Here is a 57,671-nt window from a genome sequence, read left to right on the forward strand (position 1 = left end):
CTGGCCAAGCTCGGCGCGACGCTGGTGGCCGTGAACACCGGCTTCAAGGTCACCGAGACGGCCTACCTGCTCGAGCACTCGGAGGCGCGGATCGCGCTCGTCGACCCGCATCACGGCGACATGTTCGCCGGGCTGTGCGCCGCGGGCGGCCCGCTTGAGCGGGTGCTCGTGCTCGGCGACGACCCGCGCTTCACGTCGTACCAGAGCCTCGTCGACGCCGCGCTGCCCGAGGCGCCACCCGTGGATGTCGCCGCTAACGACGTCATCAGCTTCATCTACACGTCGGGCACCACGGGCAAGCCGAAGGCCGTCATGCAGACCCATCGCAGCTTCGTGATGACGGGCCAGGCCTACCCGCATTGGGTGAACATGGCCCGCGGCGATCGCATCTACGCATGCCTACCGCTGTTCCACATCAACTCGCAGGCCTACTCGACGATGGGCGCCATCGGAGCCCGCGGCGCGATCGTGCTCTCGCCGCGCTTCAGCGCGAGCCGCTTCTGGGACGACATCCGCCGCCACCGGGTGGCGGTGTTCAACTTCATCGGCGCGATGACGCTAATCCTGTCGAAGAAGGAGCCCGCGCCCGACGACCTGGATAACGACGTGAAGGTCGCGTACGGGGTGCCGGCCCTGCCTGGCGCCCTGCGCCGCCAGCTCGAGACCCGTTACGGCATGCGCGTCATCTCGGGCTTCGGGATGAGCGAGACGACGTTCGGGCTGGTCGAGCCGCTCGACGGCGAGTGCAAGGACGGGTCCATGGGGCTGCCGCGCAGCCATCCCGACCCCTCAGTCCCGCGCACCGAGGCGCGCGTGGTCGACGAGGAGGGTCGGGACCTGCCCGACGGCGTGATCGGCGAGCTCGTGCTGCGCGGCCCGGCGCTGATGGCGGGCTACTTCCACGACCCTGAGCGCACTGCCGAGTCGCTACGCGACGGCTGGCTGTTCACTGGCGACATGGCGTGGCGGGACAAGGACGGGTACTACTTCTTCGTCGACCGCAAGAAGGACATCATCCGCCGCCGAGGTGAGAACGTCTCGTCGCTCGAGGTCGAGGACGTGCTCAACGAGCACCCTGCGGTGCTCGAGTCTGCCGTCGTCGGGGTGCCCTCCGACCTCACCGACGAGGAACTCTTCGCCTTCATCGTGGCCCGGCCGGACACCGACCTCGACTACGAGGACCTCGCCGCGTGGGCGGCGGAGCGGCTGGCGGTCTTCAAGGTGCCACGCTACTACCAGCGCATTGACCGCCTTCCCAAGACGGACACCCAAAAGATCGAGAAGCACACGCTGCGCCGCATCGCGGAAGAGCCGGGCGAGCGGCTCGATCGTGATGAGGGACGCCGGCCGGCGGGCGGAGTGGGGGCGGCTCCCGTTGGCACGGCCCCCTCCCCGGAACATGACGACTGGCGCGACGCGGCGCCGAAGGCCCCGTAGATGGCCGGTGACTGGATAGGTGCTGTCGTTGATCTTCCAGTGTCGTCGGTGGTGTGGGGGTCGTTGACAGGTCGTGCCCGGTGAGTCGCCGCTGCCTGTGGGTGCCGAAAATTGGCGTCGCGCCCCTGACCGGCTGGTTGTGACCAGCCGTCGCAATCAGATCCTGGCAAGCGTCACACCCTAAACGGTACCGGGGTTCCACCTGCGCGCCCCGTTGGAACCTGACCTCTTCCGCGCTTCGGAAGATGCCAGTTCTACACAGGGGCCCGAGCCGTGAACGCTTCCGACTTTGGGAAGAGTTCATCACCGACATCGGCCCTGCCCAGGCCCATGATCAATGGTCAGTCGGAGCGCTCTTCCCGGAACGAGCACCGTCGCAGACCCTGCTCCCAAATCTGCTCCCAATGAAACCTCCCAGCAGGTCAGCCGCTCGTTACCGAGCACTCACCCGTACCCCACTCTGTCAGGCACGATAGACAGCGGTTGACGTCCGTTCAGCGCCGTTGCACTCTTCATGTCAACGAACGGTCCACAACGTGTACCGTGCCAAAACTCGTCGTGCGCGGTCGAGCTGCTCTTTCACGGCCCATCGGGCGGCGCGATGATATTGGTTGATGACGCCGCCGAGGACTCGTCGTCGCCGCACGGTTTGTCTATCGCGATCACCACGTCCGGTTCATGGTCGGGCGGATGTTGATCCAGACTCTGGTGTGGACGATGCCCGTTGAAGTGCCGGACGTAGTCGGCCAGCACGGTGCGGGCGTGAGACTCGTTGTAGATCAGGATGTGGTCGGTGCACTCCCGCCGGACGCTCCGGACAAACCGTTCGGCGTAGCAGTTCGCTCGCGGCGCCCGCGGCGGGATCTTGACCACCTCGACATTCTCGGCGGCGAAGTCCGCGTCGAACGAGCCGGTAAACTTGGCATCCCGATCGCGGACCAGGAACTTGAATCGGCCGGCCCGGTCGCCGAGGTCGACGATCAAGTTGCGGGCCTGCTGGGTGGTCCACTCCCCGGTCGGATTCGCGGTGACACCCAGAATGTGGACCCGCCGGGGTCACCACCTCCATCACCACCAGCACGTAAACACGCCGCAAGGCGACCGTGTCGAGGTGGAAGAAATCCGTGGCCAGCAGCCCCGCCGCCTGGACCCGAAGGAACGCTCACCACCTGGTGTCTGTGTCCCGCGGCGCCGGACCGAGACGGGCGTGGCCAAGGATCCGCCGGATCGTTCCCAAGCCGACCCCGTAGCCCAGGCCGACGAGGTCGCCCTGGATCCGTCGATGTCCCCAGCCCGGATTTTCCCTAGCCAGCCGGAGAATCAGCTCCCGGATCTCCTTGCTGACCCGCGGACGGCCGCATCGGTTCGGGAAGGTCCAATGATGGGCGACCAGACGACGATGCCAAGCCAAAATAGTGCCCGGTGTGACCAGCCGATGCTCGCGCACCCACCGCGGCACCAGCCGGGTCAGCGCCGCCAAGACCGCCCGGTCCGGCCACGACAAACGTGGGGCACTGACCTGACGCCGCAGCACCGTCACCTCATGCCGAAGCACCAACAGTTCCGCGGTCTTCGCCGCTCGTTGCGCGAGCCACGCCAGCCACCCGAACACCTGGATCATGGCCAGGTACAGCAACCTGAAACCCACACAAGGATCATGCCCGCAACAGTGGAAACGCAAGCTCAGACGCTGTGCGACGAGTTTTGGCACGGTACAGGCATCCTCCACGAGTACCGCGTGACCTGCACGGATGAGTTTTCGGCAGGCGCAGAGGTCTTCGTCGTCGCTCAGGCTGTCTCGGTCACCGCAGCGAGCCAGCGAAGACGTCGATGATCGGGCACCGTCGGTGCGGTACGGCAGCCCACGCTGGATCAGCGGCTGGCGACCCGCTTTGCGGTGCGCTCCAGGTGGTCCGCCATGATCTGGTGAGCCCGGGCGGCGTCCCGGTCTCGGATCGCGTCGACGAGCGCCCGGTGCTCGTCGACCCCCTGTTTGCCCTCGTGCTGGGCCTCCTGCAAGGACATCAGGATCGCCTCCCGGAACGACTGCAGGAGCATCGCGACCGCCGGGTTGTGCGCGGCGGTTGCCACACGCAGGTGGAAGCCGAACGACATGGCGACCGTGTAGGTCCCCTGCTCGCGCGCGGCTGCTGCCTCGTCGCACAGCGCCAGCAGATCGGCGATGTCCTCCTCGGTCGCCCGCTCGCAGACCAGCGGGACGACTCCGAGTTCGAATACCGCACGCGCCTCGGTGACCTCGGCCGCCGACAACCCTGACATGCTCAGCAGGTCGGTGATGCCCTCGCCGACCTGACCGGTGGTCGGGACCGTGACGAACGCGCCCCCGCGGGCGCCGACCCGGACCTCGATCAGTCCGTTCGCTTCGAGCATCCGCAGTGCCTCACGCAGCGACAGGCGGCTGACCCCCAGGCGCTCGCACAGTTCGCGTTCCGAGGGCAGCCGCGAGCCGATCGGGAGCTCACCGGTACGGATCAGAGCGCGGATCTGGTCGACGATCGACGTGGAGATCCGGTTGGAGATCACCGGCTGGAACAGTTGGGCGGAAGAGCCTGGCGCGTCAGGCGTGCGGGGCACGGCACCTCCTCGATCGACCGGCACGACTCAAGCTCAATGCCACGACTCAAGCTCAAATGGTATGACCTCAGAGCCGCAGCCGGCGCACCGCCAGCGCCGGTACGGTCATCAGCAGCCCGGCGGCGGTGAGCGCGACGGCGAGCGGCATCAGCGCCACCAGGCCGGCGACCCCGAACGGCGCGAAGAACAGCGCCGCCGCGCGGAACGTGCCCGCCGAGGCGATCGCCTCACCTCGCTCCTGCGGATGCACCGACTCAGTGGCGACGGCCGGACCGATGGTCTGCAGCACGCCCGCTCCCGCGCCGGAGATGGCTAGTGCGATGCCGGCCAGGACGGCTGTCCCGGCAACCGGCCCCACCAGCGCGGTGCCGATCCCGGCAGCGAGTATGCCGAGGACCAGTGACCAGCGCAATCCGGTGCCACGCACCCAGCCGGCCAGCGCACCGCCGGCGACCGAGGCGGCGTTCGCCACCGACACCAGGAAGCCGATGGTGGCCGACGACTGCCGGGCCTGGTCCAGGATCACGGGCACGTACGACCCGAGCAGTCCTCGCCAACCACCCGCGCTCGCCCCCGCCCAGGCGCCGGCGCCGACTCCGGGCCGCCGCCAGATCTGCCCCCGCTTCCGCCCGTCCGACGCGGGAGCGAAGGGCGGCAGGCGGACCAGGGCGCTCGCGGGTACGACAGTGCAGGCGGCCACCACGGCCCCTACCCCGAGCGCGAACTGCGGAGACCGGTGCGCGAGGACTCCCGCCAGCGTCGGACCGCCGATCAGGCCCACCCCGGAGGCGAGGTTGACCTTGGCGAGGGCGCCGACCGCCGACCGCGACACCCGGACCGCGTGCGTCTGCGTCCCGGTCCAGAAGAACGCCCGCGCGACACCCTGCAGCAGTTGGGACACGGCGAAGACCCACCAGACGCTCGAGAGCGCGATCGCGGCGGACGAGACCGCGAGCACGGCACCGGAAAGTATGACGAACACCTTGTCCGGCAGCCTGCGCATCAGCGCGCCCATATACAGGCGGGTCGACATCTGGGCGATGGCGGACACCGCCACGAACACGCCGACCTGCCCCACCCCGTAGCCCGCCCGTACCGCCAGCAGCGGCACCGCGACCCCGGCGATCGCGAGGGCCAGCGAGAACAGCGCGGCGCCAGCGGCGCTGGCGAGGGGACCGCTGGTGCGGGTGTGTACGACGTCGTCGTCGCTCGCCAACCGCTGCATCGCGTACTCCCGTCCGCGCCGTTGCCGGGGCGTCCCCAGTTCAGCTGATCCTGATCTTCGCCGCTTGACACCCTGACGAAACTGTTCCTAAGGTAAATGGTAAGACCATTACACGCAAGAGCGATCCTCGACCGGGATCACTGTCTCGAGGAGTTGAACCTGCCCATGCGGATCAACGCGGACATCGCCAAATGCCAGGGCTACGGCAACTGCGTCGCCCTCGACGGCGACCATTTCGATCTTGACGACGACGGGATGGTGGTCGTGCTGCAGGACACCGTCACCGCAGCCCAGGTGGACGCCACCACGGAGGCCGTACGCAGCTGCCCGGTCTCGGCGATCTGGCTGGTCAACGATGACGCCTGACCGGGTAGTCGTCGTCGGCGCCTCGATCGGCGGCGTACGTACGGCGCAGGCACTCCGGGCCGGGGGTTTCGGCGGCGACATCATGATCATCGGCGCCGAGTTGACGGAGCCGTACGACAAGCCGCCGCTGTCCAAGCAGGTGCTCGCCGGCGAGCAGAACGCGGACGACATCGCGCTGCTCGGCGCGGCCGGCTGGGCGGGTGAGCGGCTCGACGGCCGACTGGGCTCCCCTGCCGTCGACCTCGACACCGAAAGCAAAGAGGTGCTGCTCGCCGACGGCCAGCGCATCGGGTACGACGCCCTGGTCATCGCCACCGGTGTACGGGCCCGGACCCTGACCACCGAGGCCAACCAGCTCGTGCACACCGTACGGGAACTGCGGGACGCGACCGCGCTCCGGCAGCGCATGCTCGGGGGCGGCCCGGTCGTCGTGGTCGGCGGTGGCTTCATCGGTGCCGAGGTCGCCGCCAGCGCGGTGGCGCTCGGTGCCCAGGCCGCGATCGTCGAGTCACTCCCCACTCCGTTCACCCGGGTACTCGGCCCGGCCGTCGGCGCGCTGATGACCGAGTTGCACGAAAGCTTTGGCGTCTCCGTACTCGGTGGCGCGGCCGTGGCCAGAGTTGAGCAGCTCACCGACGGCACCGGCATCGTCCACCTGGCCGACGGTCGCCGCCTGGCGGCAGGCACCGTCGTGGTCGGCATCGGCTGCGTTCCGAACACCGAGTGGCTGCACTCCTCCGGACTGCCGCTCGACGACGGGGTGATCACCGACCAGCACTGCGCGGTGCCCGGTGCCGAGGACGTCTACGCGATCGGTGACGTCGCGCGCTGGTACGACGTACACGACGGGACGCACCGCCGGGTCGAGCACTGGACCAACGCCGTTGAGCAGGCGCACCTCGTCGCGCACAACATCCTGGCCCCGGGCGACCTCCGGCCACACACCAAGGCGCCGTACTTCTGGTCCGACCAGTACGGCATGAAGATCCAGATGGCCGGGCGGATCGAGGCCGACGACCGGGTCGACCTTCTGCGCTGCACCATCCCGGCCGGCGACCGGCACGTCGCGGTGTATTCGCGACACGGAAAGTTCAGCGCGGCCGTGACCTTCGGCTGGCCGAGGGCGATCGCCGCCTGCCGCCGGTCATGGGAGCGCGCGGCCACCGTGGACGAGGTCCACCAGCAGATCCAGGGACTGGCTACAAAAGTCACGGCGGTCGAGACGCGATGAAGAGCGCGCACACGACCGAGCGAACCATTCGAAGAAGGGTGCAGCAACGGTGAGCACGACGTCCCACAACCAGCCCGTCGCGGCTGAGACGGTCAACGTCCGCGATCTCGTGGACGTCCAGCGCGGCGAGATCAGCCGCGAGATCTTCATCAACGAGCAGATCCACCGGCAGGAACTGGAGAACCTGTTCCCCCGCGCCTGGCTCTTCGTCGGGCACGAGAGCCAGGTGCCGAACCCGGGTGACTTCTTCTCCTCCTGGATGGGCTCGGACCCGGTCCTGCTCACTCGGGACGACCAGGGTGAAATCCACGTGCTGCTGAACTCCTGCCGGCACCGCGGGATGCGGGTGTGCCGGTACGACGAGGGCAACACGATGAAGTTCACCTGCCCGTACCACGCCTGGTCCTACTCCATCGACGGTTCGCTGGTGGCGGTGCCCGGCGACCTGCACGGCGTACCCCACCTGAAGGCGGCCTACAGCGGACGTCTGGAGAAGGAGAAGTGGGGTCTGGTCCGCTGCCCGAAGGTGCGCAGCTACAAGGGCCTCGTCTTCGCCAACTGGGACGCGGAGGCACCGGAGTTCGACGACTACGTCGGCGACTTCCACTGGTGGCTGGACAACCTGGCAGACGCGTTCGACGGTACCGAGGGCGGCACCGAGGTCTTCCGCGGCGTGCACAAGTGGCGGATCAAGTCGAACTGGAAGTTCGTGTCGGAGAACTTCCTCGGCGACACCTACCACGGCGCGTCGACCCACGCCTCCGTCGAGGCCGTGGGTATCGGCCCGGGCGGCAAGGGCAAGCGCCGCCATGGCGAGCAGCAGAACCAGGGCGGCTTCTCCAAGGGGCGGATGAAGACGTCGTTCCGCCTCGGTCACGGTGCGTCGGACAACCTCGACTACGAGATTCCCTACCCGACGTTCGCCGAGGATGAGCTGACCGAGTACTTCCGACAGGCCTGGGATACCCGCAAGCAGAAGCTCGACCGGGAGGAACGACCGCTCGGCGGGCGCGGCCCGGCCACCCTCTTCCCGAACATGTCGTTCGCCGCCGGCTTCCCGCGGACCATCCTGGTAGCGCACCCGGTCAGCCCCACCGAAACCGAGGTCTGGCGCTGGTACCTGGTCGACAAGTCGGCGCCCGATTTTGTCCGCGCCTGGCTGCGCCGCTACTACATGCGGTACGCCGGCCCGGCCGGGATGACCGAGCAGGACGACATGGAGAACTGGGACTACGCCACCGAGTCCAGCCGTGGTGTGGTGGCCCGAAGGTTCCCGTACAACTACCAGCAGGGGCTCGGCGAAGAGCAGCCGAGCGAGCTCGACCGGGCGGTGCACTCGAACCACGCCATCGCCGGCGAGGTCAATGCGCGCGCCTTCTACCGTCGCTGGGCCGAAGTCGTCGACGGCCTTTCCTGGCCGGAGCTGAACAAGCTCGCCGAGATCGACGAACGGGCGTCCGGCCAGCGGGTCGGCGAGGCGGACGCGTAGCCACCCCGGCGGTTGGCACCCTTCCCGATATTGACAAGGAGAGTCATGGCAATCGACGAAAAGGCGGTCGAGCGACTGCTGCTCCAAGCGGAGATCGCGGATTTCCTGTACCGCGAGGCCGACCTGCTCGACCAGCGCCGCTACACCGAATGGCTCGATCTGCTCGCCGACGACTACGAGTACTCGGTGCCGCTGCGGATGAACGTCAAGTTCGACGAGACGGACGAGCGGGAGCAGACCCGGGCTGGCAGCGAGATCTGCTGGTTCGACGAGGGCAAGGACACGGTCAGCCTGCGGGTCGACCAGTTGATGACCGGCGTGCACTGGGCGGAGGAGCCCGTGTCCCGGGTCTCGCACCTGGTCACCAATGTGCGGGTGGAGTCGGTGCAGCCGCCCGAGGTCGAGGTCAGTTGCCGGTTCCTGGTATACCGCAATCGGGTGGCGGACGAGACCGACTTCCTCGTCGGCCGCCGGACCGACCGGTTGCGTCGGGTGGACGGCGGGTGGCAGGTATGCCGCCGGCAACTGCTCCTCGACCAGTCCGTCCTGCTCGCCAAGAACCTATCGATCTTCGTATAGCACCAGCGTCGTAACGGGGCCCTGCCATGACGATAAGGTTGTCCGATGCTTGACGAGCGCGCGGACAAACCGGCCAAGGCAGGGCCTTCGTACCCAATTTCGTCGGTGGACAACGCGCTGCGCCTGCTGCTGATGTTCCGCGACCAGAAGCGGCTTCGCCTGTCCGACGTCGCCACCGCGCTCAACGTGGCGCACTCCACCGCCCACCGGCTGCTGGCGATGCTGATCCATCACGACTTCGTCCGCCAGGAAGGCGACCTGCGCACCTACGTCACCGGCCCCGCCCTGCTCGACCTCGGCCTTTCCGCCGTACGCAACATGGACATCCGCACCTTCGCCCGACCAATCTTGGACGATCTGGCCGTCAAGATCGAAGAAACGGTGCACCTGGCCCAGCTCGAGGGCGGCAAGATCCGCTATCTCGCGGCCGCCGAGTGCAACCGCCCGCTACGGGTGGCCGATCGCACCGGTCAACTCATGCCCGCGCACCGCACCGCTACCGGCAAGGCGATGCTGGCCGATCTCACCCCGGCCCAGCTCGACGAGCTGTTCCCGGTCAGCGACGCGGCAACCGGGACCGGCGGATACAGCCGGGCGGAGCGCGAGGCTCTCGACGCGGAACTGGCGCAGGTACGCGAACTGGGCTACGCGACCAACTATCGCGAGACCGAGGACATCATCTCGATGGCTACCGTGGTCCGGGACAAGCGCGGGATCACCGTCGCCGCGCTCAACGCTTCGGCGCCGTCGAACCGGATGAGCAAGCGGCGTCAGCTGACGGTCATCCGTCAACTGCACGCCGCCGCCGCCCTGCTCGAGGACCTTCTCGGCAACGCGGCCGGCAGCTAGTATCCGGAGTTTCCGGCCTTCGTTGATCAACTGTGGCATTTTCCCAGCTCAGCAGGCGTTTGTGGGCAGCCTAGGGCGTGTCCTGTCGATCATGGAAGCCAGATGACCGCGGCGATCAGCACGAGGCTGGCCCGGTAGAGCGAGGCGCGTTTGGCGTATCGGGTTGCTAGGTCACGCCATTGCTTGAACCGGTTGAAGCAGCGCTCCACGACGTTGCGCTTCTTGTAGATCACCTTGTCGAAGGCCGGGGGTCGACCGCCGGCGCTGCCTTTCGCGGCGCGGCGGGCGACCTGGTCGGATCGTTCGGGGATGACGTGCCGGATCCCGCGTTGCCGCAACGCTCGTCTGGTCGAGTCGTGGGCATAGCCCTTGTCCGCGATCAGCACCTCAGGGCGTTTGCGGGGCCGACCGGGTCCCGGTTCGTTGACCCGGATCGCGTCCAACAACGCCAGGAGCTGCGGGTTGTCGCCGGCCTGACCCGGGGTGAGCAGGATCGACAACGGCCGGCCGCGTCCGTCGACGGCGAGGTGAATCTTCGTGCTCAGCCCGCCTCGGGACCGGCCGATGGCCTCGCCATCCTGCGCACCAGGCGTCGCCGCACTTGTCGCGGAGCCCTCTTTTTACGGGCGCCAGCGGCATGCTGGTGCGCCCGCACGACCGACGAGTCGATACTGATCATCCACTGCACCGGTGTCCCGTCGTCATGCACCTGCGCCGCCGCGAGGATCCGATCCCACGTCCCGTCGGCCGTCCACCGACGCAGCCGCTCATGGCAGGTCTTCCACGGCCCATACCGTTCGGGCAGGTCACGCCACGGCGCACCGGTCCGCAGCTTCCACAAGATCCCGTTAACGACCTGACGATGATCGCGCCACCGCCCGGCTCCGGCAGCAGCGGCGCGATCACCGCCCATGCCTCATCGGTCAACTCACCACGACGCACCACCAGAACATCGTCAACGATCAACAACTACAAGATCGGCAGGACACGCCCTAGCTAGTTGTATTACCCACGCCCGTGTCTGGCCGGTGGCGTTCTGGCCCCTGATGGGCGCAAAGTCGCACTGTACTGGACCACGCCATGGGGTGCCTTGGGTAATACGCATGGAGTGCCCAGAACCCTTACGGCACAACGCTTATAGCGCTTGTGGATCACGAAGGCCGGAAACTCGGGCTAGGAAAGCAGGCTCGCCACCGGGGTGAACATCACCACGGTGGCGAGCCTGCCGATAGAACGAGGTCCCCCCGGGCTACCTGCCGTTGAAGCCTTGCTTCAGCATGTCGACGTACTCCTTCGGCGAGCCCATGAGCTCGTTCACCACGCTCTGCACGTCGGCGCCGCTGGTGAAGCCGACCGGCCGGCCGGCCTTCTCGGCCTCCGCCTGGTACGCCGGGTCCGTGACGACTTCCTCAAACGCCTTGCGGAGCTCCTCGAGCAGCTGCGGGTCCATCCCCGGCGGCCCGGACAACGTACGACCACTCTCGATCAGCTTGGTGTGAGTCTCCAGCAGAGCCCGCTGGGTGTCGTCCGCGACCTCCAGGACGGTGGGCACATCCGGGAACTCCTTCACCCGTTCCGCACCGATGACCAGGACCGGCTTGCAGTCTCCACTGTTGATGGCCGGGAGTTGGCTCGACAGCGAGCGCGAGTACGCGTCAACGTTGCCGGCGACCACGCCGAGCAGCGCTTCGTTGCTACCCCCGTAGCCGGTCACGAGCTCGGCCTTGAAGTTCAGCGTTCTCTCCAGCACGAGTGGTCCGACGTACTCGTTGGATCCGGGTCCGGTCGCGGAGAAGCGGACAGGCTTGTCGCTGGCGACCGCCTTGACGTCGTCGAACGAGTTCAGCTTCCCGCCCGCCTTCACCACCACGAGGTCCGGCTCGCTGCTGATCCGGCCGATGTAGGAAAACTTCTCGGCCTGGTACTGCACCCCTTCGGCCTGGGCCAGCGCGCTGCCGACGTGTCCGGTCATATTGAACAAGGCGATCTCGGTGCCGTCGGGCTTCGCCTTCCACAGCTCGTTGGTGGCCAGCAGGCCGCCGGCACCCGGCTTGTTGATGACGAGGATCTTCGCGCCGAGCTTCTTACCCAGGGCGGGGGCGAGCTGGCGCGCATATTGGTCGTAACCGCCGCCCGGATCGAAGGGCACGATCAGGTCGATCTTCTTGCCCTCGAAGTTGCCCGACGCCTTGGCTTTGCCCGCGGGGCCGCAGCCGGTCAGCAGCAGGGCCGACACGACCACACCGCAGGTGATGCCCAACAGTCTCCGCATGCTCGACATGCCTCTCTTCGACTCTCCGTCCGATCAGGACGGATGGGATGAACGCATTTCGCTCGGCGCATCACAGCCCGGAAATGGGTGCTACAGCACCGGGAATAGCCCGGGTGGTACCGGCAGTTGCAGGACCACGCCGAAGGCGATGTACAGCACCGCGAACAGGACTGCCGCGTAGACGACCGAGAGGACCCACGAGGCCTTCGCCTGGTGCCGCAGGTAGGCCACGGCGAACAACGGCGCGGTGAAGTAGAGCCCCAGGACGTAGAGGGCGACAAAGAACGCGACAAGGTACGACAGGGCGACGGCCCATTCCCGCGCACTCGCGGTCTCGAAGGCGTACTGCAGGTCCTCGTCGCTGTCCTCGTCATCGTCCCCGACCCTGCGCTGCGGCGTGGCGTCCCGCTTCCCCGGGCGGAGCAGGGAGCGCAGGACGAAGGCGACGCCGAGCAGCGCGCCGAGCCCGCCAATGGCGAGCGGGAAGACGGCCGCCTTGCCGCTCCAGCTGAGGGCGGTGACGAATGCCGCGCCGAAGATCAGGGTCAGCAGCACCCCCGCCACCAGGTCGGGCAGGTAGACCTTACGGTCGGTCTCCCCGGTCACGACGTCGCTCACGCGGACACCTCCTCCTTTTCTCGGTCCTGCCCGGAGCGCTTGGCGCGCCGGGTCCGGCGTGCGTGGAAGACGAAGACCAACACGATGGCGCCGACGATGCCCAGGAAGTACGGCCGCAGCAGCCAACTGCTACCGAAGACCGAGTTCGACAGGAACAGGTAGCGCTCAAGGATGCTGCCGAGTACCAGGCCGAGCAGCAGCGGCACTCTCGGCCAGTCCCATCGCAGGCAGCCGATGCCGATGGCGACGAAGGCGAGCATCACGAGCACGTCGGCGAAACTGTTGCTCGAACTGTAGGCACCGATGCCCAGCAGCAGGAGCAGGAACGGCACCAGCAGCGGCCCCGAGATGTGCGTCAGCCGGGTGAGCGGCTTGAGTAGCAGGAACGCGGCGGTGACCGAGGCGAACGTGGCGAACACCGTGATCCAGACCATCGACAGAGTCACGTCCAGGTTGGTGGTGAGCATCTTCGCGCCGGGTTCGAGCCCCAGGATCAGGAACGCACCGAGCAGCACCGCACTACTCGCCGAGCCGGGAATGCCGAACGCGACGGTCGGGATCAGCGACGCGCTGTCCTTGGCGTTGTTGGTCGCGCCCGCGGCGATCACGCCCTCGATCGCGCCCTTGCCGAACTGGTCCGGGTTCTTCGAGGTCTGCCGGGCGTGACCGTAGGCGATGAACTGGGCGACCGTTCCTCCGACGCCCGGCACCACACCGATCGCCGACCCGATCGCGCTTGCCCGCAGGACCAACGACCAGTGGCGCCCGGTGTCGCGAATGCCCTCGGTGACCCCGACGAGCTTCGAGCTCCGTTGCCCGGTCTTCGCGACGCTGCGCTTCTGCAGCATGATCTGCAGGACCTCGGCGCCGCCGAACAGGCCGACGACGACCGGGACGATACCCACCCCGCCCCACAGGTGCAGCGAGCCGAAGGTGTACCGCGGTGCCCCGGTGCTCGGGTCCAGTCCCACCAGGGAGATGAGGATGCCGACGGCGGCCATCAGCAGTCCCTTGTGCAGCTGACGGGCGGAGAGGGTGACCACGAAGGTGAGGCCCAACAGGGCCAGTCCGAAGAACTCCGGCGGCCCGATCGACAGGATCAGTGGGCGTACCACCGGGATCACGGCGACGAGCACGATCACGCCGAAGATGGCGCCGCCAGCAGAGCTGGTCAGCGCGGCGCCCAGCGCGCGACCCGCCTGACCCCGCTTGGTCAGCGGGTACCCGTCCAGCACCACCGCGGCCGACGAGGCCTCGCCGGGTACACCGAACAGCACCGAGGTGATGTCGCCGGTCGTGGCGGTCACCACGTACATGCCGAGCAGCAGCGCGAAGGCCGGGATCGGCTCCATGTCGAAGGTGAACGGAAGCAGCAGGGCCAGGGTCACTGCGCCGCCGAGTCCAGGCAGGATCCCCACCACGAAGCCGAGCATCACCCCGATGACCATCATCAGCAGCGACTGTGGTGCCAGAACCTGCGTTAGCGCACTCCCCAGTGCATCCAGCACATCGTCTCCCATCGACATGAGGTTCCGGCGCACGCTGGCGTCGTTGGCCTGGGTGGTCACCTGCCCGAAACAGGCGGTTACCTGCCGGGAACAGACAGAAAATATTTCTGCAAGGTAGTGCAGTGCCAGACCGTAAGCCACGTCACAGGGGATGTCAACAGGTCCCCGCGTCCCCAACCAGCGGCACTGAGCAGCGTCTCTCCCCTAGGCTGCGGGCGACCTTGCTCCCTGCGCGGCACATGTCCTACAGTCCGCTGTGAAGAACTTCTTTCTGAGACTTGACCTGGTGACTGGCGACCATCACGAATCGCCATCGAGAGGGGACCCGTGGAGCGTGTCGGAGTGGTCGGACTTGGCGGCATGGGCACGGCTTTGGCAGATGCCCTGCTCGCCGCCGGATACCCAACCGGGTGCTACGACACCCGCCCGGAGGCCGTCGCGCCACTGACCGACCGGGGCGCTGTCGCCGCCACCGATCCGCGCGACCTGGCCGAACGCAGTGATGTCGTGATGACCTTCCTGCCCGGACCAACGCAGGTACTCGAGGTGGCCCTGCACCCCGAACGCGGCGTGCTCGCCGGCCTCGGCGCGGACGCCATGCTGCTGGACATGTCCACCTGCGGGCCGGATCTGGCCACCGTCGTCGGGGCAGCCTTCGACGCCGCCGGCCGGCGGTTCGTCGACTGCCCGGTGAGCCGCAAGGCCCCGGACATGACAGTCCTGGTGGGCGGCGAACCCGGCGTGCTGGGCCCCGCCGAGGGAATACTGCAGCAGGTGTCACGCACCGTGATCTACTGCGGACGGCGAGGCGCCGGCTACGCGACCAAGCTGCTGAACCAACATGTGAAGTACGCCTGGTACCTCGCCTCGGCCGAGGCGCTGCTCGTCGCGAAACAGCTCGGCCTCGACCCCGACGCCGTCGCGACCGCGGTTCAGCAGTGCAGCGGCGGCGATTCCGGGCTGGCCACGGCCGCGAAGTACTTCCGCGACGACGCCGCCGGCATGGCTACCCACGCGCCGGCGAGCACGATCGAGAAGGACGTCGTACTGGCCGAGGCGATGGCGAACACGGCGGGCGTCCGCAGCCGGACACTCGGCGTCGTCGTGGACTTCTTCCTTGACGTCAGCACCACCCCGTACCGGCAGCGTCCGTATCCGGAGAGCTGCGAACTTCTCGAGGAGCTGCGAACCATGCCGCGCCAGGTCGGAGACCGATAGTGTCCGCGTCCGGATCCATCACCGACCCCCAGCAGATCACCAGCCCGCGCGGCACGCCCACCGACCCGGCGCAGGCCGCCCGGCACCTGGTCGCGCTCGCCTGCCGGGTTCTCGCCCAGCAGGGGCTCGCCGAGGACGTCCTCGGCCATGTCAGCCTGCGCACCGAAGACGGCGGGCTGTACGTCCGCTGCCGTGGCCCGCGCGAGCGTGGGCTGCTGTTCACCGACCCCGATGATGTGCACGCGGTGGGACTCGACGACAACGATCCGCTCGCTGACTCCTACCAGGTGCCCAACGAGCTGCCGATCCACCGCGAGGTGCTGCGCGCGCGGCCGGATGTCCGGGCCGTCGTACACGTCCACCCACCGGCCGTCATCGCCGCCGACCTCGCCGGCCTGTCGCTGCGGCCGATCGTCGGGGCCTACAACATCCCGGCGATGCGGCTGGCACACGAGGGCATTCCGGTCTACCCGCGCGGCGTTCTGATCAACCGGCCGGAGCTGGGCAAGGATGTGGCCGCCGTGCTCGGCGACAAGCCGACGTGCGTCCTGCGGGCACACGGCATCGTCGCGACCGGCGACTCGGTGCAGCAGGCCGTGGTCAGAGCGCTCAACCTCGACGCCCTCGCCCGGATCACGCTGTACGCGGGTCAGCACGGCAAGGTTCCGCCGGAGCTGCCGGCGGATGACATCGCCGAGCTGCCCGACCTCGGCTCGCACTTCAACGACGCCCAGGTCTGGCTCAACCGGGTCGCCCGCCTCGACCACGCGGGGCTGGGTCTCTGATCCCCGCGTACCGACAAGCAGAGGAAAGCATGGCCGACATCCGTACCCTGCGCGACGCCGTGGCGGAGCTGATCCATGACGGCGACACCGTCGCGATGGAGGGCTTCACCCACCTGATCCCATTCGCCGCCGCACACGAGATCATCCGCCAGGGCATCACCGATCTCACCCTGGTCCGGATGACCCCGGACGTGATCTACGACCAGCTCATCGGCATGGGACTGGTGCGCAAGCTCGTCTTCTCCTGGGGCGGGAATCCGGGCGTCGGCTCGCTGCACCGCTTCCGCGACGCGGTGGAGAACGGCTGGCCCCGCCCGTTGCAGCTGGACGAGCACAGCCACGCCGGGATGGCCAACCGGTACGTCGCCGGCGCCTCCCGACTGCCCTTCGCCGTGCTACGCGGCTACCGCGGCAGCGACCTGGCCACCCGCAGCGACACCGTGGGCACCGTCTCCTGCCCCTTCACCGGGGAGGAGTTGGCCGCGGTGGCCGCGGTGAACCCCGACGTCACCGTCATCCACGCCCAGCAGGCCGACCGCCGCGGCAACGTCCGGCTCTGGGGCCTGGTCGGCGTGCAGAAGGAAGCCGCGCTGGCCGCCGACCGGGTCCTGGTCACCGTGGAGGAGATCGTCGAGGAGCTGGCGCCGCGACCCGACGCAGTCACCCTGCCCAGTTGGGCGGTCACCGCCGTCGCCCACGCCCCGGGCGGCGCCCACCCCTCGTACGCGGCCGGCCACTCCGTCCGCGACAACGCCTTCTACCAGGCCTGGGACCCGATCGCGCGCGACCGGGACACCTTCCACGCCTGGATGCGCGAACACGTCCTGGAACCCGTCACCGATCCGGAAGGAGCCGCCACCCGATGACGTCGACCACCCGGCCCGCCACCGCCACCGTGCCGGCCGTAGCGCACTGGACCTCCGACGAACTGATGACGGTCAACGCGGCCCGGGCGCTCACCGGCCACCGCACCTGCTTCGTCGGTATCGGCCTGCCCAGCACGGCCGCCAACCTCGCCCGGCGGATCGGACGTCCCGACCTGGTGCTCATCTACGAGGCTGGCACCCTCGGCTCCAAGCCCACCCGTCTACCGCTGTCCATCGGGGACGGGGAGCTCGCCGACACCGCGGACGCGGTGATCTCCGTACCGGAGATCTTCAACTACTGGCTGCAGGCCGGCCGGATTGACGTCGGCTTCCTCGGCGCCGCTCAGGTCGACCGGTACGCCAACATCAACACCACCCTCATCGACCGCGGGCCGACGAAACCGCCGGGGCGGCTGCCCGGCGCTGGCGGCGCCCCCGAAATCGCGGCCAACTGCGGCCAGGTGCTGATCGTGCTGCGGCACTCCATCCGTAACCTGGTGCGGAAGCTGGACTTCATCACCACGGTCGGCCACGGCTCCGGCCCCGACGACCGCTCCCGGCTCGGCCTGCGCGGCGCGGGTCCGGTCGCGGTCATCACCGACCTCGGCGTGCTCCGGCCCGATCCGACCACCGCCGAACTGGTGCTCACCGAACTGCACCCGGGTGTGACCGTGGAGCAGGTCCGGGCCGCCACCGGCTGGGAGCTGCGCATCGCCGGGACGCTCACCACCACGCCGCCGCCCACCGCCGCCGAACTCGCCGCCCTGCGCGCACTGCAGGCCGCCGGGAGGCGTACGACATGACGGACCGCTCCCGCGACGTTTTCGTCGTCGACGCCGTACGCACCCCGATCGGCAGATACGGCGGGGCGCTGGCCGGTATCCGCCCCGACGACCTGGCCGCCCACGTGCTCCGGGCGCTGGTCAAGCGCACGCCGCAGCTGGACCCGGCCCGCGTCGACGACGTACTGCTCGGCAACGCCAACGGCGCGGGCGAGGAGAACCGCGACGTGGCCCGGATGGCGGTGCTGCTCGCCGGACTCCCCGTCACCGTCCCCGGCGCCACCGTCAACCGGCTGTGCGGCTCCGGCCTGGAAGCTGTCATCCAGGCGGCGCGGGCCATCCGGTGCGGCGACGCCTCGATCGCCATCGCCGGCGGGGTGGAGTCCATGAGCCGGGCGCCGTGGGTGCTACCCAAGCCCGAACGGGCCTTCCCGGCCGGTCATCAGCAACTGCACTCCACCACGCTCGGCTGGCGCATGGTCAACCCACACATGTCACCGGAGTGGACGATCTCCCTCGGCGAGAGCGCCGAACTGGTCGCCGACCGGTACGGCATAACCCGTGAGTCCCAGGACGCCTTCGCGCTAGCGAGCCACGAGAAGGCCAGCCGCGCCTGGCGGGACGGCCGCTTCGACGCGGAGGTCGTCGGCTACCCGGGCGTCGACCTGCCGCGCGACGAATGCATCCGGGACGACACGTCCGCGGCGGCCCTCGCCCGGCTGAAACCCGTCTTCCGCACCGACGGTGGCACGGTCACCGCCGGCAACTCGTCGCCGCTAAACGACGGGGCCGCGGCCCTGCTGCTCGCCGACGAGGAGGGCCTGCGGGCCAGTGGCCGGGAACCGCTCGCCCGGATCCGGGCCTCGGCGGTCACCGGCATCGAGCCCCAGTACTTCGGGGTCGGACCGGTCGAGGCGGTGCGCCGGGGCCTGGCCAGGGCCGGCCGAGGTTTCGCCGACCTGCACACGGTCGAACTCAACGAGGCATTCGCCGCGCAGTCGCTCGCCTGCCTGGGCGAGTGGCCAGAGCTCGACCCGGCGATCGTCAACCCGCGCGGTGGCGCGATCGCCATCGGCCACCCGCTCGGCGCCTCCGGCGCCCGCATCGCGGGCGCGGTCGCCCATCAACTCGCCGACGCCGGTACCGGCGTCGGGGTGGCCGCCCTGTGCATCGGCGTAGGGCAGGGCCTCGCCCTGGTGCTCGAACGCTGACCGCAGTTTCGGACGGCCGAGGCGATCCCGCACCCCGAAGTCCGCGCCGCCCACGCGCCGCCACCGCCCGTCCGACCGATACCTGACGGAGACCCGATGACCGCCACCACCACGCCGGTCCAACTGGCACCCGCACCACCCATCGCGACCCGCCCCCCCGGCCCGGCCGAGGTCCCGCTCATCCAGGCTGACATCGACCGGGAGATCGCCGAGGCGCGGCAGAGCGCCCGGGCTCGGGCAGTGGACGGACGCCTGCCCGACCACCCGGCCCGGGACTACTCCCCCTACCGCAGCAGCCTGCTGCGGCACCCCGAGCGGGCGCTCGTCGCCGTCCGGGACCCCGAGGCCACCGAACTCACCGGGCCCGCCTTCGGCGTCACCGACGTCACCGACCTCGACCCCGACCTCACCCGGCAGCACCACGGTGAGCCGCTCGGCGAGCGGATTACCGTCAGCGGGCGGGTCCTGGACCGCCGGGGCCATCCGGTGCGTGGCCAACTGGTCGAGATCTGGCAGGCGAACGCGTCGGGCCGGTACGCCCACCAGCGCGACCAGCACCCGGCCCCGCTCGACCCAAACTTCACCGGGGTCGGCCGGTGCCTGACCGACGACCAGGGCCACTACCAGTTCACCACCATCAGGCCGGGCGCCTACCCGTGGCGCAATCACCGCAACGCCTGGCGGCCCGCCCACATCCATTTCTCGCTCTTCGGCACCGCCTTCACCCAACGGCTCGTCACCCAGATGTACTTCCCCGGCGACCCGCTCTTCCGCTACGACCCGATCATCAACTCCGTCACCGACGAGCCGGCCCGGCAGCGCCTGGTCGCCGCGTACGACCACGACCTGTCCAGCCCCGAATGGACCCTCGGCTACCGGTGGGACATCGTGCTGGACGGCCCGGCCGCCACCTGGATCGAGGAGGGCCGCTGATGGCCACCGACGACACTCCTACCCCGGCGGGTCCGCTCGCGCCCACCCCGTCCCAGACCGTCGGTCCCTTCTACGGCTACGCCCTGCCCTTCCGGGGCGGCGGCGACGTGGCCCCGCTCGGGCACCCCGACACCATCACCGTGCACGGACGGGTGTACGACGGCGTCGGGCAGCCGGTCCCGGACGCGCTGCTGGAGTTCTGGCAAGCCGGTCCCGACGGCGCCACCACCGGAGTGCCCGGATCGCTGCGTCGTGACCCCGTCACCGGCGCGGTGATAGGCCGCAATGGCGTTGACTTCACCGGTTTCGGCCGGGTTCCCACCGACGCCGACGGGCACTACGTCCTGCACACGCTGCCGCCCGGTGCCCGGCCGGGCGCCGCTCCGTACCTGGCGGTGTGCCTGTTCGCCCGTGGCCTGCTGCACCACCTGTACACCCGGATCTACCTGCCCGAGCAGGTCGGGGCGAACGCCGCCGACCCGGTGCTCGCCGCCCTGGATCCGCGGCGGCGCGCAACCCTGCTCGCCACCGCCGAGCGCGAGCGGACGTACCGCTTCGACATCCGGATCCAGGCTGGCGACGGCCCGGACGAGGAAACGGTGTTCCTTGACTTCGGCTGAGGTGCCCGACGGTAGCGGCACCTCGTTACCGAGCGGCGCCGACGTGGGCCTGCTCTCCCCGGTCCGGGTCGGGTCGGCCGCCGAGTCCGCCACCGGTGACGCCGCATTCCTGCAGGCCATGCTGGACGCCGAGGCGGCGCTCACCCGGGCGCAGGCCGCACTCGGCCTCGCCCCGTCGGCGGCCGCTGACGCGGTCGTCGCGGCGGCCCACGCGCAGGCGTACGACCTGCCCGGCATTGCGGTCCGCGCCCACTCCGACGGCAGCCCGGTCATCCCGCTGGTCGCCGACCTCACCGCGGCCGTCGCCGCCCGGCACCCGGCCGCCGCCGAGTACGTCCACCGCGGCGCCACCAGCCAGGACATCCTCGACACGGCCACCATGCTGGTCGCCCGTCGGACCCTCGGCCCGGTGCTGGACGACCTCGACCGCACCGCCGCCGCCCTGGCCCGGCTCGCCACCGAGCACCGCGCGACGCCGATGCCCGGCCGTACCCTCACCCAGCACGCCGTGCCCACCACGTTCGGGCTCAAGGTCGCTGGCTGGCGGAGCCTCGTGCTGGACGCCCAGGACCGCCTGCACGCCGTACGGGAGACGCTGCCCGCGCAACTCGGCGGAGCGGCGGGGACGCTTGCCGCGTTCCACGCCTATGCCGAATCCGAGGTGCCGGTGCCGGGGCGGGGTGATGTGGGCCTGGCCCTGATCGCCCGGTACGCCGAGGAGACCGGCCTGGCGCAGCCCGTACTGCCCTGGCACAGCCTGCGTACTCCGGTCGCCGACCTCGGCGCCGCCCTGGCCTTCACCACCGGCGCGCTCGGCAAGCTCGCCGCCGACGTCCTGGTGCTCTCTCGCACCGAGATCGGCGAGGTGTCCGAGGGATCCGGCGGCGGTTCCTCCGCCATGCCGCAGAAGAGCAACCCGGTGCGTGCCACGCTCCTCGCCGCGACCGCACGCCAGGTGCCGGCGCTCGCCGCCGTGCTGCTCGGCGCCCTCGTCGCCGAGGACGAGCGCCCGTCCGGCGCCTGGCAGGCCGAGTGGCAGACGCTGCGCGAGGCGCTCCGGCTGACCGGCGGCGCGGCCCGGGAGGCCGGCCAACTGGCCGAGGGGTTGCGGGTGCGGCCAGACCGGATGCGCGCCGACCTCGACCTCACCGGCGGACTGATCGTCTCGGAACGGCTGAACGCGGTGCTCGCCGCTGCGGTCGGCCGGGCGCGGGCAAAGCAACTCATCGCCCGCGCCGCCCAGCGTGCCACGGCCGAGCACATCGGCCTCGACCAGGCACTGGCGGAGGAGGCCGGGCGAGCTGGCCTCTCGGACGAAAGCCAAATTCGCCAACTCATCGATCCGGTCGACTATCTCGGTTCGGCCGCCGCGCTCACCGACCAGGCCCTGCGCCGCGACGCACGCTCCAGACCGACCGCACCATGGGAGAACAGATGACAGCCCAGCCGCGGCGACCGCTGCTCCATCACCGGCTCGACGGTCCGGAGAACGGCCCACCGCTGATCCTCGGCCCGTCCCTCGGCACCTCCCTCGCGGTATGGGAACCGTCACTGCCTGATCTCGCCCGTGCCCACCGGGTACTGCGCTGGGACCTGCCGGGCCACGGGGGTTCGCCCACCAGCCTGCTGCCGGACGGTCGACCGGGCGCCACGTCCGTCGCCGACCTGGCCCGGCTGGTTCTCGACCTGGCCGACCAGCACGGATGGCGACAGTTCGCGTACGCGGGCATCTCCCTCGGCGGCGCGGTTGGCACCCACCTCGCCCGGCACCACTCGGACCGGGTCCGCTCACTCGCCCTGGTCTGCTCCTCCGCCCGCTTCGGCGAGCCTCGGTCCTGGGCCGAGCGGGCCCAGTTGGTCCGGGCCAACGGCACGGAGGTGTTGGTGGCGGGCACCGCCGACCGCTGGTTCACGGCGCGCTTCGCGGACTCCGCCCGCGCCACCGCGCTCCTGGACGACCTCGCGGCCGCCGATGCCGCCGGCTACGCCGCCTGCTGCGACGCGCTCGCCTCCTACGACCTGAGCGGTGAACTACCTCGGATCGCGGTACCCACCCTGGTGGTCGCGGGCCGCGAGGACCCGGCCACCCCACCCGCGCACGCCCGCCGGCTCGCCGACGGCATCCCCGGCGCCAGCCTGCTGGAACTGGCCGGCGCCGCCCACCTGGCGAACGTGGAACGCCCGGAGGTGGTCACCGAGGTCCTGCTCCGCCACCTCGCCGCCACCTGCCCGCCGGCCACGGCCGGGGCGACGGACGACCGGGCACGTCACACCGCCGGCCTGGCGGTACGCCGGGCCGTTCTCGGCGACGCCCACGTGGACCGCGCGATCGCCAACAGCACCACCTTCACCGCAGACTTCCAGGACTTCATCACCCGCTACGCGTGGGGCGAGATCTGGTCCCGCCCCGGTCTGGACCGCCGTACCCGGTCCACCCTCACCCTCACCGCCCTGGTCGCCCGGGGCCACCTGGAGGAACTGGCGCTGCACGTACGCGCCGCCCTGCGCAACGGCCTGACGCCCGCCGAAATCGGTGAGGTGCTGCTGCACACCGCGATCTACTGCGGAGTACCGGCCGCGAACGCGGCCTTCGCGGTGGCCCAGCGCATCCTGCGTGAGCAGGGAGCCGACCTGGACCGGCCCGCCGCGAACGACCCGTCCGCCGACCGCTCCTAACCAGACCTGGCGGATATCCGGGACCTGTTCATGCAGGTGTAATCGTTCCTACGTCTACCGCGACCATCACCCACTGCTTGCTCTGCTCGTGCCACAGCACCTTTGAATCGCGGCTGGTGCGCCGCTCGTCGACTCACACCCGCTCGGGTGCGGGTCCCAGCCGGATTCAGCTAGCCGGCCACGTGAGCAGCATGGTCGGGGTGGGCAGGCCGGGCGTTGTCGGCGTTACCTGGGGCAGTGGCACCCAGTCAGTCCCACCATCACGGGACAGTCGCATGGCATCTGGTCCTGCCCGAGGATGGTTCGCCGTCGGCGACCTGGACGGCGAAGCATGCGGTCAGCCCCGAGGGGTAGGGCACATCAAGCAGGTACCGGACAGAAACGGCTTGTAGACCGACTTCTTCACGGACCTCTCGCCGACGGCATCCTCCGTCGTCTCACCGGGGATGATCCCACCGCCAGGGAGGGTCCAGTACTCCTGGCCATCGTGCCGTCCGGAGGGTCCACGGCCACGCTCGCGCACCATCAGCAGCGTGCTGTTTGCACGATCACCGCTGCGGTTCGACGGCGCTGGATGACCTGCCCCTGCCGAAAATCTCATCCGCCCTGGTCGGAGTCGGTGTACGAGGTGTCAGGGATCTTGACCCAGTTGTTTGCGCTGGGATCTCGGTCGACTGGTGATCGCTGCGGCATGATGGTCCGCCGTGCTGCTGCGACTGGCTTACCTGGGTATCACGAACGTGTTCGCGGTGCTGCGCTTGCTGCCGATGAGTGATCGGGAGAAGGATGTGGAGATCCTTGCCCTGCGCCATCAGATCACCGTACTGGAGCGCCAGCTCGGCAAGGAGAAGGTGCGGTTCGACGCGACTGATCGGGCGTTCCTGGCGGCGCTGCTGCACCGGCCGCCGCGCGACGTGCTGCGCGAGGTGCGGCTGCTGGTGCGTCCGGATACGGTGCTGCGCTGGCACCGCGACTTGGTCACCCGCCGCCACGCGGCCCGGTCCCGGTCCAAGCGCCCGGGCCGGCCGCGGACCGTGCGCTTCATCCGCACCCTGGCCTTACGCCTGGCGCGGGAGAACCCCAGCTGGGGGTACCGCAGGATCCACAGCGAACTGCTGGTTCTGGGGGTGAAGGTGGCCGCCTCCACGGTGTGGGAGATCTTGAAGGAGGCAGGCATCAACCCGGCACCCGAGCGCGCCTGCAGCACCTGGGCAGACTTCCTGCGCTCCCAGGCCGACGCCCTGCTGGCATGCGACTTCCTCGAGACGGTCACCCTCACCGGGACGCGGATGTACGTGCTCGCGGTGATCGAGCACGGCAGCCGCCGTGTCCGGATCCTGGGCGCCACCGCGCACCCGACCGCCGCGTGGACGGTGCAGGCCGCGAAGAACCTCGTCATGGACCTCGAAGACGCCGGTTACCGGGCGCGGTTCATGATCCGGGACCGGGACGGCAAGTTCCCCGCGCTGTTCGACGCCGTCCTCACCGAGTCGGGGATCGAAATCGTGCGCAGCGGCGTCCGGATGCCAAGAATGAACTCGGTTATGGAGCGGTGGGTGCAGACCTGCAGGCGAGAACTTCCTCGACAGGACCTTGATCTGGAATCAGCGCCACCTGCTCCACGCCCTGCACGAGTTCGAACAGTTCTACAACGGGCACCGCCCGCACCAGGGCATTGCGAACGCCCGTCCGCTCCGCTCGCTACCCGCGCCGATCGCCGATCCACACAAGATCACCCATCTCGACATACGCCGACGCGATCGGCTCGGCGGCATCCTCCACCAGTACGAGCATGCCGCCTGACCTGTGCGGATGGGGTTTTCGGCAAGGGCACGCTTGACCTGCGCCCGGAGGTTCTGCGGTTGAGCGTTTCGCGTCACGACGGCGCGCGTTCTTGCGGACACGGATGCAGTGTCAGCCGACATACGGCGCTATACGCTTCAGCTCCTCACGGGCGATCGAGCGGCGGTGCACTGCGTCCGGTCCGTCGACGATCCGCAGCACTCGTGCCCAGGCGTAGAAGTAGGCCAGGGGTGTGTCGTCGCTGACTCCCGCTCCTCCGAATACCTCGATCGCGCGATCGATGACCCGGGTGGCCGTTGCTGGGGCGGCGACCTTGATCGCGGCGATCTCGGTGCGTGCGCCCTTGGTCCCGTATCTGTCAATGAGCCACGCGGTCTTGTAGACGAGCAATCGGGCCTGGTCGATGTCGATCCGCGACTGTGCGATCAGCTCCTGCACCACGCCTTGGTCGGACAGGTGCTTGCCGAAGGCGACCCGGGACTTGGCCCGGTCGACCATCAGGGCCAACGCCCGTTCTGCCATCCCGATCGCGCGCATCGCGTGATGGATGCGCCCGGGCCCGAGCCTGGCTTGCGCGATCACGAACCCGTCTCCCTCGGCACCGAACAGGTTGGACGCCGGCACGCGCACGTCACGGAAGACGATCTCGGAGTGCCCGTGCTGGTCCTGGTAGCCGAAGATGGGCAGGTGCCGCACGATCTCGACTCCGGGAGTGTCGCGCGGGACCAGGATCATCGACTGTTGCCGGTGGGTGTCGGCTGACGTGTCGGTCTTTCCCATCACGATGAAGATCTTGCACCGTTCGTCCGCTACCCCAGTGATCCACCATTTGCGGCCGTTTATCACGTAGTCGCCACCGTCGCGTGTGATGAGGGTCGTGATGTTCGTGGCGTCGGAGGAGGAAACGTCGGGCTCCGTCATTGCGAAGGCCGACCGGATCTTTCCCTCCAGCAGCGGCTGGAGCCATTGCTCGCGCTGCTCCGGCGTGCCGAACAGGTGCAGGGTCTCCATGTTTCCGGTGTCTGGGGCCTGGCAGTTGATCGCCTCGGGCGCGATCACCGGTGACCATCCGGTGATCTCCGCGACGGCGGCGTACTCGAGGTTCGACATCCCCGAGAGCGTGGGAAGAAACAGATTCCACAAGCCGCGGCCACGCGCCTCTGCCTTCAGTTCCTCCATCACCGGTGGGTAGGCATGCGCGCCGTTGGCGGCGAGGTATTGCACCCATTCCTGTTCGGCTGGGAACACGCTATCCCGCATGAAGTCCCACATCCGGGCGCATGCGTCCTCCGCCTTCGCCGACATCGCGAAGTCCATACTTCACTCCCTTTCATCGAGCCGCAGCAGACCCGTCTCGGCGATTCGCAGGACCTCGTCGTCGAGGTTGCCGAAGTCTTGTCCGGCCATGGCGCCAGCAGCCACTCGTGAGGCGATGCCTTGAGCGATGACCGCGAATTTTAAGTGAGCGAACGCCTCGTAGAACGCCAAGTCGTCGAGCGCGACGCCGGTGGCGTCGCCGTAGCGCTGGGCGAGCCGCGACCGGGGAGGGAAGCCGGCCGTCCGCGTCACCGCAGGCGTCAAGAGTGGTGCGGGGTCACCGGGGTCGCCCCAGTAGAACAGGAGCATGCCGAGGTCGGTGAGCGGATCACCGAGCGTGGAGAGCTCCCAGTCCAGCACCGCCTCGACCCGGCCGGGGTCGTCGAGGTTCATCACGCAGTTGTCGAGCCGGTAGTCGCCGTGCACGATCGCGGTACGTGGGGTGGTCGGGAGTCGGTGCTGCAGCCGACGGGCCAGCTCGGTGACCGCAGGCACCTCGTGGGTCCGCGAAACCTCCCACTGACCGCTCCAGCGACGCAGCTGACGTTCGAGGAATCCGCGTGGACGGCCGTAGTCACGGAGGCCGACCTGCTCGGGGTCGAGCTGGTGCAGCGCCACGAGGACGTCAACGAGGGCGTCGGCGATCGCGGCCTTCTGATCGGCTGAGTCGGCGTAGTGGGCCGGCATCCTCTCGCGGATCACGTGGCCTGCCACCTTGTTCATGACATAGCACGGCACGCCGAGAAGATCGCCGTCGTCTCGAAGCACCACCTGGGGCACCGGCACGCTGCTTTCTTTCAGCGCCGCTTGGACCTGTGCCTCGCGGGCCATGTCGTGCGCGCTGGGCAGCAGGTCACCCGTGGGTGGTCGCCGCAGGATCAGGGCGCCGACAGGCGAGGCCAGCTCGAAGGTCAGGTTCGACTTCCCGCCTGCGATCAGCGTCGCCGTGGCGTGGTGCCAGGCGTCCTGACCGGTGGCTTGCGCGAGCGCGGGAGCCAGCCGGTCCATGTGAACCAGCGCGTTGAGGTCGATGGTGGATGTCGCCATCACACCCCGCCCGTCAGCGTGAGGCCGCCGTCGACGACCAGTATCTGCCCGGTGACCCAGGCCGCGTCCTCGGAGAGCAGGAACGCGACCGACGACGCGATGTCGTCCGGGACACCGAGGCGGCGCAGCGGGTAAGCCGCGGCCACCTCGTCCTCCTTGCCGTCATATAGAGCATTGGCGAACTTTGTCTTGACCACCGCCGGCGCGACTGCGTTGACCCTGACATGGGGTCCGAGCTCGACGGCTAGTTCAGAGGTGATGTGCGCCAGCATGGCCTTGGAGGCTCCGTAGAAGCCGATGCCAGGCGCCGGCTTGAGCCCTGCCACCGAGGACACGTTCACGATTGCGCCACCGTGCTCGCACATCCAGGCCCGGTGCACTTGCTGCACCCAGGACAGCGCGGCCAGGCAGTTGACCTCGAAGATCTTGCGGGCGACGGCCGGCTCGAGGTCGACCATGGGCCCGTACACGGGGTTGATCCCCGTGTTGTTTACCAGCAGGTCGACCCGACCGAATTTGTCGAGAGTGGTGCGCACGGCGATCTGCTGGTGCTCGAGGTCGTCGGCCTTGCCGGCGATCGCGATCGCGTGCCGCGGACCGCCGAGAGACTCGACCGCGTGCTCGAGGGGCTCGGACTTGCGTGCCGTGATGGCCACCCGCGCACCCTCGGCGACGAGTCTCTCAGCGATGCTCAGACCGATCCCGCGGCTGGCGCCGGTGACCAGCGCTACCTTTCCCGCGAATCGCCAATTCGCGGGCTCGGCGTTGTTCACGCTGCGACGCGCCGTGACCGGACCTCGAACCCGCGAAGGTCCAAGGCCGGCTTCCGGCCTGCCATCACATCAGTCAGGATTCGGCTTGAGCCGCATGCCATCGTCCAGCCCATGTGCCCGTGTCCGGTGTTGTAGAACAGGTTGGTGTGCTTGCCACGGCCGATGATCGGCGGGCCGTCCGGGGTCATCGGGCGCAGGCACGCCCGCATCCGGGCACCGTCCCAGTCCACCGCTCTAGGGAAGATCTCACGGCCGGTCTTGAGCACGTTGGAGAAGTCGGAAAACTTCCAGTCACGGCTGTACCCGGAGAACTCGGCCGTAGAGGACATCCGCAGCTGGTCACCGAAGCGCGACCAAGCGACCAGGGTCGCCTCGTCGACCCCGCCTACCTTCGGTGCGGCCTCGGGGTCGATGATGTCTGCGGTGAGGGAGTACCCCTTCGCGGGGTAAATCGGCAGCCGTTGCCCGGCCGTCTTGGACAGGAACGGGCTTTGGATCCCCAGCGCAAGGACGTAGTTGTCCGCACGCATCAGCCCTTTGCTCGTCTGCACGCCGCGTACCGAGTCGCCGTCGGTGACGAACCGCTCGGCGGTCACCCCGAGCTCGAACTGGACGCCGAGCCCCTTGCACCGGTCCGCCAGCTCGTTGGTGAACAACTCGGAGTCCCCGCTGGCGTCGGAGGTGACGTGAATACCGCCGGCGAAGGTGTCGCCGGCCGAGGCGAACGCCGGGTCGAGCTCGGCGACCTGCTTGGCGTCGAGCACGTTCATCGGCACGCCGTGGCAGCGAAGCAGGTCCATCTTTTTCACGCCGAGTTCTAGGTCCGCCTCCGTGCGGTAGAGGTAGGCGGCGCCCCTTTGGACGTGTTCGAACTCGATCCGTTCCGCGGCCGCGAGCTGGTTCAGCTGGCCCTGGCTGTACTTGCACAGCTTGAGCTTGATCAGCGTGTTGGCTTCTGCCCGAGTGGTCGTGCACTCGCGGAGGAATTGGAGCCCCCAGCTGGCGAGCTTGGGGTCCAGTCTGGGCTTGACACGGATGGCAGTGGCCTGTCCGCGCAGGGAGGCCAGCAGCATCCGAGGCGCGGCCGGCGAGGCCCACGCGAAGGAGTGGCCGGGGGCGATCAGGCCCGCGTTGCCGCCGGTTGCGTCGGTGCCCAGCTGGTCGCGCGCCTCGACCACCACGACCTCGTGACCCTCCTGCGCGAGATAGTAGGCGGTAGTGACGCCGATGACACCGCCACCGAGGACGATGGATTTCATGGGAACTCCGTTTGTCGTGGAGCGGGTTAGAGGGCGGCGACTGCCTGAATCTCGACGACCAAGCCGGGCAGCAGGAGTCCTGCGACGACGGAGGCGCGCGCCGGTCGGTGATCGCCGAACTCTGCTGCCCATGCCTCGTTGAACGTTGCGAAGTCGTCGAGGTCGGTGATGAAGACGGTCGCGGAGACGATGTTGTTCAGGTCGGCGTCGAACTCCGCGAGGATGGTCTTGATCCGCTCGATCGCGACCCGGGTCTGCTTCTTCATGTCGCCGGGAGCGACGACGTTGTTGTCCTTGTCGAGTGCGACCTGTCCAGCCAGGTAGGCGAAGCCGTTGGCCACGACGGCCTGCGAGTAGGGCGCGATGGCTGGGCCGAGCGTGTCGGGGTTGTAGGTGTCGAGCTTCGTGCTCATGGGCGTTCTCCTGCTTCCGTTGGATTGGGGGTGTGGTGCGGACAGTGGTGTGGTCAGTAGGTCCCTGAGTAGGCGCGGGGCGTCGTGGCGTCGTGGACGTAGCGGATGAAACCGGCCCAGTCGAAGACCGGCAGGCCAGTGGCTTCGTGGACGGCTCGGGCGTAGGGCGGCAGGTCGCTGCACTCGAGGAGAACCGCCCCGATGGACGGGTCCGCCGTAACCGTCTCGGTGGCGACCGTGACGACCTCTTCTCGGAGTCGGTCCTCGTCTAGGGAGCCCTGCTCTCGGAGGATCACCTCGTTGAAGTGCGGCATGTGGTCCAAACCTTGGATGACGAGTCGGTCCGGATCGGTGATCCCTGCGCCGTGCAGGACCTGCTCGGTGATGCCGGCGCCGTTGGCGACCATGACGGCGACTCGCTGGTTTGCGCCGAGCATGCGGCTGAGCATCGGTGCCTGGAGCAGGCTGGACATGAACACCGGCACGTTAACGGCGTTGGAGACCGGCTCTTGGTAGGCGGCCATGTACCCGCAGTTGCCGGTGATGGCGTGGATGCCCTCGGCCTCGAGAGCCTTCGCTGCCTGAATGAACATGTCGGCGTAGTCGGCGGCGTTTCCGGTGAGTACCTCGGCCCCCGATGCGCCCTCGACGGTCAGGTAACGGACCGGGAAATCGAAGGTGCTGGCGTTGTTGAGGTCGCCTGGAACGAACGGGACGTTCCACTCGGCGCAGAGGATGCCGATCGTGTAGCCGTAGGCGACCGGCCGCCCGGGCATGGTCTTGTACACCGTCATATCAGAGGCTTTCTTCCATGAAGGGCTCGGGGTTCGTCGCGGTGGGCAGCCCGCCCAGGTACAGCTCGCTGACCTGCGGGTCGGCGAGCAGCTGGCGGGCCGGGCCTTGGAGGGCTACCTGGCCCTGGACGAGGACGATCCCCCGGTCGCTGACCGCCAGGGACTGGACGGCGTTCTGCTCTACGCAGAGCACCGTGACGTTCTCCTGGGCGCGGATGTCGACGACTGCGTCGAACAGTTCGGTCACCTTGGCCGGTGACAGGCCAGCTGAGGGTTCATCGAGCAACAGCACGTCGGGCCGTGGCATCAGCGCCCGGCACAGGGCCAGCAACTGGCGCTCACCACCCGAGAGCGAGTCGGCGCGCTGGTTCGCCCGATCACCGAGGGCGGGGTAGCGGTGAAGCAGTTCGTCGGCGCGCCGTTCACGGTCGGCTCGTGGCATGTGCTGGCCACCGGCGCGGACGTTGTCGCGGATGGTGAGCGGCCCGTAGACGTTGTCCAGCTGGGGTACGAACGCCATGCGGTGGTTGCGTACGCGGCGGTGCACGGCCATGGCGGTGCAGTCGACGCCGGAGACCCTCACCGTGCCGCTACTGGCGGGGACGAACCCCATGAGGCACTTGAGGAAGGTGGACTTACCCGAGCCGTTGGGCCCGACCACGGTCACAATCTCCTGCTCGGCCAACCCGAGGGTGATGCCGTTCAGGATGTTGACGCCCGGGACGTAGCCGGCGGTGACGTTTTTGGCCTCGAGCTTCATCGTGCGGTGCCTCCAGTCGCCACCGGCGTGGCCCGTGGTGCACCGAGGTACGCCTCGACTACGCGGGGGTTGTCCTTAAGTTGATGTGGCTTGCAGGACGCGATGACCTCTCCCTTGTCCAGGACGTAGACGCGTTCGCACAGCCGGCCGATGAACCCCATGTCGTGCTCGATGACGAGCAGTGTCGTCCCGGCGGCGTTGATGTCCTGGAGCCGATCGGTCACGGTGCGGCGCAGGGTGGGGTTCACTCCGGCCGTCGGCTCGTCCAGCAGCAGCACCTTGGGGTCGTTCATGAGCGCGACGCCGAGGCTTAACAGCTTCTGCTGGCCTCCGGACAGCCGGCCGGCGGGTTGGTCGACCAGCGGGGCGAGCGCCAGGAATTCGAGCAGGTCCTTCGCCTTGCGTACCGCCTTGGCCTGCTCGGCATGGCGGGCCTTGCGCCGGAAGATCCCGCGCACGGCGGAGTCGCCGACCGGCAGGTCAGCACCGCAGAGCATGGCCTCAAGGACAGTCATCTTCATCGGCTGCGCGGCCGTCTGGAACGTGCGCCGGACGCCGAGCCGGCTGACCTGCCAGTCGGCGAGCTTGTCGATCCGGGCGCCGTCGTACTCGATGGTCCCCGCGTTCGGGGTCAGGAACCCCGACAGGCAGTTGAGCAAGGTGGTCTTGCCCGACCCGTTAGGGCCCACGAGACCGATGACTTCCCCGGGCTCGATCGCGAGGCTGACGTCGCGGAGGACCTGTACTGATCCGAACGACTTGCAGACTCCCTCAGTGACGAACATCGACCCTCCGAAGCTTCTCGCCGAACATGCCTGCGGGGTTTGTCAAGAGGAAGGCAGTCAGCACGAGCCCGACGATGAGGACACGGATGCTGCTGGCGCTCTGGTCGGGGATAGGAAACCAGTCCTTGAGGAACCGGCTGCCGGCATAGAGCAGCTGCACGAGCAAGGCGCCGATCACCGCCCCGCGGTTGTTTCCCATGCCGCCGATGATCAGCATCGTGAACACCAGGAAGGTCTCGATGGGCAGCAGCTGGTCCGGGCCGATGTAGGAGATGTAGAGCGTGTACAGGGAGCCGGCGATCGCCGCGATCGGGCCCGCGACCGCAAGGAGCCGCATCTTTCGCCGGGTGATGTCGTGCCCGAGCGACGCGGCGAGCGTGGGTTGCTCCCGGATCAGCCGCAGCACGCGCCCGAACTGCATCCGGGTCAGTGCCTCGGCGAAAAAGTAGGCAGCAACCAGCAGCAGCAGACACAGCACGAGCCACGCGATGGCGGCGGTGGCGGTGGAGAGCCCCGAGAACGGGCCGACGATGCCGCTGATGCCTTGGTGGCCGCCGGTGAGTGAGTCCTGGTTGGACACGATCAGCCGCAGGCACTCCGCGATAGCCAGCGTGACGATGGCCCAGTAATCGGCGGCCAGCGTCCGGCCCAGCCGCCCGATGGCCGGTCCGAGCAGAGCGGACGCCACGACGCCGACGAAGATGCCGACCATCCAGTTGCCACCCTGCAGGGCCACGATCCCCGATGCGTAGGCCCCGACTCCGAAGAACGCGACGTGGCCGAAGTTGAGCAGACCGCTGACACCGGCCTGAAGGTTCAGGCTCAGCGCGAGCAGGCCGTAGAGGGCTGCGACGGTGACCAGGTAGAGGACGAAATCAAGCACGGCGGCCTCCGAAGCCGAACAGACCCTCCGGGCGGAAGAGCATGATGAGAATGACGGCGACGAACCCCACCGCCGGGCGGTAGCTGACTGGCACCATCAGCGACGGCGAGGAGAAGAGCGGACCGAAGTCGATTCGCAGGACCACGCTCTCTGCGACCGCGAGGACCGCGGAGGCCAGCAGCGTGCCGGTCACTGAACCGATTCCGCCCATGATCACGGCGGCAAACGTCGCCAGCAGCAGGGTGTCGCCCATCCGCAGGGAGATGGAGGTGTCGGCCGCGATGAAGACCCCTCCCGTCGCGGCCAGTGCCGCCGCAGCGAAAACCACGAGGGTCGAGACCCGTTTGACATCGATGCCGCTGGCGGCGGCCAGGTCTCGGTTGGCGGCGACACAGCGGACGGCGCGCCCGAAGTTGGTGAGGGCAAGCATGGTGAATATGGCGGCGAAGATGACCAAGGTCATCGCCACGATATATAGCTGGGCCCGGGTGACCACCGCAGAACCGAGCATCACGCCTGGGGTGATCGGCAAAGGAAGCCGCTGCGGACGCGGCCCGACGATTGTCTGGATGGTCGCGGTGATCACGATGGCCAGCGCCAGGGAACCGATAAGGGCCGTGGAGCTGCTGAACGAGGAAAGCCGGCGGAAGAAGAACCTGTGCAGGGCGACCCCCACCATGCCTGCGGCGACGATCCCTACGAGCGCGCCGCCGATGAGCCCGAGGCCCAGGGCGGAGCCGGCGAGCAGTGCCAGGTACGCGCCCACCGGCGCGAACTGCACGTGCGCGACGTTGGCGAACTTCACGATGCCCCAGGTCAGGGAGAGGCCCACGGCGACGAGGCTCAGCTCGGCGGTACGCACGAGGGAGTCAATGAGTATCTGAAGTAACACGAGAACTCTCCTCAGAAGGGGACGGGGCAGCGGTGAGGCGCAGTTCCTGCGGGCCTGGCCACGCAGCGGCGGCCAGGCCCGGAGCGGGGCGTCAGCCGAGCTGGACGACCTTGCCCTTGGTGTACTTCAGAACCAGGTACGGCTGCGCGGAACGCTGGTTCTTCGCGTCGAGGGTGATGTCGCCGGTCGCGCCGTTGTAGCGCTGGCCGATCTGCTTCAGCGCTGCGGCGATTGCGTCCGGACTGCTGGAGTTCGCCTTCTCGATGGCCTTTGCCAGCATCATCGTGCCGTCGTAGGTGTAGCCGCTGAACGTGGAGGCGAAGTCCTCCCCGTACTTCTTCTTGTACGCCGCCTGGTAGGCCGCGCCATCGGGGCCGACGTAGTTCACGTCCATCCCGATCTGGTTCTCCACGGTCTGCGGTGGAGAGTCGGTGGTGCACATAGTCAGGTAGATCCCGAACCAAGGGGTCTTCTGCAGTCCGCTCTCGTAGGCCTCTTGGTTGATGACCGACGAGTCCTGCCCGTAGGCGCTGTAGAGCACGGCGTCTGGTGAGGACTTTGCGATCCGGTCCAGCTCCGCGCGGTAGCTGGTCTGTCCCTCGGAGTAGAGGATGGTCTGGGTGATCGAACCTTCGACGGCCTTAAACGCGTCGGCGAACGGCTTCAGGACGCCTTGGCCGTAGGAGTTGTTCGGCACCATGACTGCGACGTTCTTGTAGCCGCGCGTGATCAGCTGCTCGGCGGCGAACTTGCTTGCGATGGTGTCGAGACCGATTACCGAGAACGACTTGTCGCCGATGTTGGCGATCTCCGGCGACGACGAACCGACGTTGACGTGGATCACGCCGGCCTGCTGGAGGTACTGCCCGAGCGGGACGGTCACGCCTGAGGAGTACTCCCCTATCACGGCGGGGACCTTGTCCACGGTCGTCAGCTTCTTGGCCGCGCCGATGGCGGCGTTGGCGGATCCGGCGGAGTCCTCGACGATGACGTTGAGCTTCTTGCCGAGCACGCCGCCTTCACTGTTGATCTTATCGACGGCGAGTTCGATTCCGCGGCGCTGATCCTCACCGATGGAGGCACTGCTGCCGGTGAGCGGGAGAACGGCGCCGAGGTTGACGGCCCCCTTCATCGCGGAGCCGCCTCCCCCCCTCTCGGCATCGGGGGCTCCGCCGCCGCCGGTCGTTGCGGAAGTCCCGCCGCACGCGGTGAGAACGAACGTGAGCCCGAGTGCGGCGGTCAACTGCCTAAGTCTGCGTTTCGTCACCACGGCAGGTCCTTTCCGAGGATCCGACTAACCGCATACGGTACTGCATGCGGTACTGTATACAGCGCAGTATGCAGTTCATCACAGCCGCTGTCAACGAAGTTGAGACTCGTGCCGCTGGGTAGCATCAGCGGCGGCCGAGCGACCGGACCAGGCAGGCATCGCTAGACTGCGGCTGCCTTCTAGCAGAGGGGAAACACGGTGACGGTCGCCAACCTCCGATCACCCGAGCAGGGTTCGCTTTCCGACGCCGTCTACGACGTCGTGCACCACCGGATCGTGACCGGCAGCTACCGTCCGAACCAGCGCCTGGTGGAGACCGAGATCGCGGCCGAGCTTGGCGCCAGCCGCACACCTGTGCGTGAAGCCCTCTTCCGGCTGATCAAGGACGGACTGGCGACGAAGAGTCGTCAGGGCCTGACCGTGCGCGAGTTCACCTTCGAGGAGGTGCGCGAGATCTACGAGGTGCGCGCCGCCCTGGAGGGCTATGCCGCCCGGTTGGCGGCCGATCGTCGGACGCCGGAGGCGCTGGCCCGGATCGAGGAGACGCTACATCTGCATGCGGCCACGTCCACCGGGGAAACGGCCAACCGAGCGAAGGTCGTCGAGGCGAACGCCGCCTTTCACGAAACGGTGCTCGCTGCTGCCGACAACGGGCGCATGAGCACAGTGGCTGCGGCGAACCTGTCCTACTTCTTCAACAACGAGGTCGCAGCGATCACCTCCGACGAAGCGCTGCGGGTTGCGCTGGACGAGCACGAGCAGATCTTCGCAGCACTCCGTGACCGTGACGGGGAGCTCGCCGAGCGAATCGTGCGGACCCATGTGATGGCTGGGCTCAAGGTGATCGAGAGCTTCCTGTGAGGCGTCCCTCAACACTCCGCTAAACGACAGGCCGTAACGGACCTGATTAAGCCGTGGAACGTTCGCGGGTCCCAGCCCGTCAGGTGAGCCCAACGCTCCAGCCGGTAGCTGATCGTGTTGGCGTGCAGGTGCACCGCCTTGGCCGCCTCTACGAGGGACATGTCAGCGTCCGCGAACGCCATCACGGCTTCCGCCAAATGGGTGTGCTGCCGAGCCAGCGCAACCACGGCCGAAACTAATGGGCCGATCTGGTCCGCGCGCGACAGCAGCAAGGCGATGTGCCACTCATCCGCCCACACCACCACGGGATGTCCCGGTGAGGCCGCGGCGAGGGCCAGTTGGGCGTCCGTGACGCTGTCCGCTGCGCCCGCCAGCCCGTCCCGGACCAGCCCGACTCCCGCACGCCCTTCGCGCACGTGACGCACGGCGAGGTCGGTCAAGTCGGCGCTGGTCACGCCTTGCGCTACGAGCAGGATGTCGCCGTCGTGGAACGAGTCGACGACCACCCCTGGGAACCGGTCGAGCTCCCGCTGTAGCTCGCTGGGCAGCAAAACCTGACTCCCCGGTCGTCGCCATGCCAGCGCAACGAACCCGTCCTCCGGATCGAACCCCAGCGCGTCGGCGATGCGGGCGGTCTCTCCGTCAATCGTCTCCGCGCCCGTGAGCAGCTCGATGAACCGCTGCGACAGGGTGACACGGTGACTCTGCAGCTCCCGGGTGACCTCACCGTGCGCGGCAGCCAGCACCGTCGAGATGGCGTGCAGGGAGTCGAACATGAGCGAGGCGACCTTGGGCAGCTTTGGTGTCGCGTTACCGGCCTCCGCGCACAGCGCCCTCCACAGCTCTCGATCGCCGACGTGGTAGGCGCCGATCAGGACGTCGACCGCGATCCCCTGCCGGGCGCGCCGTCGGGCGAGTTCGGTGGCCCTGTCCAGGTCCTCCGCGGCCAGGAGCCTCCTCTCCGCGAGCGCGTCGAGACGCCGGCGTTGTTGCTCGCGGACGGTGGCCAGGTGCTCGTCGAACGGAACGGCGGCGTAGGCGGTCAGGTCCTTTCGGATACCGAGGGTCGACGCCCGTGCGAGCTCGTCAAGATCCGACGCGACACGTCGGCACAGTGCGGTCACCTCTGACCAGGAGTCGTCAGACATGGCCACCTCCTTCGTGGTTTCCAAGAAGTCTTCTACCCGAGGCAGTGCAGAAGTCGTCGTTTCACCCGCAGACAACGCCACGGCGCGCCACCGATACTGGGAAGAACACCACACTGCCATGTTGGGTGTCGCTGGAGCGCGCCCGCCGCCACCCGCTTGGAGACCCTGTGACCGTTACCGCCGGACGCCCTGTTCGCCTTGAGGACCGCTACGAGCTTCGTGACGGAGAGATCTACCTGTCCGGGTTGCAGGCACTCGTCAGGATCCCGCTCGACCAGCAACGGCTCGACCGTCGTCACGGGCTGAAGACGGCCACGTTCATCTCCGGCTATGAGGGCTCGCCTCTGGCCGGGTTCGACCTGGAGCTGAGTCGGCGGCGCAAGCTGCTGGAGGAACACGACATCGTCTTCCAGCCCAGCGTGAACGAGGAGCTCGGCGCCAACGCGGTACAGGGGTCACAGCTCGCCGCCACCGTCGGCGGGATGACCCACGACGGCGTCGTGGGTGTCTGGTACGGCAAAGCGCCTGGGCTCGACCGGGCAACCGACGCGCTACGGCACGCCAACCTGGGCGGCTCCGCAGCCACCGGTGGAGTCCTGGTCCTGGTCGGAGACGACTCGATCGCCAAGTCCTCCACGGTGCCGAGCAGCTCGGAGACGGCCATGGCCGAGATCGGGATGACCGTGCTGGCGCCGGCCGACCCGCAAGACGTTCTCGACCTGGGGCTGCACGGGATTGCACTGTCGCGCTTCTGCGGTCTCTGGACCGGCGTGAAGCTGGCCACGAACGTCGTGGACGGCGCGAGCACCGCAGTCGTGCGCACCGACCAGGTGGAGCCTGTCTTTCCCGACCGGACCATCGACGGCACGCCGTTCCAGCACACCGTCTCGGCGAACTTCCTGCAGCCGAACCTGGCGGCGCTGGAACGCAGCCTCACCACGAGCCGGCCGGAGCTCGCCCGCCGCTACGCGTACGCGAACGGCCTGAACCGGATCGAGGGCGACCCCAACGCGCGCATCGGGGTCGTGGCGGCCGGCGCCTCCTACCTCGACGTCCAGCAAGCCCTGGTCACCATGGGGATCACCCGCGAGGGCGTGCCGACCTCGGGCATCCGGGTTCTGAAGATGGGCATGGTTTCCCCGTTGGAGCCGCGCATCGTCCGCGAGTTCGCGCAGGGCCTGGTCGAGATCATCGTCGTCGAGGAGAAGCGGCCGCTCCTCGAGCTCGCGATCAAGGATCTGCTCTACGGTCAACCCGCCGCTCCCGCCGTCTTCGGCAAGACAGGCCCCGGCGGTGTGGAGTTGCTGCGGGCCGACGCCGATCTTCCACCGGCACTCATCGCCAAGGCCCTCGCGCCCCGCATCATCGCTCACCTCGATTCCGCGCCCGTCCAGACGTGGCTGAAGAAGTCCGCTGCACCAGCACGGTCTGCGCGCACACTGCTGCCGATCGTGAACCGCACGCCGTTCTTCTGCTCGGGATGTCCGCACAACCGTTCCACGGCGGCACCCGAAGGATCCCTGGTCGGCGCCGGCATCGGCTGCTCCGCCCTCGCGTCGTTCATGCCCGAGGAGCGCGTCGGGAACATCATCGGCCTGTGCCAGATGGGCGGCGAGGGCGGGGCCTGGATCGGGATGGCACCGTTCGTCGAGCACCGCCACCTGATGCAGAACCTCGGGGACGGCACCTTCCACCACTCCGGAAGCCTCGCCATCCGCGCCTCGATCGCGGCCAAGTCGAACATCACCTACAAGTTGCTCCACAATGGTGCCGTCGCGATGACCGGTGGCCAACAGGCAGTGGGCAAGATGTCGGTGCCACAGATCGTCGCCTCCCTCATCGCCGAGGGGGTCGCGAGGATCGTGATCACGACCGAGGACCCCACGCGGTACAAAGGCGTTCGGCTGCCCGCAGGCGTGAAGGTCCGCCACCGCGACCGGCTCATCGAGACCCAGGAGGAACTCGCGAAGGTCGAGGGGGTCACCGTGTTGATCCACGACCAGGAGTGCGCGACCGAGCTGCGCCGAAAGCGCAAGCGCAACCTCGCCGTAGAGCCCACCCAGCGGGTGTTCATCAACGAGCGTGTCTGTGAGGGCTGCGGCGACTGCGGGGCCAAGTCGAACTGTCTCTCGGTCCAGCCGGTGGAGACCGAGTTCGGGCGCAAGACCCAGATCCACCAGGCCTCCTGCAACAAGGATTTTTCCTGCGTGGACGGCGACTGCCCCTCATTCATCAGCGTCGTACCCGGGACGAAGAAGCCGGTCCGCGCGGGCGGGGCTCTCGAGGCCGGTGACCTGCCAGAGCCCACGGTGAAGGTCGGCGTCGAGGACTTCAACCTGCGCATCACTGGCATCGGCGGAACCGGTGTCGTGACGACCGCGCAGATCATCTCCACCGCGGCAGTGATGGCCGGCCTCTACGTCAGAAGCCTCGACCAGATGGGCATGGCCCAAAAGGGCGGAGCGGTCGTGTCCGACGTGCGAATGTCCTCCACACCGTTCGCCGGCGCCAACAAGGTCGGCCCCGGCGAATGCGACCTGTACCTCGGGTGCGACATCCTCGTCGCCGCGAATGCCGAGAACCTGACTGCCGCTTCCCCAGACCGGACCATCGCCGTCGTGTCCACGACGGCCGTACCCACCGGCTCAATGGTTACCGACACCACTGCCCGGTTCCCCGAGGCCAAGGAGATCGCCGCGCGGATCCAGAAGCGCACTCGCCCCACCGACGGCGCCTTCGCAGATGTCCGCGCACTCGTCACGGCTCTATTCGACGATGACCAGTACGCCAACATCTTCCTGGTCGGCATGGCCGTTCAGACCGGCGCTGTCCCGGTCCACCATGACCTCATCGAGCAAGCGATCACCCTCAACGGGGTCGCTGTCGAGCGCAACCTACAGGCGTTCCGGCGGGGGCGTCAGATGGTCGCCGACCCCAACGCACTGCAGGCGGCCCTCCCCGTCGCGGCCCGGGCGACCGACGGACCGTCCGAGAAGGAGCGGACAATCGCCCGCCTTGTGCGGGTCCCGGGCGACTCTCCCCTGGCCGACCTTGTTCAGCGTCGAGTGAGCGAGCTGGTGGCCTACCAGGACGCACGCTATGCGCGTCGGTATGCCGAGGTCGTCGAGCGGGTCCGGGTTCGCGAGGTCGCAACCCTTGGCACAAATGACGTGGTCACTCCCGCCGTGGCAGCCAATCTGTTCAAGCTCATGGCGTACAAGGACGAGTACGAAGTCGCTAGGCTTTCTCTAGACCCAGCCCTGGAGCGCCAACTCAAGGAGCAATTCGGCGACGACGTGACGTACTCGTTCAAGCTCCACCCGCCAGTGCTGCGAGCCCTAGGAATGGACCGCAAGATGAGCCTCGGGAGCTGGTTTAAGCCGGGCTTCAAGGCTCTCTGCGCGATGCGCCGGGTGCGTGGCACCGCTTGGGATCCGTTCGGCCGATGCGACGTGCGGGCCACGGAACGGTCTCTCATCACCGAGTACGTCGACGTGGTGGATGAGGCAACCGCCGCGCTCGCCCCCTCGAACCTCAAGGTCGTGGCGGAGATCGCCAGCCTCCCCGAAATGGTGCGCGGTTACGAGGAGGTCAAGATGGGCAACGTGGCGAAGTATCGAGAGCAGCTCAACTCGTTGCGGTCCCGCGTTCGCGGCTAACCTCGGCCTCTCGATATCTGTTGATCATGCATGTTGAGCCGCCATTGTCGATCTCTTGGGTGGTGGTTTGACCGCCTCGGGCAGTGCCTCACCGAACCACACCACTCCCGGGCGGACGAGCGCTGCGCAGGACGCGCACCGCGGCGGCGGAATCCGGCGGCCTTCGTGCAGCTCTGCGGCCTCGCCGTCCTGTGTGTCCTGGAAGGTTGCCGGGTGAGCGGCCGCCGCCACGCAGCGGGGCGCGAAGAGGCAGCCGTGCAGGTGGATCGCAGCCCGGGTTCCGGCCCGTTCGTGCAGGTCATCGACGTTCTGGATGATGACGGTGCTGCCGGGGACCCGGGCCTCGATGGTGGCGATTGCCAGTCCGCGGCGGGGTGTGGCGGTCACCGGCGCCGGACGCGGCATCGGTCCCGCGATCGCCTCGAAGCGTGCGGCCGACGGCGCCCGGGTCGTGGTGAACGACTTGGACGCTGCTGCGGTGAAGCTGGTCGCCAACGAGCTCGGCGGCATCGCGGTCCCTGGTGATGCGGCAAGCGAGGACGGGGTCGCCGTGCTGGAGAAGTCCGCCCGCAAAGAACTCGGCTCGATCGACATCTATCTCGCCAACGCCGGCATCGACACCGGCAAGGGACTCGACACCCCCGAAGACGACTGGGCGAAGGCCCTCGACGTGAACGTAGGAGAAGCAGATGACGTACGACGAGCGCGCGACTGTCGCCGCGGTGGTCTTCGACTACGGCGGCGTGCTCACCAGCCCGGTCCGTGACTCGATCGCGGCCTGGCTGAAGCGGGACGGGATCGACCCAGCCTCGTTCTCGAGAACGTTGAAGGCGTGGATGTCCCGCTCGGTGCCCGAGGGCACACCGATCCACCGTCTGGAGACCGGTGAGCTGACCACTGCGGAGTTCGATTCCCTGCTCGCCGCGGAACTCGTCGGCACCAATGGTGGCCCGGTCGCCCCCGACGGGCTGCTGCAGGCACTGTTCGCCGAGATGCGACCGGACCCGTTGATGCTCGATCTCGTCGAGAAGCTCAAGTCCGCAGGTGTCCGGGTCGCATTGCTGTCCAACAGTTGGGGCAACACCTACCCGCGGGAGCGGATCGACGCGTTGTTCGACCCAGTGGTCATCTCCGGCGAGGTCGGGATGCGCAAACCGAACCGAGAGATCTTCGCGCACACCCTGAAGCTGCTCGATGTCGAGCCCGGTGCGGCGGTGTTCGTCGACGACGCCGCCCCGAACATTGAGGGCGCGAGACGCGCCGGCCTGCAGACGGTCCTACACGTCGACGTACACACCACAAGAAGTCAGCTTGCTCGGCACGTTCCGGGCCTGAGCACACCCAACCCAAAGCTGGAGGAGACCCCGTGAGCGAGACCCGTCGTACCGCGATCGTCACCGGAGCCGCACGCGGCATCGGCGCTGCCGTCGCCAAGCGGCTGAGCCAGGACGGCTTCGCCGTGGCCGTGCTCGACCTCAAAGAGTCTGCCTGCAAGCCGGTCGTCGAGGAGATCGAGGCCGCTGGCGGCAAGGCCCTCGCGGTCGGTGTCGACGTCGCCGACGAGCAGGCCGCCGACCAGGCCGTCGCGCGGGTGGCCGAGGAACTCGGCGCGCCGACCGTGCTGGTGAACAACGCCGGCATCACTCGCGACAACCTGCTGTTCAAGATGATCGCCGACGACTGGGACGCAGTCATGAACGTGCACCTGCGCGGTTCGTTCCTGATGAGCAGGGCGACCCAAAGGTACATGACCGAGGCCAGGTGGGGCCGGATCGTCAACCTGTCCAGCGTTTCGGCGCTGGGTACCCGTGGACAGGCGAACTACTCCGCTGCCAAGGCCGGGCTGCAGGGTTTCACCAAGACGCTGGCGATCGAGCTCGGCAAGTTCGGGGTCACCGTGAACGCGATCGCCCCCGGCTTCGTCGAGACCGACATGACCGCGGACACCGCGGCCCGGGTCGGTGTCCCGTTCGAGGACTTCAAGGTTGCTGCCGCCGCGCAGATCCCGGTCGGCCGCGTCGGTCAGCCTGAAGACATCGCCGCCACTGTCTCGTTCCTCGCGCGCGATGACGCGTCGTTCGTCTCCGGCCAGGTCATCTACGTCGCCGGCGGACCGCGCGACTGAGTGCCGTGAATGCGCGCGTTGGCGGCTCTTCGCACGGATGGCAACACGCGTGTACGGACATCACCCGCGTCACAGGAGTAGAAACATGCAGACGTTCAATGGGCTTGATGAGTTCGAGCAGGCGGTCGGGTCCCATCTCGGCTACAGCGAATGGCACACCGTCACTCAGGGGCAGATCAACCTGTTCGCCGAGGCGACCGGTGACCACCAGTGGATCCACGTCGACCCGGAGAAAGCGGCGTCCGGGCCATTCGGGACGACGATCGCGCACGGCTACCTGACCCTGTCGCTGGTACCGAAGCTGGTCTGGGAGATCTACAAGGTCGACGGGCTGAGCATGGGCGTGAACTACGGGTCGAACAAGGTCCGGTTCCCGTCGCCGGTTCCGGTGGGCTCCAGGATCCGCGCGGGCGCCGAGCTGGTCGAGCTCACCCGGGGCCCGAACGGGGCACAGGCAACGGTCCGGATCACCATCGAACGGGATGGCGGCGACAAGCCCGTCTGCGTGGCCGAGACCGTCTCCGTGCTGGTGCCTTGAGCATGGGTGAGCAGATGGACCTGACTGGCCACGACCTTGCCTGCGACGACCTCACATCGGGCAACCCTCCGGGACTGGACCTGGCGAAGTTCGACAGGTTCTTCCAGCCCGCCTGCCCGAACGCGGTGCAGGGGCCGTTGCGGGCACGGGTGGTCGCGGGCGGCAAGTCCAACCTCACCTACGAGGTCCCGATGGCACCAGCTGGTGGATCTTACGTCGCCCGCCGCTCGGTCACGTCCTCACGACCGCCCACGACATGACCCGCGAACACCGGGTGATCAGCGCGCTGCAGAACACCGACGTGCCGGTGCCGCAGACTTTCGCGCTGTATGAGGACCCCGACGTTGTCGGGACTCCGTGATGGAGCGGGTGGACGGCACGCCGTACCGCCGCGCAGCACAACTCGCGCTCCTCGGGACTGAACGGACTAAGGCCATCTCCACCCGGATGGTCGACGTGCTCCCGGCGCTGCACAGCGTCGATCCCGCTGGCGTCGGCCTCAGCGACTTCGGCCGCCCGGACGGCTTCCTCACCCGACAGGTCCGACGCTGGAGGAAGCAGCTCGACGCCTCCCGCAGCCGGGCCCTCGCCTGCGCCGAACAGTTGCATGCGCTGGTGGAGGCGAAGGCGCCGACCGAATCGACGCCCGCCATCGTGCACGGCGACTACCGGCTGGACAACCTCCTGGTCGACCGCGACGACCAGGTTGCCGCGGTGATCGACTGGGAGATAGCCACCATCGGGGATCCGCTCACCGACGTCGCGCTACTGCTGGTTTACCGACGGACGGCCGAGCTCGACGGCGGGTACGCCGACGCCTCCACCGCCCAGGGCTTCATCACCGACACCGAACTCCTCCACCGCTACGCGACAGCCAGCGGACGGGACCTGTCACAGATGGGCTTCTACCTCGGACTCGCCTACTTCAAGCTTGCCGTGATCCTCGAAGGCATCCACTACGGCTCTGTTGCGTTGAGCGTCGGCAAGATCGAGGCAGACTTGAGTTGCCCTGTGTCAACCCCTGGGTCAGGCGGCTGTTGGTTGGTTTTGGTTGAGGAGGGTTTGGAGGGCGCCGTGGGTGGCTGGGTTGTAGGGGACGTTGTCCTGCCAGCAGCGCCAGATGATGTGTGCCCAGGCGCGGGCGAGGATGCGGACGGCGTGGGGGTGGTCGCAGCCGCGGGCGGTTGCTTTTGCGTATAGATCGGCGGCCCAGGGGTTGGCGCGGCGGGAGTCGCCGGCGAAATCGCAGAGGGCGTCGCGCAGTTGTTTGTCGGCGCCCCAGCGGAGCATGACGGTCTTGACCTTGCCCGATTGTCGGGTCGAGGGGGCGACCCCGGCGAGGCAGGTCAGCGATTCGCGGGTGGGGAACCGTCCGCGGGCGTCGCCGATTTCGGCGAGCAGCCGGGCGGCCCGGACGCTGCCGGAGCGGGGCAGGGACGTGAAGATCGGCGCGTCGGGATGTGCGTCCAGTTGTTCGCCGATGCTGGCGGCCAGGATCTGGATCTGGGCTGTCAGGGTTCGCAGGACGGCGACCAGCGCGGTGGTGGTGCCCGCGTGGATGCCGGCGGGCTCGCCGGTGACGCCGCGGGGTGCGGCAAGCAGCCGGGCGTGCAGCACGGCCGGGTCAACGCCTCCGCTGTATGAGACGGAGCGCAGCCAGACGGCGAGGCGTTTGGGCGAGAGCCAGTCCGCGGCCTGCTGGGTGGTGAACCGGCCCAGGAAGGTCAGAGTGATCGGCGAGTCGATGTCGGCGAACAGCGTTGCGGCGGCGGGGAACACGATCTGCAGGTGTGCCCGCAGCTGGTTGGCTGCGGCGACCCGGTGGGTGACGAGGTCTCGGCGGGCGCGGACGCTGCCGCGCAGCGCGGTGGTCTGCTCGCTGTCGACAACCATGGGTCGCAGCCGGCGGACGTCGGTGCGGACCACGTCGGCCAGGACGTAGGCGTCGAATCGGTCGTCCTTGTTCCCGGCCGATCCGTACCGGCTGCGCAGGTTCTTCACCTGACCGGGCGGGATCACGTACACGGTCAGTCCGGCCCGCATCAGGGTCTGGACCACCGGTCCGTCGCCGCGTTCGATGCCGACCTGCTCGACACCGGCGCGCAGCAGCCGGGCGGCCATCCGCTTCAACCCGGCCGCGTCGTGCGGCACGGTGAACCGGTCCAGGACCTCCCCTTGATCGCCGAGCACGCAGACGGCGTGGTCGTCCTTGGCCCAGTCCACCCCCGCCGTGACGCGCATGGCAGTGGGGTTGGGGTTGATACTCACAGTTGTCTCCTCGCTGTTGCATCAGTGGGAAGACACCCGGTGGTCCCGGGACACCGCAGCCGGTCGCTCACTGATCGGCGCTCATTGGCGCATAGCCCTGTAGCCAGTCGGGGTGTCCTGGGCCGCCGGGCCTCGCAGAACTCAAGCTGGACCTCGAAGGTCGAGCAGTGATGGCGATGGCACGGCGGGGACCAGGGGTGCACCCGAACCCTCCCACTCAGCGATCAAACGGGCGACTCGGATACAGGGATGCTGCACCAGTGAGCAGTGACGTCATCGACCCGACCTGACCCGTGGCTACCTCCGAAGTCGGCGTTCGATGATGGTGCTCGCGGCTATGTCGTCGCGGTGTGACACCGGCACGAAGGTCAGCATCGGTATGAATCGCGCTACCAGCTGCACGAGCGGATCGGTGTCGAGCAGGTGCTCGGGACGCGCCGGCGGTTGACCAGTTGGCATGGCGGACGTCCGTTTGCGCTGCGACACCATGAGAAATTGTCGGGCGAGTTTCTTCGACCAGGCTAGGAGTAGGGCAGCGTCCGGTTGCGTGGCTTCGCATATGCCCGCCAGTTCCGCGGATTGACCTGGTCCGTTAGTCAGGCCGGCATTGGTCAGGTGTAAGGCACGGATGGGGCGGCCAGACGCAGCCACCGGGACCCTTCGGTCGAACAAGTGTGTGAGACCGCCGTCGTCGCAGAGGTCAGCGACGGACCACGTCCCGCGGTTGCGGCTTCGATGCTTGACTGATGCAAGGTCAACCTGGCCGTCGGCGAAGAGCACCATGAAGTCTTCATGGTGCTCACAGACCACTGCGATCGGCCCGTCAGGCTCGAACAAGCCGTAGCTCCAGCGGGCGATGACTTCGCACTGGAAACGGAAGTTGGCTTGTCCTTCTGCGCCGTCGTCTTCTGGTGCGTCCGGCAGCTCCAAGACAAGGGGCAGGGCCTCCTGTTGCTCGCTTAACATGGCCACCTCCAAGACGACGCAGCGCAGCGTAGTCTCTCGACTTCGCAGCGCTGCGTTCTTCGTACCGGAAGCTGGGCATGGCGTAAAGACCTAGATCGGGCCGTTCGCATCAGCAGACGGGTGCTTGTTGCCACCTTGCGATCCAAAGGGGTTCAGCCAGTCATGGCACAACTCGCAGGCATCCTAGGAAATTAGGTCCCTGGCGGGCTTTCCGAACGCCCGTTGGGCCGGGGCCAGGTGCGGTGGTTGTTTGGCCCCTCCCCTGCGGCACCCGAACACAAGTACCTGCCGCTGACTGGCACCGTGCGCCTTTGTACCACCTCGAATCCGACGGGTCGCCGCACGATAAGAACGAGGCTTTCCTCCCCGCCGATCAGGCGGTCATTTCAGACGGTCATGCACGATCCTGACTTCTCAGCGCGGCCTGATGGCCGGCTCCGCCGCCGGCGAATCCGGGGCGGCAGGCTTCCCGCCGCCGGGGTGTTACTCAAGCCGCCACTGGCTCAGGCCATCGTGATGGAGCACGCCGAGGCGCAGGCCGCGGCCGGGCTGCGTCGTCCCGGCAGCCCGTCCGAGGCGACGCTCGTGCTCAACCACACCCCCTGCGACGATCCGGTCAGACCCCTGGTCTGCGAGAAGATCCTCGCCACGATCCTGCCAAAAGGCACGCCTGACGATGATCCTCACCGATGGCGACCGGACGTGGCTCCATAAGCTGTACCTCGGAACAGGCGAAGGGATCCGGCGATGAGCATCGACATCACCTGGGGACGCGGCGACGGCGCCGCGTCGGTCAGCACCGTCGCCGAACTCGACGCCACGCTGGACACGATCAGTCAAGCCCACACCGAGCATCTGCCCTACTGCGTCACCCTCGTCGCCCACGGCGGAGCCGACTTCCCAGTCATGCTCGATATCTGCGTCGGCCACTCCGAACGGTCGTTCGTCTACCACCTCGACGCCAACGGCAGCAGCGCCTGGGGATACCAGCCAGACCTCGAACCCGGACCCCCATTCACCTTTGACTACGCCGGCACCCCGACCGACGCATGGCCCGAACGCACCCGCGTCACAAACACGACCGCGCGGGAAGCGGCACGACTGTTCCTCACCGACGGCGGACACCGCCCTGGGGCGCTGACGTGGGAAACCGTCGACTAGCTCCGAGCTTGAATGGGTCGCGAGCCAGGTGCGCGACCGAGGTAGTGCGTGGCTCGCGGGCCTCGCCGCGTGCGGTGCATCCCGGAACCGCCTCACCCGGGCACCGCACGCGGCTACCGGCCCCTTACTCGGATGTAGGCGAGACGGGGCGCCTCGCGGCGAGCCCGCTCATGGATTTGCGACTGCTGTTGCGCCGACCGGTGGCGACCGGGACTCTGCTGATCCTGGTGGCCACCGCCCTGATGATCACTGTCTTCTTCCTCGGGTCGTTCTACCTTCAGGACCACCGCGGGTACGGCGCCCTCCAGACCGGGTTGCTCTTTCTCCCGGTAGCGCTCGCGACCATGCTCGGGGCCAACGCAGCGGGCCGCGTCATTGGTCGTACAGGCCCGCGCACCCTTGCCGTGCTGGGACTTCTCCTCGCCGCAGCAGGCTTCGTGATCCCCGCGCTATGGTGCGGGACCGTGGCGATGGTTTCCGGCGTCAGCCTTGCCGCCGCCGGCACCGGGGCCGTCTTCGTCGTCGCATCCGCGACCGCTCTAGCGCAGATCGATCCACGAGAGGCCGGGCTGGCGTCTGGAATCGTCAGCACGTTCCACGAGTTCGGGGCATCGCTCGGCGCCGCTGTGGTGTCGAGCGTGGCCGCGGCGAGTATCGCCGGGAACAGCACTGACGGGTTCTCCCGTGGTTTCACCACCGGCGCCATCATCGCGGCCGCCGCCGCCGGCCTGGCCTTCATCATCACGCCCAGGCCACGCTCCAGTAACTGATCCCCGAACAGGTCGCCGGTGGGGTGGGACTCCACCGGCGACACGTTCGGCCAAGGGCAGGCGTTGGATCGCGCTGACCGACAGCAGCTTCCGCCGAACAAGGGACATCGCCGCGTCATCCGACGCCGTATTGCGGTAGGCCCCCGTTGTGTGCAGCGGGAGGCTCTGAGGTACCCGAGCCAGGACCTGGATGGGCGCGTGGGCTTACGAAGCATGCCGTGGAGGCTCAGATACCCCTAGGGGGTGGGGGTTGCCCGACCCACCCTTGTGACGTAGGGTCCGAGAAAGCAAATACCCTGTAGGGGTATAGGAGAAAGGGATGGTCGTGGGTGCCAAGACCTACAACGTCAACGGAATGACCTGTAACGGCTGCGCGAACAAGGTGAAGGCAGGAGTCGGTGCGGTAGACGGCATCGCCAGCGTCGAGGCGGACTCTGCCACCGGTCAGGTGACGGTGACGTCAGACATGAACATCGACGACGCCATTATCGTGAGGGCGATCCAGGAAGCCGGTTACGAGGCGGCCCCCGCCTGACGAAGACGACAGTCCAGGCCGGGCTTCCTGCGCCCTACTGTCCTAACTGGGGCAGCTCGGCCCGGCCTGGACCGGGGCCCAACCGTGGGTCGCTTGCCGCTTCGACGAACTGGCCGTTCGCTACGAGGCCACCATCCACCTGGCCGCTATCAACGAATGGCGGTAGCCGACTGCGGCAGAGGCCCAGCCGCAGTGACCGCAGTACGGGCAGTCGCGATCGAGTTCGCCGCGATCCCCCTGGTAGATGACCTACGCGGCGGTCTCCTCTGGCAGTCGCCGGGCCAAGCTTCCGGCCCCGGTCGATCCAGTCCCGGTACTGCTCGTCGGTGGCGACTCGACCACCGCCGTACTCGCTGTGCAGGTCCTTGCAGCCCGACCACGCCCGCAGCCCGGTGGCCGGCTCTGCCGAGAGGCCCAGGCCTGCCGGGCGTGCCATGCCCGCGACTCCGTGGCAGGAACGGCCACCGCGAGCGGGGATCGTGCCCCAAGCCCAGACAGGAAAGGCACCGTAGTCGACTGACGTCCAAGCGTCGCACGCCAGGCGGGCGACCTCGCCAGCAGAGCAGGGCATGCCGCCAGAACTCCTCCATCTGCCACCGCCTCGGCTTCGACCAACGCCGACACAGACCTAGGGGCGTAGCCCTGCAATGGCGACGGCGACAAGCCGGTTGACAGCGGCGTCGGTCGAAAGCTCGGTCGCGGCGTCTAGGGCATGCAGGCAGTAGTCCGCCAGTTCGCTCGGGGCGATGTCGTCGCGGACGTGTCCGTCTGCCGCGGCTTCGGACAGTAGTCCGGCGAAAAAATCGCGCAGGTGGCGACGTGCCTGGAGCAGGTGAGGGCCTCGATGTAGCAGCGACGCGAGCGGATGGCCGCGGTGCGCATGCTGGATGGTCGCGTAGGCACTCAGCACGGCGTGGAGCCGTTGCTCCGGGCCGTCACCCTTCGATCCGACGGCGGCGAGGTGGTCGAGATGATGCCCGATCTGACGTTCGTGCCACGTGATCATGATCGCTTCAACGTCGGGGAAGTACTTGTAGAGCGTCGCCCGCCCGATCCCGGTGGCCTTCGCGATCTGCGACATCGTCACTGACGTTAGTCCGTGCTGCGCCACGAGGTCGGCGGTCGCGTCGAGGACGGCGGCCTGCACGGTCCGGCGGTGTTCCTCGATCGTGGTCGTCCAGAGCCTGGGCACGAAGAAATCATACGGGATGCCCCCCTGGCGTCACCATGGCTCATGGTGCGACACTCTGTCTCGAAAAACCGATAGTCGTTGAGAGGCAGATGCTCCATGGATGATCAAACGGTGAACAGCGACGGGCAGAGTTCGGCCACTCGTCCGGCGAAGGCCTCGGCCGATGCTCGTGCGACGGCGACTGGTCGGGCCCCGCGCTGGTTCAAGGTGTCGGCGGTGGTTGGTGCAGCGCTGGTGTTGCTGGTGATCGCGATGCTGCTCGCCGGTCACGGGCCGGGCCGGCACATGCACGGTGGGTCCGCTGCTGTCGGCGCCTCTCCGGTTGTGGCCTTGGGCGTGGACAGCGAGCGTGGGGCGTGCCGGTCGTGCGCTTGAGCCCGCGTGGTCGCAAGGTCGCGTTGGTGATGCACATCGGGTGTTCGGTCGGCTGGCTAGGCGCAATTGTGACGTCTTTGGTCCTCGCCGTGGCGGGTTGGCTCGCTAGTGACGCTGCGACGACGCGTGGGGCCTACGTTGTTCTGGAGGTCGTCGCCTGGTACGCCCTCATCCCGTTGAGCCTCGCGTCCCTGCTTACCGGTCTCGTCCAGTCCCTAGGCAGCAGGTGGGGGTTGTTCCGGCACTATTGGGTCCTCACAAAGCTGGCGATGAACCTTGTCGCGGTCGGCGTGCTCGTGCTGTACATGCAGACCCTGGGGTATCTGGCGACGCTGGCCCGGAACGCGACCAGCCCGGCAGATCTCAATCTCCTGCGCAGTCCCTCCCCTGTCCTGCATGCCGGGGCAGCGGTGGCGCTCCTGCTCACGGCGTTGGTCCTGTCCGTGGTCAAGCCCCGAGGGCTCACCAGCTACGGACACCGCAAGGCGCACCCTTGACCACCCTTGCGGCGGCGTTGCGCTCAGCCAGCCGATCATCGTGTCGCGGTGTACCAGTGGGCGCTGCTTCCCAGCTCGGAGGCCATCTATGGCAGGCGCCGCCCTTCCCTGCGCGACTGGTGGCCGGCTGGTTACGACGGCGATGTCGCTCGCTCCGCCATCCCCGCAGGAATCGACAGCGCGAATGATGGCTGACGGCCTGCTGCATGCCTGGGTTGCACTGGGGACGATCAGAGGATGAGTGGCCCGGTCTCGCGCGTGTCGTGTTGGCGCGCGGTCGGGCCACGCCTCGTTCGACCGGTAGCTGATCCGGGATCGAACGTGGGTGAGTTGGCCATCGGTGTTCGACGCGTCGATATCACCGGGTCCTCGCTTTCACGTCGCCGCTGGTCCCCCATCCGTACCCGCTTCCACCCACTACTAACAGGCGGTAGTAGACGGGTTGACGGTGCCTGTGTAACCTCCGGTGTGATCGGCCCGGCCCCGCACATCAGGCGTGGAGGTGCCGCCGTATGCGGATGGCCGCTCAACCTGCCCGACGACATGTCAGCTAAATCCGCTCGGCCGAGAGGGTGTGCAGTGGTGAGGTCACGCATGAACCGCCTGCTGGTCGGCGCGGTCATGGTCGCGTTGATCAGTGTCGCAGGCGGGGCGAGCGTCGCGGTGCCGGCGCGGGCCGAGCCGTCGGCGGCTGAGATCGAGCGGCAGCTCGATGCGGCGTGGGAGAAACTCGAACCGGTCATCGAGCAGTACAACGGGATCCACGCCGAGCTGCAGTCCAACAAGGCCAAGTCCGCGGAACTGCAGAAAAAGATCGCGCCCCTGCAACTACGAGTTGAACTGTCCCAGGGACAGGTGAACGGGCTGGCGGCGCGGCAGTATCGGCTGGGCCCTGCCTCGTACATCAACGCCGTCCTGGCGACGGGCGACCCGCAGTCGATGTCGGATCGGTTGGCGATGCTCGACTACGTCGCGCGGTCCAACAACCGGGCAATCGCCGGGGTGGTGGCAACGCGCGATGACCTGATGCGTCAGCGCGCAAGCATCGAAACGCTGGTCGCGAAGCAGAAGCGACTGGACGCCGAACTCGCGGGACGACGCAAGGTAATTCAGGCCGAAGTCGACCGGCTCGAGACGTTGCGGACTCGAAGCGCCGGCGGATCAAGCGCGTCGACGGCGTCGCTGCGGATCGGCTCCTGCCCAGCGATCAACCCCGGCGGTGCCGCCGGGACAGCGGTGAAGGTGGCGTGCGCGCAAATCGGCAAACCGTATGTCTGGGGTTCGGATGGGCCGGACTCCTTTGACTGCTCGGGGCTGACCCAGTACGCGTGGAAGGCGGCGGGAGTGTCGCTGACCCACTTCACCGGCGCCCAGTGGCGCCAGGGAACCCCTGTCGCCCGGGCCGATCTGCGCTCCGGGGACCTGGTCTTCTTCTACAGCGACCTGCATCACGTCGGCATGTATGTAGGCAACGGCCTTATCGTTCACGCTTCTCGTGCCGGGGTGCCGGTGAAGATGGCGCGTCTGGACACCATGCCGTACATGGGCGCGCGTCGACCCTGAGCGAAGGCGGGCATCGCAAGCCAGGCCATGCCGTGCTACTGGCGGGAACGCGAGCTGAGCATCAGGACGGCTACTGGACGGCTTACGGTCACAGCTGGGATTGAGCACGGCGTTGAGGCGCATGTTGCGTCTCCGGCGACCGTCGCCAAGGGTTGTTCAGGTCCGATGAAGACCCGCTCACCGGGCAGGTGACGGGCTGGCGGCAGGCATGCCGGCCTAGGCAGTGTCTTCAAAGGATCTTGGTGTCGGATGATGTAGCGCGTGGGTCGTCGCTACGAGTTGTCTGACGTCGAGTGGGAAACGCTGTCGCGGTATCTGCCGTCGGCGGTGACGGGTGGTCGGCCGCGTGCCGATGACCGGCGGGTGCTCAACGGGATCGTGTGGAAGATCCGGGCCGGGGCGGCGTGGCGGGACGTGCCTTCCCGCTACGGGTCCTGGCAGTCGATCTACACCCGCTTCCGCAGGTGGGCCCTTGATGGCAGGTTCCAGCGGATGCTCGCCGGGGTCCAGGCCGACGCGGACGCGGCCGGGGACATCGACTGGCTGGTGTCGGTGGACTCCACGATCGTGCGGGCTCACCAGCATGCCGCTGGCGCTAAAGGGGGCGCCGAGAAACGGACGAACCACAGGATCACGCCCTCGGTCGAAGTCGAGGTGGACTGACCACCAAGATTCACCTCGCCTGCGACGGCCTGGGTCGGACACTGGCGTTCGTGCTCACCGGCGGCAACGTCAACGACTGCACCCGCTTCACCAACGTCATGGCCGCCATCCGGGTCGAGCGCTCGGGACCCGGCCGACCTCGGGTCCGCCCGGACCATGTCATCGCCGACAAGGGCTACAGCTCCAAAGCCATCCGGGATTACCTGCGCCGACGCGGCATCGGACACACCATCCCCGAACGTGCCGACCAGCAGGCCAACCGCCACCGACGAGGCAGCCGTGGCGGCAGGCCACCGGTGTTCGACAAGCAGCTCTACAAGCGGCGCAACGTCGTCGAGCGGTGCTTCAACCGGCTCAAGCAGTGCCGCAGTGTCGCGACCCGCTACGACAAGACCGCGACGTCGTTCCAGGCCACCGTCACCATCGCCGCGCTACTCCAATGGTTGTGAACCTTTGAAGACACGGCCTAGTGCTCTGACCACAAACGTTGGCCGGGTTGGTTATGCGGCTCGGGTGGCGGGTTGGCCCCAGCGGCGGTGTCGTTCGCTGCGGATGCGGGCGCGGTGGCGGCGTTGGGCGGCCAGGACGTCGGGGTGGCGGGCGTTGGCGTTGCGCCAGCGCAGGTAGGCGTGCAGGCCGCGGGCCAGGACGGTGTGGTTGGGGTGGTCGGAGCCGGCGATGACGAAGGTGCGCAGCGGCCCGAAGTGCGCCTCGATCGGGTTGGCCCAGGATGCGTAGGTCGGGGTGAAACACAACTCGACCTTGTTCCGGGCCGCCCACTGTCGGATCGCGAAGCCCTTATGGGCGGACAGGTTGTCCAAGATGATGTAGATCGGGGCGCCGTCAGGGCAGGCGGCCCGGATCGACTTGAGTGCGGCGAGGGTGTTCGCCGCCGATTTCTGGGTGCGGACCACGCCCCAGAGGGTGTCGTCGCCGATCGAGTAGCAGCCGTGGAACTGCCGCACGCCGTGCAGCTTGTGGTAGTTCGCTGGGAGCCTGCGTGGGCGGCTCTTGGGCTGCCAGCCGACGCCGCCGTGCGGGCGGATCGTCAGCGGCCCGAACTCATCGAACGCGAAGGCGCGGTGTGGGAAGTGCTCGATCACGTGCTCGATGCGGGCCAGCTTCTGCTCCCGCTGGGGGTCTGTGGACTCCTTCCACGTCTTCGTGCGTTGGAAGGTGATCTGGTGGCGGCGCAGCACCTGCCGTAGTCGTTCCCGCCCGATGATCACCTTCCGATCGGGGTTGTCAGCGAGGTATTCGGCGAGCTTGCGCACGCTCCAGCAGGTGAACGGCCGTCCCAGCTTGGCGGGACGGGTGTTGGCCGTCGCGACGATGAACGCCTCGTCGTCGCTACTGATTCGGCGGGGACGGCCACCCGCCCACTGAGGGTCCAGGCTGGCCATGCCCATCTCGTTGAACCGGTGGATCACCTGCCGAACGGAGTCTTCGTCGGCCTGCACGAGCCGGGCGATGACCGGCACACTGTTGCCGCCAGCTGAGGCGAGCACGACCATCGCCCGGCGCAGCCGCACGACCGAGCCGGTGCCTCGACGCACCAGACGTTGCAGCCGTTGACCCTCTTGATCACTTAATCGACGTACCCGAACCGGCTCTGCCACCCCGACAGCCTGACGGTCCCACGCCGGCCCAGCCCTTCACTCAGGCCGGCGTGTCACCAACACCGCCAACGTTTGTGGTCAGAGCACTAGGGTCGTCCCCTGCCCCACGCTGGCCCGTCGGCGTCCTTGACCGAGCTGGCCACGCCGTCCGAGCCGCGAGGCCGGAGTGAGTGCAGCGGCTGCAGGGGTATGCGCTGCCGCCCAGATTCCTCCGATGTGCGTGGCCACCGCTCGCGCTATCGGATCCTCATCAAGGCCTTTCGGGGGCCAGTGTGGAGGCACAACATGAGCAGACGACGTTTCCGGGTCATCGGGGCGAGCGCGTTGATCGCAATGGCTGTCGCCGTCGGCGGATACAACGGCAACGGGGCAGCCTTCGCGGCGCCCAGTCCAGCTAGCCCGTCCCCATCAGGATCAACCCACGGATCGGCCATGTTCGCCGCCATGATGGTGTCCCACCACGAAGAAGGCATCGAACTCGCGCAGCTGGCGATGGATAAGGCATCGACGCCGGGAGTGAAGGCTGTCGCCGAACGCTCCCAGCGGAATCAGCAGGCCGAACTGCCCCAGCTTCGGCAGGTCGCCCAGGGCGCCAACATGACCGCGCAGCCGCCGGAGCCGCCGCTGTCACGGTTCAATGAGCAGGAGATGAGCCAGCTGCAGTCGCTGTCCGGCCGTGAGTTCGACCTTGGGTGGCTGGACATGTTCAGCAGTCACCACATGTCGGCGATCATGATGGCGGACATGGAGTCGGCCACCGGTGCCGGCACGGCGGCGGAGCTGGCGAAGAAGATCCATGATGAGCAGGTGCAGGACGTATCCGCGATGAACGATCTGCGCGATCAACTCCGGTAGAGGCGCGGGGGGGCTGGAGCCCTGATTGGACGAGCTGACCAGGACATCCTCCTCAGGGCACACGGCGGGAAGGCCCGCTTCGGGTGGCGACCCACGGAGATACCCACGCACGGATACGGCCGATGTGGCGGTACTGCCACATCGGCCGTATCCGTGTTCCGGTAACCATTGGAGCCGGTCGCGGTCGTAGCTCCTGGGACGTCAGGTTCGGCGGGACCGACCTCGAGGCACAGTGCCGGGCAGCTGCGCCTCAAGGTGCGATGTGCTAGCTGACGGGTTGGAAGCGGCGCAGCCGGAGGCTGTTGGCCACCACGAACACCGACGAGAAGGCCATTGCCGCGCCAGCGATCATCGGGTTGAGCAGACCGGCCGCGGCCAGCGGCAGAGCGGCCACGTTGTAGGCGAAGGCCCAGAACAGGTTGCTCTTGATGATGCGCAGGGTTCGGCGGGAGAGCCGGATGGCGTCCACGGCAGCCGTCAGGTCACCGCGGACCAGGGTCAGATCCGATGCCTCGATCGCCACGTCGGTCCCCGTGCCCATGGCCAGGCCCAGGTCGGCCTGGGCCAGCGCGGCGGCGTCGTTGACCCCGTCACCGACCATCGCGACAACCTTGCCGTCGGCTTGCAGCCGCTTGACCACGTCGACCTTGTCAGCCGGCATGACCTCAGCGATCACCTCATCGATGCCGACCTCCACCGCGACGGTCCGGGCGACGGCGGTGTTGTCGCCGGTGAGCAGCACCGGGGTCAGCCCCAGTGCCCGGAGCTGGCCGATCGCGGCTCGACTGGTCGGTCGGACCACGTCGGCGACCACCAGCACCCCGCGGGCCCGACCACCCCAGCCTGCCAGAACCGCTGTGTGACCTGCCGTCTGCGCGTCGGCTGCGGCCTGCTCAATCTCGGGCGGTACGTCCAGGCCGCGCTCGCGTAGCAGCCGAAGCCGACCGACCAGTACCTCGCGGCCGTCAACGGTGCCGCTCACGCCAAGCCCTTCGGCGTTGGCGAAGCCAGCCACCGGCGCCAGCGCGCCGGCCTTGGCGGCGCCGGCGGCGACTGCCTGGGCGATCGGGTGCTCGCTGGCGGCCTCCAGTGCGCCAGCGAGTCGCAGCAGTTCGTCGGCATCCTGCCCGTCGGCGGGAGCCACGTCGACCAGGGTCATCTTCCCGGTGGTGACCGTGCCGGTCTTGTCCAGCACTACGGTGTCCACCCGTCGGGTCGACTCCAGCACCTCCGGTCCCTTGATCAGGATGCCGAGTTGGGCGCCGCGGCCGGTGCCGACGAGCAGTGCGGTTGGCGTGGCCAGGCCGAGCGCGCAGGGGCAGGCGATGATCAGCACGGCCACTGTGGCGGTGAACGCGGCGGTGAGGCCACCCTCGTTGCCGATCCAGAAACCGAGGGTGCCGACGGCGAGCGTGATGACGATCGGCACGAACACGCCGGAGATCCGGTCGGCGAGGCGCTGCACGGCTGCCTTGCCGGTTTGGGCCTGCTCGACGAGCTTGGCCATCTGGGCGAGCTGGGTGTCTCCGCCGATCCGGGTGGCGGTGACGACGAGTCGGCCGCCCGCGTTGACGGTGGCGCCGACCACGCCGTCTCCTGGGCCGACCTCGACCGGCACCG

53 protein-coding genes and 5 pseudogenes (2 of these 58 running past the window's edge) are annotated in these 57,671 nt (G+C 68.1%); 31 read left to right on the forward strand and 27 right to left on the reverse strand.

Translation table 11 applies throughout. From position 1 onward, the window contains the following. Positions 1–1,437: the 3' portion of an AMP-binding protein gene (locus OG470_RS32620; RefSeq protein WP_328418470.1), read on the forward strand. It extends 225 nt beyond the left edge of the window; only the last 1,437 of its 1,662 coding nucleotides appear in the window; the start codon falls outside the window, past its left edge; it ends in the stop codon at positions 1,435–1,437. Between the two features lie 579 nt (positions 1,438–2,016). On the opposite strand, the gene OG470_RS32625 is transcribed toward OG470_RS32620, so the two are convergent. The 4 genes from OG470_RS32625 to OG470_RS32640 form a co-directional block, all read right to left on the reverse strand. Next, the gene (locus OG470_RS32625; RefSeq protein ID WP_328418471.1) at positions 2,017–2,421 is read right to left on the reverse strand and encodes an integrase core domain-containing protein; all 405 of its coding nucleotides are present in this window, start codon (positions 2,419–2,421) and stop codon (positions 2,017–2,019) included. Between the two features lie 178 nt (positions 2,422–2,599). Further along, on the reverse strand, positions 2,600–3,085 hold the full coding sequence (locus OG470_RS32630) for a hypothetical protein (RefSeq protein ID WP_328418472.1): 486 nt from the start codon (positions 3,083–3,085) through the stop codon (positions 2,600–2,602). A 224-nt stretch (positions 3,086–3,309) separates the two neighbouring features. Then, positions 3,310–4,032, reverse strand: a complete 723-nt coding sequence (locus tag OG470_RS32635) for a FadR/GntR family transcriptional regulator (protein ID WP_328418473.1) — start codon at positions 4,030–4,032, stop codon at positions 3,310–3,312. Between the two features lie 67 nt (positions 4,033–4,099). Next, positions 4,100–5,257 carry an MFS transporter gene (locus OG470_RS32640; protein WP_328418474.1) on the reverse strand — a complete coding sequence of 386 codons (1,158 nt, stop codon included), beginning with the start codon at positions 5,255–5,257 and terminating at the stop codon, positions 4,100–4,102. Between the two features lie 165 nt (positions 5,258–5,422). Here OG470_RS32640 and OG470_RS32645 point away from each other — a divergent pair, with 165 nt between their 5' ends. Genes OG470_RS32645 through OG470_RS32665 form a run of 5 tightly spaced genes read left to right on the forward strand, consistent with a single transcriptional unit; the run spans position 5,423 to position 9,771 of the window. Continuing rightward, entirely contained in the window at positions 5,423–5,623 is a 201-nt protein-coding gene (locus OG470_RS32645) for a ferredoxin (RefSeq protein ID WP_328418476.1), read from the forward strand. Then, on the forward strand, positions 5,613–6,854 hold the full coding sequence (locus tag OG470_RS32650; protein ID WP_328418478.1) for an NAD(P)/FAD-dependent oxidoreductase: 1,242 nt from the start codon (positions 5,613–5,615) through the stop codon (positions 6,852–6,854). The genes OG470_RS32645 and OG470_RS32650 overlap by 11 nt, the downstream gene beginning before the upstream one ends. Before the next feature lie 49 nt (positions 6,855–6,903). Continuing rightward, positions 6,904–8,343, forward strand: coding sequence for an aromatic ring-hydroxylating oxygenase subunit alpha (locus OG470_RS32655; protein WP_328418479.1), 1,440 nt, complete (start codon positions 6,904–6,906; stop codon positions 8,341–8,343). Between the two features lie 45 nt (positions 8,344–8,388). Continuing rightward, positions 8,389–8,922: a 3-phenylpropionate/cinnamic acid dioxygenase subunit beta gene (locus OG470_RS32660; RefSeq protein WP_328418481.1), complete on the forward strand. Its 534-nt coding sequence runs from the start codon at positions 8,389–8,391 to the stop codon at positions 8,920–8,922. A gap of 45 nt (positions 8,923–8,967) precedes the next feature. Beyond that, positions 8,968–9,771: an IclR family transcriptional regulator gene (locus tag OG470_RS32665; protein WP_328418482.1), complete on the forward strand. Its 804-nt coding sequence runs from the start codon at positions 8,968–8,970 to the stop codon at positions 9,769–9,771. An 89-nt stretch (positions 9,772–9,860) separates the two neighbouring features. Here OG470_RS32665 and OG470_RS32670 read toward each other — a convergent pair. The 4 genes and pseudogenes from OG470_RS32670 to OG470_RS32685 form a co-directional block, all read right to left on the reverse strand. Then, a pseudogene (locus tag OG470_RS32670) lies at positions 9,861–10,713 on the reverse strand (IS5 family transposase). Positions 10,714–11,020: 307 nt separating this feature from the next. Further along, positions 11,021–12,007, reverse strand: coding sequence for a Bug family tripartite tricarboxylate transporter substrate binding protein (locus tag OG470_RS32675; RefSeq protein ID WP_328418484.1), 987 nt, complete (start codon positions 12,005–12,007; stop codon positions 11,021–11,023). A 126-nt stretch (positions 12,008–12,133) separates the two neighbouring features. Next, a complete protein-coding gene (locus OG470_RS32680) occupies positions 12,134–12,661 on the reverse strand; it encodes a tripartite tricarboxylate transporter TctB family protein (protein WP_328418486.1) in 528 nt (175 codons plus the stop codon). Continuing rightward, positions 12,658–14,310, reverse strand: a complete 1,653-nt coding sequence (locus OG470_RS32685; protein WP_328418488.1) for a tripartite tricarboxylate transporter permease — start codon at positions 14,308–14,310, stop codon at positions 12,658–12,660. Before OG470_RS32685 ends, OG470_RS32680 begins: the two co-directional genes overlap by 4 nt. 159 nt (positions 14,311–14,469) lie before the next feature. Here OG470_RS32685 and OG470_RS37430 point away from each other — a divergent pair. The 9 genes and pseudogenes from OG470_RS37430 to pcaDC all read left to right on the forward strand — a co-directional run. After that, positions 14,470–15,387, forward strand: a pseudogene (locus OG470_RS37430) (NAD(P)-dependent oxidoreductase); the annotation flags it as partial. Continuing rightward, entirely contained in the window at positions 15,387–16,172 is a 786-nt protein-coding gene (locus tag OG470_RS32700; RefSeq protein WP_328418490.1) for a class II aldolase/adducin family protein, read from the forward strand. The pseudogene OG470_RS37430 and the gene OG470_RS32700, both read left to right, overlap by 1 nt. Before the next feature lie 29 nt (positions 16,173–16,201). Further along, complete coding sequence (locus OG470_RS32705; RefSeq protein WP_328418492.1) at positions 16,202–17,038, forward strand: CoA transferase subunit A; 837 nt, start codon at positions 16,202–16,204, stop codon at positions 17,036–17,038. Then, positions 17,035–17,841: a CoA-transferase subunit beta gene (locus tag OG470_RS32710; protein ID WP_328418494.1), complete on the forward strand. Its 807-nt coding sequence runs from the start codon at positions 17,035–17,037 to the stop codon at positions 17,839–17,841. The genes OG470_RS32705 and OG470_RS32710 overlap by 4 nt, the downstream gene beginning before the upstream one ends. Next, positions 17,838–19,031, forward strand: coding sequence for a thiolase family protein (locus OG470_RS32715; RefSeq protein ID WP_328418496.1), 1,194 nt, complete (start codon positions 17,838–17,840; stop codon positions 19,029–19,031). The genes OG470_RS32710 and OG470_RS32715 overlap by 4 nt, the downstream gene beginning before the upstream one ends. A 96-nt stretch (positions 19,032–19,127) precedes the next feature. Next, the gene (gene pcaH / locus OG470_RS32720; RefSeq protein WP_328418498.1) at positions 19,128–19,964 is read left to right on the forward strand and encodes a protocatechuate 3,4-dioxygenase subunit beta; all 837 of its coding nucleotides are present in this window, start codon (positions 19,128–19,130) and stop codon (positions 19,962–19,964) included. Beyond that, positions 19,964–20,584, forward strand: a complete 621-nt coding sequence (gene pcaG, locus OG470_RS32725) for a protocatechuate 3,4-dioxygenase subunit alpha (RefSeq protein ID WP_328418500.1) — start codon at positions 19,964–19,966, stop codon at positions 20,582–20,584. Before pcaH ends, pcaG begins: the two co-directional genes overlap by 1 nt. Beyond that, complete coding sequence (gene pcaB, locus OG470_RS32730; protein ID WP_328418502.1) at positions 20,571–22,022, forward strand: 3-carboxy-cis,cis-muconate cycloisomerase; 1,452 nt, start codon at positions 20,571–20,573, stop codon at positions 22,020–22,022. Before pcaG ends, pcaB begins: the two co-directional genes overlap by 14 nt. Continuing rightward, positions 22,019–23,260 (forward strand): bifunctional 3-oxoadipate enol-lactonase/4-carboxymuconolactone decarboxylase PcaDC, encoded by a 1,242-nt coding sequence (gene pcaDC / locus OG470_RS32735; protein WP_328418504.1) that lies wholly within the window; start codon positions 22,019–22,021, stop codon positions 23,258–23,260. The genes pcaB and pcaDC overlap by 4 nt, the downstream gene beginning before the upstream one ends. Before the next feature lie 337 nt (positions 23,261–23,597). Here pcaDC and OG470_RS32740 read toward each other — a convergent pair whose 3' ends face one another. The 12 genes from OG470_RS32740 to OG470_RS32795 all read right to left on the reverse strand — a co-directional run bounded on the left by OG470_RS32740 (position 23,598) and on the right by OG470_RS32795 (position 35,229). Beyond that, positions 23,598–23,861 (reverse strand): NUDIX hydrolase, encoded by a 264-nt coding sequence (locus OG470_RS32740; RefSeq protein WP_328418506.1) that lies wholly within the window; start codon positions 23,859–23,861, stop codon positions 23,598–23,600. A gap of 1,313 nt (positions 23,862–25,174) precedes the next feature. After that, positions 25,175–26,380 carry an acyl-CoA dehydrogenase family protein gene (locus tag OG470_RS32745; RefSeq protein WP_328418508.1) on the reverse strand — a complete coding sequence of 402 codons (1,206 nt, stop codon included), beginning with the start codon at positions 26,378–26,380 and terminating at the stop codon, positions 25,175–25,177. A 3-nt stretch (positions 26,381–26,383) separates the two neighbouring features. Further along, positions 26,384–27,427: a phosphotransferase family protein gene (locus OG470_RS32750; RefSeq protein ID WP_328418510.1), complete on the reverse strand. Its 1,044-nt coding sequence runs from the start codon at positions 27,425–27,427 to the stop codon at positions 26,384–26,386. Beyond that, positions 27,427–28,200: an SDR family oxidoreductase gene (locus OG470_RS32755; RefSeq protein ID WP_328418512.1), complete on the reverse strand. Its 774-nt coding sequence runs from the start codon at positions 28,198–28,200 to the stop codon at positions 27,427–27,429. Before OG470_RS32755 ends, OG470_RS32750 begins: the two co-directional genes overlap by 1 nt. Then, positions 28,197–29,459: a D-amino acid dehydrogenase gene (locus OG470_RS32760; protein WP_328418514.1), complete on the reverse strand. Its 1,263-nt coding sequence runs from the start codon at positions 29,457–29,459 to the stop codon at positions 28,197–28,199. Before OG470_RS32760 ends, OG470_RS32755 begins: the two co-directional genes overlap by 4 nt. Positions 29,460–29,485: 26 nt before the next feature. Further along, positions 29,486–29,872: a RidA family protein gene (locus OG470_RS32765; protein WP_328418516.1), complete on the reverse strand. Its 387-nt coding sequence runs from the start codon at positions 29,870–29,872 to the stop codon at positions 29,486–29,488. A gap of 53 nt (positions 29,873–29,925) precedes the next feature. Beyond that, positions 29,926–30,666, reverse strand: a complete 741-nt coding sequence (locus OG470_RS32770) for an aspartate/glutamate racemase family protein (protein ID WP_328418518.1) — start codon at positions 30,664–30,666, stop codon at positions 29,926–29,928. A gap of 1 nt (position 30,667) precedes the next feature. Continuing rightward, complete coding sequence (locus OG470_RS32775) at positions 30,668–31,426, reverse strand: ABC transporter ATP-binding protein (RefSeq protein WP_328418520.1); 759 nt, start codon at positions 31,424–31,426, stop codon at positions 30,668–30,670. Then, positions 31,423–32,211 (reverse strand): ABC transporter ATP-binding protein, encoded by a 789-nt coding sequence (locus tag OG470_RS32780; RefSeq protein ID WP_328418522.1) that lies wholly within the window; start codon positions 32,209–32,211, stop codon positions 31,423–31,425. Before OG470_RS32780 ends, OG470_RS32775 begins: the two co-directional genes overlap by 4 nt. Then, complete coding sequence (locus OG470_RS32785) at positions 32,198–33,094, reverse strand: branched-chain amino acid ABC transporter permease (protein ID WP_328418524.1); 897 nt, start codon at positions 33,092–33,094, stop codon at positions 32,198–32,200. Before OG470_RS32785 ends, OG470_RS32780 begins: the two co-directional genes overlap by 14 nt. After that, entirely contained in the window at positions 33,087–33,986 is a 900-nt protein-coding gene (locus tag OG470_RS32790) for a branched-chain amino acid ABC transporter permease (RefSeq protein WP_328418526.1), read from the reverse strand. The genes OG470_RS32785 and OG470_RS32790 overlap by 8 nt, the downstream gene beginning before the upstream one ends. A gap of 91 nt (positions 33,987–34,077) precedes the next feature. After that, positions 34,078–35,229, reverse strand: a complete 1,152-nt coding sequence (locus tag OG470_RS32795) for an ABC transporter substrate-binding protein (RefSeq protein ID WP_328418527.1) — start codon at positions 35,227–35,229, stop codon at positions 34,078–34,080. Between the two features lie 225 nt (positions 35,230–35,454). Here OG470_RS32795 and OG470_RS32800 point away from each other — a divergent pair, with 225 nt between their 5' ends. Further along, entirely contained in the window at positions 35,455–36,117 is a 663-nt protein-coding gene (locus OG470_RS32800) for a GntR family transcriptional regulator (protein ID WP_328418529.1), read from the forward strand. 8 nt (positions 36,118–36,125) lie between these two features. Here the strand turns inward: OG470_RS32800 and OG470_RS32805 are convergent, their stop codons facing one another. Then, positions 36,126–37,346 (reverse strand): PucR family transcriptional regulator, encoded by a 1,221-nt coding sequence (locus OG470_RS32805; protein WP_328418531.1) that lies wholly within the window; start codon positions 37,344–37,346, stop codon positions 36,126–36,128. A gap of 86 nt (positions 37,347–37,432) precedes the next feature. On the opposite strand from OG470_RS32805, the gene OG470_RS32810 reads away from it, so the two are divergent. Beyond that, complete coding sequence (locus tag OG470_RS32810; protein WP_328418533.1) at positions 37,433–40,924, forward strand: indolepyruvate ferredoxin oxidoreductase family protein; 3,492 nt, start codon at positions 37,433–37,435, stop codon at positions 40,922–40,924. Between the two features lie 72 nt (positions 40,925–40,996). Here the strand turns inward: OG470_RS32810 and OG470_RS32815 are convergent. Beyond that, positions 40,997–41,305 (reverse strand): annotated as a pseudogene (locus tag OG470_RS32815) (Sir2 family NAD-dependent protein deacetylase); the annotation flags it as partial. On the opposite strand from OG470_RS32815, the gene OG470_RS32820 reads away from it, so the two are divergent. From OG470_RS32820 to OG470_RS32845, 6 genes and pseudogenes are all read left to right on the forward strand, one after another. After that, complete coding sequence (locus OG470_RS32820) at positions 41,271–41,690, forward strand: SDR family NAD(P)-dependent oxidoreductase (RefSeq protein ID WP_328418535.1); 420 nt, start codon at positions 41,271–41,273, stop codon at positions 41,688–41,690. The pseudogene OG470_RS32815 and the gene OG470_RS32820 overlap by 35 nt on opposite strands. Then, positions 41,614–42,294 carry an HAD family hydrolase gene (locus OG470_RS32825; RefSeq protein WP_328418537.1) on the forward strand — a complete coding sequence of 227 codons (681 nt, stop codon included), beginning with the start codon at positions 41,614–41,616 and terminating at the stop codon, positions 42,292–42,294. Before OG470_RS32820 ends, OG470_RS32825 begins: the two co-directional genes overlap by 77 nt. Next, positions 42,291–43,049 carry a 3-oxoacyl-ACP reductase FabG gene (fabG, locus tag OG470_RS32830; RefSeq protein ID WP_328418539.1) on the forward strand — a complete coding sequence of 253 codons (759 nt, stop codon included), beginning with the start codon at positions 42,291–42,293 and terminating at the stop codon, positions 43,047–43,049. Before OG470_RS32825 ends, fabG begins: the two co-directional genes overlap by 4 nt. Before the next feature lie 85 nt (positions 43,050–43,134). Next, on the forward strand, positions 43,135–43,587 hold the full coding sequence (locus OG470_RS32835; protein WP_328418541.1) for a MaoC family dehydratase: 453 nt from the start codon (positions 43,135–43,137) through the stop codon (positions 43,585–43,587). 14 nt (positions 43,588–43,601) lie between these two features. Further along, positions 43,602–43,847, forward strand: a complete 246-nt coding sequence (locus OG470_RS32840) for a hypothetical protein (protein WP_328418543.1) — start codon at positions 43,602–43,604, stop codon at positions 43,845–43,847. A 100-nt stretch (positions 43,848–43,947) separates the two neighbouring features. Continuing rightward, positions 43,948–44,349, forward strand: a pseudogene (locus OG470_RS32845) (phosphotransferase family protein); the annotation flags it as partial. Between the two features lie 264 nt (positions 44,350–44,613). Here OG470_RS32845 and OG470_RS32850 read toward each other — a convergent pair. Then, entirely contained in the window at positions 44,614–45,855 is a 1,242-nt protein-coding gene (locus tag OG470_RS32850) for an IS110 family transposase (RefSeq protein WP_328418545.1), read from the reverse strand. Positions 45,856–46,152: 297 nt separating this feature from the next. Further along, positions 46,153–46,821, reverse strand: a complete 669-nt coding sequence (locus tag OG470_RS32855; RefSeq protein ID WP_328418547.1) for a hypothetical protein — start codon at positions 46,819–46,821, stop codon at positions 46,153–46,155. A gap of 516 nt (positions 46,822–47,337) precedes the next feature. Here OG470_RS32855 and OG470_RS32860 point away from each other — a divergent pair. The 4 genes from OG470_RS32860 to OG470_RS32875 all read left to right on the forward strand — a co-directional run bounded on the left by OG470_RS32860 (position 47,338) and on the right by OG470_RS32875 (position 49,287). Next, the gene (locus tag OG470_RS32860) at positions 47,338–47,535 is read left to right on the forward strand and encodes a DddA-like double-stranded DNA deaminase toxin (protein WP_328418548.1); all 198 of its coding nucleotides are present in this window, start codon (positions 47,338–47,340) and stop codon (positions 47,533–47,535) included. Between the two features lie 33 nt (positions 47,536–47,568). Beyond that, on the forward strand, positions 47,569–47,982 hold the full coding sequence (locus tag OG470_RS32865; RefSeq protein ID WP_328418550.1) for an Imm1 family immunity protein: 414 nt from the start codon (positions 47,569–47,571) through the stop codon (positions 47,980–47,982). Beyond that, on the forward strand, positions 47,871–48,752 hold the full coding sequence (locus OG470_RS32870) for an MFS transporter (RefSeq protein WP_328418552.1): 882 nt from the start codon (positions 47,871–47,873) through the stop codon (positions 48,750–48,752). Before OG470_RS32865 ends, OG470_RS32870 begins: the two co-directional genes overlap by 112 nt. A 325-nt stretch (positions 48,753–49,077) precedes the next feature. Beyond that, positions 49,078–49,287 carry a heavy-metal-associated domain-containing protein gene (locus tag OG470_RS32875; RefSeq protein ID WP_328418553.1) on the forward strand — a complete coding sequence of 70 codons (210 nt, stop codon included), beginning with the start codon at positions 49,078–49,080 and terminating at the stop codon, positions 49,285–49,287. A 628-nt stretch (positions 49,288–49,915) separates the two neighbouring features. Here OG470_RS32875 and OG470_RS32880 read toward each other — a convergent pair. Continuing rightward, positions 49,916–50,479 (reverse strand): TetR/AcrR family transcriptional regulator, encoded by a 564-nt coding sequence (locus OG470_RS32880; protein ID WP_328418554.1) that lies wholly within the window; start codon positions 50,477–50,479, stop codon positions 49,916–49,918. A 644-nt stretch (positions 50,480–51,123) separates the two neighbouring features. Between OG470_RS32880 and OG470_RS32885 the strand changes: the two genes are divergently transcribed. The 3 genes and pseudogenes from OG470_RS32885 (at position 51,124) to OG470_RS32895 (ending at position 54,026) form a co-directional block, all read left to right on the forward strand. Further along, entirely contained in the window at positions 51,124–51,351 is a 228-nt protein-coding gene (locus OG470_RS32885; RefSeq protein ID WP_328418555.1) for a hypothetical protein, read from the forward strand. Between the two features lie 594 nt (positions 51,352–51,945). Next, positions 51,946–52,914, forward strand: coding sequence for a C40 family peptidase (locus OG470_RS32890; RefSeq protein WP_328418556.1), 969 nt, complete (start codon positions 51,946–51,948; stop codon positions 52,912–52,914). 261 nt (positions 52,915–53,175) lie between these two features. Beyond that, positions 53,176–54,026, forward strand: a pseudogene (locus OG470_RS32895) (IS5 family transposase). A gap of 51 nt (positions 54,027–54,077) precedes the next feature. Here OG470_RS32895 and OG470_RS32900 read toward each other — a convergent pair. Next, positions 54,078–55,196 (reverse strand): IS630 family transposase, encoded by a 1,119-nt coding sequence (locus OG470_RS32900; RefSeq protein ID WP_328418219.1) that lies wholly within the window; start codon positions 55,194–55,196, stop codon positions 54,078–54,080. Positions 55,197–55,481: 285 nt separating this feature from the next. Here OG470_RS32900 and OG470_RS32905 point away from each other — a divergent pair, with 285 nt between their 5' ends. Beyond that, positions 55,482–56,051 (forward strand): DUF305 domain-containing protein, encoded by a 570-nt coding sequence (locus OG470_RS32905; RefSeq protein WP_328418557.1) that lies wholly within the window; start codon positions 55,482–55,484, stop codon positions 56,049–56,051. Between the two features lie 265 nt (positions 56,052–56,316). On the opposite strand, the gene OG470_RS32910 is transcribed toward OG470_RS32905, so the two are convergent. Next, positions 56,317–57,671 carry the 3' portion of a heavy metal translocating P-type ATPase gene (locus tag OG470_RS32910; RefSeq protein WP_328418558.1) on the reverse strand. 898 nt of this gene lie beyond the right edge of the window, so 1,355 of the gene's 2,253 nt are visible here — the last part of the coding sequence; its start codon lies off the right edge, out of view; its stop codon occupies positions 56,317–56,319.

The organism is Micromonospora sp. NBC_00389 (assembly GCF_036059255.1).
Classification (GTDB): domain Bacteria; phylum Actinomycetota; class Actinomycetes; order Mycobacteriales; family Micromonosporaceae; genus Micromonospora.

Bases quoted from the DNA above. Each gene is read 5' to 3' on its own strand.
- OG470_RS32660 (WP_328418481.1), top strand. From the start codon at position 8,389: ATGGCAATCGACGAAAAGGCGGTCGAGCGACTGCTGCTCCAAGCGGAG.
- OG470_RS32820 (WP_328418535.1), top strand. From the start codon at position 41,271: ATGGTGGCGATTGCCAGTCCGCGGCGGGGTGTGGCGGTCACCGGCGCC.
- OG470_RS32890 (WP_328418556.1), top strand. From the start codon at position 51,946: ATGAACCGCCTGCTGGTCGGCGCGGTCATGGTCGCGTTGATCAGTGTC.
- OG470_RS32765 (WP_328418516.1), bottom strand. From the start codon at position 29,872: ATGAGCACGAAGCTCGACACCTACAACCCCGACACGCTCGGCCCAGCC.
- OG470_RS32665 (WP_328418482.1), top strand. From the start codon at position 8,968: ATGCTTGACGAGCGCGCGGACAAACCGGCCAAGGCAGGGCCTTCGTAC.
- OG470_RS32645 (WP_328418476.1), top strand. From the start codon at position 5,423: ATGCGGATCAACGCGGACATCGCCAAATGCCAGGGCTACGGCAACTGC.
- OG470_RS32715 (WP_328418496.1), top strand. From the start codon at position 17,838: ATGACGGACCGCTCCCGCGACGTTTTCGTCGTCGACGCCGTACGCACC.
- OG470_RS32705 (WP_328418492.1), top strand. From the start codon at position 16,202: ATGGCCGACATCCGTACCCTGCGCGACGCCGTGGCGGAGCTGATCCAT.
- OG470_RS32855 (WP_328418547.1), bottom strand. From the start codon at position 46,821: ATGTTAAGCGAGCAACAGGAGGCCCTGCCCCTTGTCTTGGAGCTGCCG.
- OG470_RS32650 (WP_328418478.1), top strand. From the start codon at position 5,613: ATGACGCCTGACCGGGTAGTCGTCGTCGGCGCCTCGATCGGCGGCGTA.
- OG470_RS32865 (WP_328418550.1), top strand. From the start codon at position 47,569: ATGAGCATCGACATCACCTGGGGACGCGGCGACGGCGCCGCGTCGGTC.
- OG470_RS32780 (WP_328418522.1), bottom strand. From the start codon at position 32,211: ATGTTCGTCACTGAGGGAGTCTGCAAGTCGTTCGGATCAGTACAGGTC.
- OG470_RS32860 (WP_328418548.1), top strand. From the start codon at position 47,338: ATGGAGCACGCCGAGGCGCAGGCCGCGGCCGGGCTGCGTCGTCCCGGC.
- OG470_RS32885 (WP_328418555.1), top strand. From the start codon at position 51,124: ATGAACCTTGTCGCGGTCGGCGTGCTCGTGCTGTACATGCAGACCCTG.
- OG470_RS32710 (WP_328418494.1), top strand. From the start codon at position 17,035: ATGACGTCGACCACCCGGCCCGCCACCGCCACCGTGCCGGCCGTAGCG.
- pcaDC (WP_328418504.1), top strand. From the start codon at position 22,019: ATGACAGCCCAGCCGCGGCGACCGCTGCTCCATCACCGGCTCGACGGT.
- OG470_RS32750 (WP_328418510.1), bottom strand. From the start codon at position 27,427: ATGGCGACATCCACCATCGACCTCAACGCGCTGGTTCACATGGACCGG.
- pcaH (WP_328418498.1), top strand. From the start codon at position 19,128: ATGACCGCCACCACCACGCCGGTCCAACTGGCACCCGCACCACCCATC.
- OG470_RS32775 (WP_328418520.1), bottom strand. From the start codon at position 31,426: ATGAAGCTCGAGGCCAAAAACGTCACCGCCGGCTACGTCCCGGGCGTC.
- pcaG (WP_328418500.1), top strand. From the start codon at position 19,964: ATGGCCACCGACGACACTCCTACCCCGGCGGGTCCGCTCGCGCCCACC.
- OG470_RS32905 (WP_328418557.1), top strand. From the start codon at position 55,482: ATGAGCAGACGACGTTTCCGGGTCATCGGGGCGAGCGCGTTGATCGCA.
- OG470_RS32640 (WP_328418474.1), bottom strand. From the start codon at position 5,257: ATGCAGCGGTTGGCGAGCGACGACGACGTCGTACACACCCGCACCAGC.
- OG470_RS32870 (WP_328418552.1), top strand. From the start codon at position 47,871: ATGGCCCGAACGCACCCGCGTCACAAACACGACCGCGCGGGAAGCGGC.
- OG470_RS32760 (WP_328418514.1), bottom strand. From the start codon at position 29,459: ATGAAATCCATCGTCCTCGGTGGCGGTGTCATCGGCGTCACTACCGCC.
- OG470_RS32840 (WP_328418543.1), top strand. From the start codon at position 43,602: ATGGACCTGACTGGCCACGACCTTGCCTGCGACGACCTCACATCGGGC.
- OG470_RS32745 (WP_328418508.1), bottom strand. From the start codon at position 26,380: ATGGACTTCGCGATGTCGGCGAAGGCGGAGGACGCATGCGCCCGGATG.
- OG470_RS32835 (WP_328418541.1), top strand. From the start codon at position 43,135: ATGCAGACGTTCAATGGGCTTGATGAGTTCGAGCAGGCGGTCGGGTCC.
- OG470_RS32825 (WP_328418537.1), top strand. From the start codon at position 41,614: ATGACGTACGACGAGCGCGCGACTGTCGCCGCGGTGGTCTTCGACTAC.
- OG470_RS32770 (WP_328418518.1), bottom strand. From the start codon at position 30,666: ATGACGGTGTACAAGACCATGCCCGGGCGGCCGGTCGCCTACGGCTAC.
- OG470_RS32740 (WP_328418506.1), bottom strand. From the start codon at position 23,861: ATGAGATTTTCGGCAGGGGCAGGTCATCCAGCGCCGTCGAACCGCAGC.